Origin of the sequence: Caproiciproducens sp. NJN-50, from assembly GCF_004103755.1 — a bacterium.
Taxonomy (GTDB): domain Bacteria; phylum Bacillota; class Clostridia; order Oscillospirales; family Acutalibacteraceae; genus Caproicibacter.
Window position 1 is genome coordinate 2,800,833 of the sequence record NZ_CP035283.1, and the last position, 57,671, is coordinate 2,858,503.

Sequence of the window (57,671 nt, forward strand, 5' to 3'; positions counted from 1 at the left end):
CTTATGTCTGGGTATAAAACGGGGTTTTTACCGGCAAATCAATCTGGTCCTTCATTTCCTGATCGACCATTCTGCAAATGGAAACGGATGCGCCCGCCATCTCCATGGAAGTGGCATACTCTCCCACAAAGCTGCGGTATATACGGATTCCCCTCTGAACCAGAAGTTTCCGAATGGAGTCGTATAAAATATAAAGTTCTTCCGCTGAGGTCGCCCCAAGCCCATTGACCAGAACGCAGGCTTCTTCACCGGAATTGACGGGCATATCGTTCAGCAGAGTTTCAAGCGATTCTTTTGCCAGCTCATCGGCGGTTTTCAAAGGACCGTTCCATACACCCGGTTCTCCGTGGATTCCCATACCCATGGCCATCTCATTCTCGGCCAAGGTAAAATTCGGATGACCGACTTCTGGGATAATGCAGGGAGTCAAAGCAAACCCCACCGTGCGAGTATTGTCCTTTGCCTTCCGGGCCGCCTCAAGGACCTCATCTAGCGTACCGCCTCCGGCCGCCTTTGCGCCGGCACATTTGTACATAAAGAAGATCCCCGCCACGCCGCGCCGCGCACGCGAATCCGCGTTGGAGTTAACATCGTCCGCACCGACAATGGAGCGAGTCTGAATGTCATCCATTTCACACATTTCTGCGGCCATGTCGAAATTCATGATATCCCCGGTATAGTTCCCATAAAGATAAAGAATTCCTCCGCCCGATTCCACCTCTTTGGAAATGCTGTAGATCTGGTCAGCCGACGGAGATTGAAACACGCCCCCCACGCCGCAGCCATCCAGCAAATTCTCTCCTACATAACCAAGGAACAAAGGCAGATGTCCCGTGCCGCCGCCCGTAACAATGGCAACTTTTCCGGGCCTTTTTTCTGCCGTGCAGTAACAGCGGAGATCGTCCGCCGCGTATTTGACCTGATCCCCGTGAGCGGCATAGATTCCCCTGAGCATGTCCTCAACATATGTTTCGGGTTTGTTTATGATTTTTTTCATTTAAAATTCCTCCAGCAATTTTCCCATCCAAGTTACTGCCGGATGTTACGGGATCAGACGATCACCTTACGGTAATCCAGGCGCTTCATCGCCGCCAGGAGATCCGCTTCCTGCTCCGGTGTCAGATTCTCCATCGGGCGGCGCATCTTTGTGGTGGCAATCACGCCTTCGCTCTTTAAGATCACTTTATATGCCGCGATATTGTTGATCGAGCACATTACAGCATTCAGCACATTGGTCCGGCGCTGATATTTGGTTGCCAGCTCATAGTCCTTCGCCTCAACGGCTTCCCATATTTTGGCATAGTGCTCCGGAATGCACATCGCGTTGCCGGAAACGGTACCGTCGCCGCCCACGGCGCACAGCGCTTCAAATAGATGATCCGGTCCGACAAGAACGCTGAACGTCTGGTTTCGGATCAGCATGAGCTGCTGCAGTCTGGTAAAATCGGGATAGCTGTATTTGATACCGACCACATTCGGACATTTCTTTGCAATCGCCTCCGCCGTCGCCGGATTGATGTCGTTCACGGCATTCTGCGGAATGCTGTACAAATAGACCGGGAAATCCACCGGTACGCTCTTTGCCACAGCTTCATAAAAATTCACCAGTCCCTGGTCGCTCAGTTTATAGAAAACAGGAGTGACAACGCCGATCCCATCCGCGCCTACCGCTACCGCATGCTTTGCAAGTTCAATTGTATCGGCCAGATTCCATGCGCCGACCTGCGCAAAAACGGGAACACGTCTGTTGGCATATTTGACAACCGTCTCCGTGACCAGCTTGCGCTCTTCGACGGTCAGATACATCATCTCACCGGTTGTGCCGCAGGGATACAGGCACTGCAGCCCATTGTCGATGCAATGATCCACCAGATGTTTCAAACTTTCGACATCAATTTTGTCTTCTTCCGTAAGCGGGGTCACAATAGGGACAACCGTGCCAAATAATTTCTGCATACTCTTTTGCATGTTGAAGACTCCTTTTGTTTTATTTCATCCTCTCAAACTGAACTGAGAGGATTCATGCTAATTCCCGTAAAATATCCAAAACGTCTCACCTAACGCGTCGTGTTCCCTTCCGGAACCGGTCCCCGCGAAAAGCGTAGTTGGGGAGTTATCATAAAAAAAGAAATGCAAAGCGATTCTTTCTGTTAAACATAATGTTAGCATCGGAGCCGTAGAAAGTCAAGCATATTTTTCATATCTGAAACTATATTTTCATTCCTAAAAACAGTTGTTCAATATTTTCAGGAATTGATTTTTATTGCTTTTCGTGTTATTGTTTGGGTTAATAAAATTCCTTTTGGTGTTGAAACGAGTGGAGGAGGACAGAATATGGGAAAGCAGTTCAGAAGTCAAAAGATTTTATCCCGGCCCGTCTGGTCCAGCATCCGGGCTTTGTACAAAGGAATGGGTTACAGCGACTACGACCTTTCCAGGCCTTTGATCGGCATCGCCAATTCCTGGAGCAGGGCGAATCCGGGGCACGACAATCTGCGGCAGGTGGCGGACTGCGTCAAGGACGGAATTCTGCAGGCCGGCGGCACCCCTGTGGAGTTTGGAATCATCGGCCCGTGCGACGGGATGGCATGCGGAAATGACGGTATGCATTATATCCTGCCGGCCCGGGATCTCATTGCAAACGAAGTGGAGATCATGGCCCAGGTCAATCATCTGGACGGTCTGGTTTTGTTGGGCAGCTGCGACAAGGTGGTTCCGGGCCTCTTGATGGCCGCCGCCCGCCTGGACATTCCCGCCCTCCTCGTCAACGGCGGTCCCGCTCTGGGCGGATGTCTGTTTGACGGGCGCGAGTCGGACAACTCCAGCATGGTTGAAGCATTGGGAATGCTGAGCAAAGGCCTCATCACCGAGCAGGAGTACATTCGTTTGGAAGCGGAGTCCAATCCCTCCTGCGGTTCCTGCTCCTTTCTGGGCACAGCCAACACCATGTGCGCCATTACGGAAGCCCTTGGTATGTGTCTGCCCGGCAGCAGCATGATTCCGGCAGTTCTGGCGGAACGCCGGCGCGCCGCCCAGGAATCCGGGCGACGTATCGTAAAGATGGCGGAGGACGGTTTGACTTCCCGAAAACTGATCAATAAGAAGGGACTGCGCAACGCCCTGCGGCTCGGCATGGCGATCGGCGGTTCCACAAACATGGCGCTGCACTTTCCAGCCATCGCTTATGAAGCCGAATGCGAATTTACAATGAATGAAATCGACGAAATCGCCCGCCGCACACCCCATTTGGCCATGATCTATCCGAACGGTTCCGAAAACGTGCCGGCTTTTTATAGAGCGGGCGGCGTGCCGGCTGTTATGAAGCAGCTGGAAACGCTCTTAGAAACGGACGCCATGACCTGTACCGGAAAAAGTTGGGCTCAGGTCCTTGCGGATCTTCCCCCAGTGGAAAACAATATCATTCATTCCATTCCTCACGCCTGGCATCAGTGGGGAAGCCTCGCAGTGCTGCGCGGGAATCTGGCCCCGCATACGGCCGTCACAAAGCCCACCGCCATCGACCCTTCCATGCTGCGCTTTGAAGGAGTCGCGGCCTGTTTCGACTCAGAAGATGCAGCCGGTGAGGCGGTGATGGCTGGCCGCATCCGTTCCGGGACAGTTCTGGTGGTCCGCTACGAAGGGCCCAAAGGGGGACCGGGCATGCGGGAAATGGTCCGATTAATGAAGCTGCTTTACGGTCAGAATCTGGCGCTCTCCACCGCCGTCATCACGGACGGAAGATTTTCCGGCACAAACAACGGCTGTTTTGTAGGGCATATCTCTCCCGAGGCCAGCGAGGGCGGTCCCATCGCGGTAGTCCGCGACGGGGACAGAATCCGAATCGACGTGGAAAAGGGCACACTGGACCTGCTGATTCCTGATACGGAGCTTAAATCCCGTCTCGCGCAGTTTACACCGCGGCCTCCTAAAAAGCTGAAGGGGTATTTGAATTTGTACGCCCGTTTAGCTGAATCCGCCGATAAAGGTGCCATTCTCCGCAACCGGTAAATCATCCCCATAGTGAATATTCCAGCAGAGAAGCCAGGGCGGCAGCCGATTTTGCCGTCCCGGCGTTTTCATGTTTTTCAAAGCATTTCTTCCGAAAGCAATTTCATTTTCACTCGGAAAAGCCTAAACGTTTTTCTTTAGGCGCTGCTTAATCATAAAAAGCTTTCGATCACGAGCGTACAGTCTTCTCTAATCCGTTATTCAGCATATAAATATTCGCAGATAATGTGCATTATAACAATTGACGAAACCTTTTTGATGTGGTATATATAGAATATGTAAAACGTTTGGCATATAATTTAGGCGAAAAATTTGGCTGATTATTCGTATTTTAAGTCTATTACTTCTAATATCTTTTGATATTTTCGTATTGATCGGGAAAATTTATGTCTCGTCTGATCTTCATATATACAATCGTTTTACATTTAACATGTTTTCTTATCTAACAGCAAATACACTTTCATTCATTCAACCTGCCAAACCTAAAATATCGCAATCATCTAAACGAATCCATTGGAGGAGATTCTTTTGAATGTATCTTTAAAAACAATTGCTCAGATGACCGGCCTTTCGGTAACGACGGTGTCCCACGCAATCAACGGGACCCGGGCGGTTTCAAAACGAAGCAAGCGGCTGGTAGAGGAAGCCATCCGGCAAACTGGGTATACCCCCAATCTCGCGGCCCAGATGCTGAAGACTAACCGTTCGAAAATCGTAGCCCTTTTGATCCCGGCGACAGAGCCAAACAACTCCACTAACAGTTTCTTCTTTGACGTTCTGAACGGAGCCAGGGAACATCTAGCCGCAAATGATTATGACCTGATGATTGCTACTTTCCCCGAGCTGGAATTGGAAAAGCAGCTGGACAATTTCCAATTGTTAAAAAAGCGCCTGGTGGACGGAATCCTTTTGGTTCCGCCAACAAGGCACTTAAAAGTTCTGGAAAAGATCTGCGCGTTTAACCTGCCGCTGGTCCTCCTTGACCGCCGTGTCGAAGGAAGCAGGCTGCCGATGGTCTATTCCGATAATGTGGAAGGGGCCTGCCGGGCCGTTCATACTCTGGCGGAGGGGGGGCGTGAACGCATCGCATTTTTGGGTGGAAATATGGAATTTTCCACAACTTACGACCGTTATCTGGGATATTGCCGCGGGATGCAGGAGCTTTCTCTTCCCACCCAAGAAGAGCTGATTTTCAAAAATTTGAAATACAGCGTTAAGGATGGAGAAAAAGCCACGGAGCTTTTGATGCGGGAAAAAGCGGACGCCATTTTTGTGGCGAACAATGTCCTTCTCCTCGGGGTACTCAGCTATTTCAACGCCCATGGGATTCAATCACCAGAAGACGTATCCGTCGTGAGCTACGATGACAGCGACTGGATGCAGGTTACCAACCCGACCATTACAGCAACCTTTCAAAATCCTTACCGTATTGGTGAAGAAGGTGCAGAGCTGCTGATGCGCACTTTGAACGGAGAAGACACTACCGGAATCAAAATTGTTCTTCCCTGTGAAATAATCCTGCGCCGATCGCATTTGGGGAATCCGGATCGCGCCGGGGAAGCCCCGGTGTAAGATATGACTGCCTTTAAGCATAGAAAAGCAAAGTCTGAGAGAGCTCTTCGGCACTTTTTTGCAGTTGCTGCAGCAAAAAAGAGAAGTGTTCCGTATTCTTGTAGTTTGAGATACTGCCCGTGATTCCCAGTGCCGCGACGCATGTGTCTCTGCTGAAAACCGGAATCGCAAGACAGCCGATTCCTTTCGCATATTCCTCCATATCCACCGCATAGCCGTGCTGACGGCTCATAATCGTTTCCGTAACAAATGCTTCCGCATCGGTAATCGTCTTTTCTGTGGCGCGGGTAAACTGCATCTTATGAAGACATTCGGTTTGCTGTTCCCCGGAAAGATAACTGAACAGGATCTTTCCGGCGGCGCTGGTGTGTATATTCAAAGGAGTGTACAAGGGTGCCACCACGTTGACATTTGTAGTCGAAGCCGACAATGTCTGACTGATATACTGCAAAGTTCCATTTTTCATCACAGCCAACTGTACTGTCTGTTTCAGCTTCTCCGCCAAGTCGCGCATAAATGGCTCAGCCTTTGCCTGAAGAGAAATCCCCTGTTCATAAGAGACAGCCAAAAACGAGATCTGCCCTCCCAGCACATATGTGGTCTGCCCGCCGGCATGCTCCTTCACATAACCGCGGCTGACCAAGTTCTTCACCAAGCGGAACGCCGACGCGATGGGAATGTCCAAATCGCCCGCCAATGTTTTTAAGGTAACCGGACGGTTGGCCTTTGCCAAATACTCCAGAATATTCAACGCCCGCTCCAAGGCGGGAACAGTTATGTTTTGTGGCTTCATATTTCTTCTACATCCTTCTTTTGCAGCCGCTTTGGCTTTCCAAGGGGTTGGAACCTTGGATTCATTTTTTTCGCATTTGTTCTAATATTATATTACTTCAACACCCATATTATTTCCAGACAGAAAATTGCGAATTCTTTCACAAGAGATTCTAAAATCTTGCACAAAACAGAAATTGTATATTTTGACGTTCTATATTGTAATATAAGCAGAATGATACAGCGGTAAACAATACCGTCAGTAGATATTCGATATTTTTTAACTTTTCACCTGTCAAGTTAGATTCGTTTGCTTTTTATTATTAAAAAATGTCTTATATTGTGAGTTATTATAAAATTTTTATGGCTATTTTGTTGAATAAGCCAAATTGTGGAAATTAACTACTTTCTTCCTTGACTTTTAAATTGCATGGACATAAAATGAAATTGTAATTTCATATGTTGTCTTTCTATTTCATATGTAAAAATTATAATTGCATTTGTTAAGATGCGTAAACGCACTTAAAGGAGGCACTTATGTCAAGGAAGCCGGTTTTAGGAGTTTTAGGTTTTTCCGATGGTGATCCTGAGGTACATCTTCAACTGAAGGGAATCGTGCAAGCTCAGGTGGACGCCATCGTGGACGCTCTGAGAGCGGACGGAAGGATAGACGTACTCGTCACTGATACGCAGGTAAACAGTGTACAAAGTGCAAAACATCTCGCGGAAGAAATGAAGAAAAAGAACGTGGACGCCACTTTGTTTTCTTATGGTGTGTTCGCATTCCCCAATTTCAGCGCGATTGCCGCCCAAAACGGAAAGGGACCTTTCCTGTTAGCGGCAAATCTCAATCCGGACTGGCCGGGCATGGTGGCCATGCTGGCTGCCGGAGGAGCTCTTCACCATCTTGGCATCGATCATTTCCGAGTTGCAGGCGATGTTCAGCAACCTGATGTTCTGGAGCAAATCGTCACTTTTGCCCGTTGTGCCATGGTTGTTAATTCGTTGAACGGTATGAAATACGGTTTGTTCGGTGGCCGCAGCCTGGGAATGTACAGTTCCACGGTTTCCATGCAGGACTGGCAAAAACTTTTCGGAATCGATGTGGAGCATATCGACCAGTCCGAAATCGTCAGGGAAGCGGAGAACATCCCTGAGGAAGAAGTGGAGAAAGCGTTCCGCTGGCTGACCCAGAACGTGGGAAAAATCGCCTATAACGGCACAACCTTCACGCCGGAAAAGCTGAAGACCCAGATCCGTCATTACCAGGCCACTAAAAAATTGATTGATGAAAATCAGCTCGATTTTATAGGGGTTAAATGTCACTATGAAATGAGCCGCCATTACTGCACCGAATGTCTTTCCGCGGCATTTCTGAATGATCCCTATGACTGGGACGGCCCGAAACCTCCCTGTGTCTGCGCCTGCGAAGCGGACAGCGACGCGGCTCTGACCATGGAGATTCTGAAGCTTCTCACCGACGACCCGGTCATCTTTATGGATGTGCGGCATTACGACGCGGAAAACGATGTGATGGTATTCTGCAACTGCGGTTCCCAGTCCACATACTACGCGGCGGCCAGTGACGACTATAAGGAAAATCTGGCCAAAGTTACGCTCTATCCCGCGCTGGACATCTATGCGGGCGGCGGCTGCCATGTAAATATGCAGACAAAACCCGGCAAGGCGACGATCGCGCGCCTCTGCCGCAGCGAGGGAAAATACCGCATGGTGATCATTCCGTGCGAATTTGTCTCAATGCCGGTGGAAAAGGAAGCGGAGACAACAAAAGAATGGCCCCATGTTTTTGCCAAGCTGCCTTTTGATCATCAGATTTTTCTGAACAACTTTGACGCCAACCACTGCCATGCGGTATACGGCAATCACGTGGATGAACTCAAAATGATCTGCAAAATGCTGCACATTGAGATTGACATGTTAGAAGCATAAACGAGGGAGTTGTCTGAAATGAAAGTGCTGTCAGCTCTGCCGAACTATCGGAATCTGTGCCCGGATGGCATCAGGCTGCTGAAAGAAAACGGCTGCGAACTTGTCATAAACGAACTCGGCCGGCCCATGGGCTTTGGCGACCTCAAAGATATTGTCGCCGATGTTGACGGCGTGGTGGCCGGCGTCGACGTCTGGGACGAAAAGCTGCTGTCTTTAGCCCCAAAGCTGAAAGCGATTGCCCGCTTTGGCGTAGGGGTGGACAATTTGGACTTAAAGGCCTGTGAGCGGCGCGGGATTACAGTAACAAATTGCCCCGGAGTCAATACAAACTCCGTCGCGGAACATGCTTTGATGCTGATTTTGGGCCTGCTGCGCCATCTGGGAGAATGCGACCGGTCCATCCGGGAGGGCCGCTGGTCCCGGGTTATGCACCATGAACTGCGCGGACAAACCGTCGGCCTTCTGGGATTCGGTTCGGTCGGGCGCAGCCTCTGCGAAAAATTGGAGCCTTTTCACGTGCGGGTTCTCGCTTACGATAAATACCCGGATGAAAAAGCCGCCGCTCAGCTCGGCGTGAAGCTGACAAGCCAAAACGAGGTCTTGGCCCAGGCCGATATTTTAAGCCTGCACACACCGGCCACACCCGAGACCGCTCACATGATCAACCGGGACACAATCGGCCTGATGAAAAGCGGCGTGATGCTTATCAACACCGCGCGCGGTTCCGTGGTAGACGAAGCCGCGGTTTATGCCGCCATGAAGGAAGGAAAAGTAGCCGGTTACGGCACCGATGTATTCGACGGCGAACCGCCCGCCGTGGATAATCCGCTTTTCAGCATGCAGCAATACCTGTGTACGCCGCACGTTGCCGCAGAATCCTATGAGAACTGGACGCAGACGGGCGTCATCACCGCGCAGGCCTTGCTGGACGTCTTCTCCGGCAGGGTTCCGCAGCACAAACTGGTATAAAGGCAGGGGTGAAAAATCATGCAGAGAATTCTGAATCATCCGGATAACATCGTGGATGAAATGCTGAAAGGCTTTCTGAAAGCGCATTCCGATCTGGTGGAAAGCCCCGGACATTCCCGTGTGGTAAAAGCGAAAAACATTCCATCGGAAAAAGTAGCCGTTGTGACCGGCGGGGGAAGCGGCCACAAGCCGGCATTTATCGGCTATGTCGGCAGGGGAATGTGCGATGCGGCCGCCGTCGGCGAAATTTTCTCCTCCCCTACCGCGGCCGCGTTTCTGGAAGCTTTCAGGGCCACTGATACCGGAAAGGGCGTGGCCTGCCTGTACGGCAATTACTCCGGGGACAACATGAATGTAAAAATGGCCGTGAAGATGGCCGGGAAACAGGGAATTACCGTAAAAACCGTAGTGGCAAACGACGACGTGGCCAGCGCCCCGAAGGACCAGAGGGAAAAGCGCAGAGGCGTGGCGGGTGAAATCCTGATGTGGAAAGCCGCCGGCGCGAAGGCGGCTCAGGGCGCCGGTCTTGACGAAGTGATCGCCGTTGCGCAAAAGGCGATCGACAACTGCCGCAGCGTGGGCATCGGGCTGCAGCCATGCACGCTTCCCTCGGTGGGGCATCCTAATTTTGAGATCAAGCCAGGCACCATGGAAGTCGGCATCGGCCATCACGGGGAACCCGGCGTCGAGGTTTGTCCACTGGAATCCGCTTCGCAGATCGCCCGCCGCATGACGGACATCGTCCTCCCGGATTATCCGTTCTTGGCCGGCGATGAAGTTGTGGTGCTGGTGTCCGGCCTGGGCGCAACTCCGCTGATGGAGCAGTACGTTCTTTATAACGAGATTGAAACCATTCTGACAAAAAAGGGAATCCGGATTCACCGCTCCTACGTGGGCAACTATTTTACTTCTCTTGATATGATGGGGGCGACCCTGACCGTCATGAAAGTGGACAGCGAACTGAAAGAATTAGTGGACGCATCGGCCTGCACAGTGGGCCTGAAGCAGTTCTGAATCGGGAAGAAGGCAAAAAATGGACGATTTTGAAAACAGCGCGGGAAAATCCGTGCTGTTGGCGATGGTCAAGGCCATTCAGGAAAACAGGACGTTCCTCGGCGATGTGGACGGGCTGATCGGCGACGGAGATCACGGCGCAAATATGGCGAAGGGATTTACCGTTTTCGAAAATCGTTTTGCCGCGGAAGAAACCGGATTCTCCGAGGGCCTGGACGAATTGGGAAACATTCTGTTCAACGAAATCGGCGGCTCCATGGGACCGATTTACGGCACGATTTTCATGGATATGGCCGAAGCGGCCGAGGGAGCCGATGAAATTGATCTTCCCCTGCTGGCGAAAATGCTGGAAGCGGGTCTGAACGGGCTGTATGAGATTGTGGACGCGCGGGTTGGTGACAAGACTCTGGTCGATACCCTCTCCCCTTCGGTGGAAATCCTGAAAAAAACCGCGGCGGCGGGCACGCCGTTTGCGGAGGCCTTGAAAGAAATGAAAAAAGCCGCACTGGCGGGCCGTAACTCCACAAAAGATCTGATTGCCAAGTACGGCCGCGCAAGCCGTCTTGGAGAACGCTCCAAAGGGGTTCTGGATGCGGGGGCCGCCTCCTGCTGCATTATCCTGACCTCCATGGCGGACGGTATTTTAGCTTTGCTTCAGAACGGAGGGAATCTGCAGTGAAACTTGCCATTGGCTGCGATGAAGCAGCTTATCGTTTAAAGGTCATCTTGAAAGAGCATCTGGCGAAAAATCACCCGGGCTGGGACGTAAAGGACTTCGGAGCCGATGCCGGCGCGGCCGTTCTTTATCCCGACGTCGCTTTTCCGGTCGCCGACGCGGTCGCCCGGGGCAAATATGAGCGCGCCATTCTTTTGTGCGGCACGGGGATCGGCATGTGCATCTGCGCAAACAAGGTTCCCGGCGTCCGTGCGGCTGTCTGCCACGATCCTTTCTCGGCGGAGCGCAGCCGCAAAAGCAACAACGCTCAGATTCTTTGCATGGGCGAGCGGGTGATCGGCACGGAACTGGCCAAAACTCTCGTTGATATCTGGTTAAGCTGTGATTTTTCAGGAGGCGGAAGCGCGCCGAAGGTTGCCAGGATCAACGAACTGGAGCGGGCCCATATCGCAGAATCAAGCAGATAATTGCTGATTCAAATACAGGTTTAAAGTGTCAATTGCAGGAACAGGAGGCAGGAAATGAAAAAAATTTTTAAATCCCTTAACGCAAATTTCGAGCGCGTTTGCATGATCGTTCTCTTTATCGCGATGTTCTGCGTCGTACTGGCAGGGATCTCTTCCCGGCTGGCCGGCAGCCCGTTTGGCTGGACGGAGGAAGCTTCCCGCCTAACCTTCGTGTGGATGATCTTTTTTGGCCTATCCTATGGAACCATGTACGACAAGCATATCCGCGTGACAGTGCTGGTCGACAAATTCGGCCCCACCTTTTCCGCAGGAGTTACGATCTTCTGGGATATCGTCACCGCGCTGGTTTTCATCTGGATCGCGGTATACGGCTGCAAGTACGTCGGCTACAGCGCAAATGCCAGGACTTTCGCAATGGACCTGAACAAAGGCACAATCGCATTCATCATCCCGTTCAGCGCTTGCCTCAACGTATTCCGCACCTTCCAAAAGCTAATTCTGGAGCATATTCCCACCCTGAAAGCTGCGAAACAAACATCACATTAAGGAGGAGCGTAATCAGATATGAGCTTTGCTTTCATTATCTACCTGATTGTTTTTTTCGGCTTTTTGTTCTGCGGAGCGCCGATCTATATGTCTCTGCTCTCCAGCGGCATCGCCTACTGCTTCCTGCACGGCGGAATTAACAACATGGCGGTCATGGCCAAGATGTACGGCAGCCTGGACAACTTTGTTCTGCTGGCAATCCCTATGTTCATGATGGCCGGCATCGTCATGAACAACGGCGGGATTACGGACCGCATCTTCAATTTCTGCCGCGCGCTGGTCGGCCATCTGCCCGGTGGTCTCGCCTATGTGAACGTTCTGGCCTCCTTCATTTTCTCCGGCATGTCGGGTTCCGCTCTGGCAGACGTCGGAGGACTGGGCAACGTGGAAATCAAGGCCATGCGCGACGAAGGCTACGACGATAATACGATTTTCGGCGTTACCGCCGCGTCCGCCACCATGGGTCCCATCGTTCCGCCTTCCATCCCGATGGTCATTTACGGTTCGGCCGCTTCGGTTTCCGTCGGCACCCTGTTCATGGCCGGGATCGGACCCGGAGTAGTCATCGGACTTGTTCTCTGCGTTGCGGTCTTTTTCATCGCAAAAAAGCGCAATTACAGCGTACACGGCAAATCCACCCTGCGTGATGTCGGACACACGCTGAAAAAAAGCTTCTTCGCGCTGCTGATGCCCGTTATTATCATGGGCGGCATCTGGTCCGGTTACTTCACTCCGACCGAGGCGTCCTGCATCGCGATTGCCTACTGTATTTTTGTGGTCTGCCTGATCTACCACGACATGCCTGTGAAAAGCCTTATGGGCTGCGTGGATGAGACCGTTTCAGGCATTGTGCCGGCGCTGTCCATCGTTTCTTCCGCCTCTCTCTTCGGCTGGGTGCTCCAGTTTGAACATCTGGGACAGAATCTGCTCACCGGCATGCTGAGCGTCACAAACAACAAATGGGTTATTTTGCTGATGATCGACGTCATCCTGCTTTTCTTCGGCATGATCCTCGACTCCACCCCTTGCATTCTTCTGTTCGTCCCCGTGTTTCAGCCGCTGGTGAAGGCCGTTGGGATCAGCCAAATCCACCTCGGCGTCGTCGTCGTCCTGAACCTGATGATCGGTCTGATGACTCCGCCTTACGGCCAGTCCCTGTTCATGCTTTCGGGCGCGACCGGAGTCCCGTTCAACAAAGTGGTCCGCTACGTTGTTCCGTGGCTGATTCCAATGCTCGTCGCCCTGCTGATTGTCACGATGATTCCGGAGGTCACGCTGTTTATCCCGCAGTTACTGGGCCTCGCCGTATAAAACCTTTTGGGAGTAATTTTGATTTAACATCTTATGTTAAATATAATTTTGAGAGGAGTTATCATGATGAAAAAAGTTCTTTCACTTTTGCTTGCACTGGGAGTGACGGTTTCCATGTCGGCATGTGGTTCCTCCGGATCCGCTTCCTCCGGCGCAACGTCAAGCGCGGCAGCCTCTTCCGAAGCAGGCTCTTCCGAAACAGCCTCCACGTCTTCCGCCGCCGGCGGTTCCAGTGACATCTATCCCGGAATGTGCTTCTGGCACGACGACGATCCCAAACTGGACACGAACGTCAAAATCACTTCCACGGACAAAATCAAATGGACGATTGCAGCCTGTCTGGTAGAGGATAATCCCCAATCCGTCTGCCTGAAAGAAATTGCGGATGACCTTTCAAAAGCTACAAACGGGAACTTTACCTGGGACATTTATTACAACAGTAATCTGGGCAGCGAGTCCGAGGCGCTGGAACTGGTGCGCAACAACACCGCACAGTTCGTAACCTCCAACGTCACTACCGTTCCTCAGTACGTGGATACGATCGGGGTCTTTGCTTTGCCCTATTTGTTTCACAGCGAGCAGGACGAACTGACTTATCTGTCCACCAGCAAGGATTGCTTCGCTCTGTGGAAACAGCTCGAAGACAGCTCTAATTTGGTCACTTTAGGCTTCAACTGTTCCGGTTCCCGCTGCCTTTCCACCAAAGGGTACAAACAAATCAAGGCCCCGGCGGATCTGAAAGGCTGCAAGGTTCGCTGCATGGAAGCTCAGGTCTGGAAAGACGTTATTTCCGCACTGGGCGCAACCCCTGTTCCGACCGCTTACACCGAGCTGTACACCGCGTTGCAGACCGGCGTTGTTCAAGGCCAGGACAACCCCGCATCCAACACGGTCGACGGCAAGTTCTACGAAGTCCTCGACACCTTCTATAAAACCAACCACTGCTACCTGTGCTCCGGCTACTACACCAATACGGAAAGCTGGAAAGCCCTGCCGGATGATTACAAAGCCCTGCTCGAAGGCCTGATGAATAAATACCTGGCCAACGATTACCATACCCGGATCTCCGCTTTCACGGACCAGTGCTATCAGACCATGGAAAAGGCAAATGTCAAAATTGTCGAGCAGGATCAACTGGATATGCAGGCATTCTATGACAACGCTTCCAAGATGATCGACGAAAAATACATGAGCAACAAGAAATATGCCGACATTATCAACGATATCAAGACTACATTCAAATACTGATTTTTCCGCAGGCATATTTTAAAATCGGGATGCAGCAACATGGCGCTCAGTCGAGGGCCGGGCGCCATGTTCTTTGTTAGATCTGGCAAAGCCGATCGTTTTTATGGCCTCTGACGCTGCAGCATATATGACCGGAGTTGACTTGGAAATCAGCGGAGGCAAGTTTGCCGCTCAAGACTGTGCGATGACATGGCGCATGAAAGCCGCGGAATCGGACGGTTCTGATCGCACCTAAAACATAAAACCGTTTTAGAAAACTTTTACAACTGCGTGAAAGAAGGAATTTCCATATGGGAAAAGTGTTAGTGTCGGCTTCTCATTTTGATATCCTTTGCAAAGGAGCCTGGACCCTGCTGGAAAAAAACGGGCATAAAGTCATATTTGACTCTTTGCGCCCTTTTCCCGCATACAGCTATGAGGAACTTTTACAGATTCTGCCGGATATCGACGCGGCAATTATTGGAATGGATCTCTATGATGAAAAAGTGTTCAAAATTGCTCCCAAGCTAAAATGCGTCTGTAAATTCGGCGTCGGCGTAGACAACGTCAATCTGGCGGATGCTACGAAATACGATGTTAAGGTCTGTAATTGCCCGGGCCAAAATTCAAACGCTGTGGCGGAACTGACCATAGGTTTCATCATTGACGTGCTGCGCGGCATCACGCCTCTTCACAAGGCTATGGAGAAAAGTTCCTGGCCGCGCTACCTTGGCGAAGAATTAGCCGGCAAAACAGTCGGGCTTTTCGGTTTCGGAGCAATTGCCCGCCTGGTGGCAAAGAAACTTTCCGCTTTTGACATGAAAATCAAGGCTTACGATCTGTATCCCAATGAAAGCGCCGCAAAGGAGCTTGGCATAGAAATGGTAAGCCAGGATGAAATCATCGAAACCTGTGACATCATCAGTCTCCACGCTCCCGCTACAAAAGAAAATTATCACCTGTTCGGTGCAAAAACGTTTGCCCGGATGAAGAACGGCGCTTATCTAATCAATGCGGCCCGCGGCGCATTGGTGGATCTTGACGCTCTGGCCGAGGCACTGAAGTCCGGTAAAATCGCCGGCGCGGCACTGGATGCCTTTGAGGAAGAGCCGCTTCCCTCCAGTGCTTCCATCCTGCAGTGTGAAAACATCGTGCTTACGCCTCATACGGGAGCCGAAACCCGTCAGGCTTATGACAAAGTCAGTATGGTCGCCGCTCAAAATGTAGTCGATACGCTGGCAGGACGCGAACCAAAATATTGGGTTAATCGCTGACAGCTTATCTAATGGAGTGTTGAGGATGGAACAGCTTTTACAAGGTAAAATCGCCGTCATTACCGGAGCTTCCCGCGGAATCGGCAAAGGGATCGCCATGAAGTTCGCACAGGAAGGAGCTGTGACGGTCCTCGTGGGACGCCGGCTTTTCGCACTGCGGGAAGTTCAGTCCGAGATTCAAGCAGCGGGAGGCAAAGCGTCGTGCATAGCCGCCGATGTAACAATTGACAGCCAAGTAACAGATTTGGCCGGCGCCGTCATAAAGGAATACGGGCGCATCGATATTTTGATAAACAATGCAGGAATCAGCAAAGAAATGCCTTTGCTCGAAATGCCTGTAGAAATATTTGATGAAATTATGACGGCAAACCTGCGCAGCGTAATGCTGGTGACAAAAGCGTTTCTTCCCGCTATGGTCCGCCAGAAATATGGAAATATTATCAATATCGGAAGCGGAGCAGCTTTGCGCGGGTTGCCGGGCAGCACAGCCTACTCCGTCAGCAAGGCAGGCGTTGTCTGCCTGACGCAGGCTCTGGGAGATGAAGTACGTCCGCTGGGAATTCGGGTCAACGTGATCTGTCCCGGTCCCGTCGATACCGAGCTATTCCAGAAATCGGCCAAACGCGAATACATTCTGAAGGCCGGCGGCGACGTGTTCCGTACTGAAACAGTGGCAAACGGAGCGCTTTTCCTGGCAAGCGATCTCAGCAAGGGCATGAACAGTCAGATTTTGACGCTGCGCGGCTTTAATCGCTGGTAATTTCCAAGCCCACTTCTAATTTGCAGGAAAGCAAAGAGCTTTCAAAAAAACAACAATTTTATTCATTGATGAAACAAACAGTCCATCAGACAATTATCTTCACATTTGTCAGGAAAGGACTCGATCTATTATGCTCAGAAAACCCAATATTTTAGTGGTGGGAAGTTTTATGACGGACCTGATCGCATCGGCGCCAAGAGTTCCGGAGCTGGGAGAAACAGTCGTAGGGACATCGTTCCAGATCGCACCCGGCGGCAAGGGCGCCAACCAGGCCGTCCAATGTGCGCGGCTTTGCGCCAACGTAACCATTGCCGGCTGTGTCGGCGATGACGCCTTCGGGAAAAAAATGCTGAATACGGTCCGTGAATCCGGCGTTGACATTTCCCATGTAAAAGTAAGCCGTGGACATTCTTCCGGTGTCGGCAACATTCAGTTGGAGGTTTCCGAGAATAGAACTCAAAACCGCATTTTGGTGGTGCCTGGCGCCAATTACGATCTGACTCCGGATGACCTGAGCTGGCTTGAAAATTCTATCGGCAGTTATGACTTGGTCATGCTGCAGTTGGAACTCACCATGGAAGTAACCAAGTTCGTGGCCGCCTGCGCCCACACGGCCGGGGTTCCCGTCATGCTGAATCCCGCGCCGGCCACACCACTGGACAGTGGGCTGCTTTCCTGCATTACCTATCTTTCGCCCAACGAGTACGAGGCGGCGTCGCTGAGCGGTCTGCCCTTGCACACGGACGGGTCCGGCATCAACCGGGAAGATTTAAACAAGGTTATCAGCAAGCTGCGTTCCAGAGGCATCAGCAACGTCATTATCACATTGGGCAACAACGGCGCCGTCAGCGCCGATGCCACCGGCATCCAGTACACCCCCTGCGTCGACTTGCTGGATGTCAAGGATCCGACTGCCGCCGGGGATTCTTTCGTCGCCGCTTTTTGCACCGGCATAACCGCGGGTCTCTCTTCCCGCGAAGCACTTGACTTTGCCAGCCATACCGCTGCCATAACGGTTTCCCGCATGGGCGCCCTGCCTTCCTTGCCCACACTGAGTGACGTTCAGGATCTGATGATAAGAAACGGTTTCGCAAAATTTGATCCCTTATTGCTAAACGCATTGAAATAGAGAACCGTTGATTTTTATAGACAGGCGCAGTTACTCGCCGCGTCCGCTAAGTTTCCAATCGGAAAGGAAGCATCGTCATGCTGAAAGAAACAAGCAAACAAGCAATTGAGCAGTTCCTTGCCTCCGCGCAAAAGGAATTTACAACATTCTGCGTTGGCCTCAGCGCCTCCTCTTACGAAAAAGCTGCTGAAATCATACTTGACGCCCAAAAAAGAGGCGGACGGATTCACATCACCGGAATCGGAAAACCCGGCCATGTATCCTCTTATATGGCTTCCCTATTCTCTTCCACCGGAAATCCCTGCTATTTTCTGGATGGAACCGAGGCTGTTCACGGTTCCTGCGGGCAGCTGGTCGCAGGAGACGTGGTAATTTGTATCTCCAACAGCGGTGAAACACCGGAAATGAAAGCCACGGCCACAGCGATCCGAAACAATGGGTGCAAGCTGATTGCCGTCACCGGGAATCCCTCCAGTTGGTTGGGAACTTTTTGCGACACTTGCCTTTCCGCCGGTGTGAACACAGAAGGAGGCCCTCTGAACCGTGCGCCGCGAAATTCTATCCTGGCGGAAACTTTAACGCTTCAGGCGCTTTCAGTTGCTCTGCAAACGGAACGTGGCTGGACGCCCGTGGAATACGTCCGCTGCCACCCTGGAGGAAAACTGGGGCAATTGCGGAAAAATGAAACTTAAGGAGCTGCTGTTAATGCTGACCGGAGATTGTATTCATCCTGAACTGATGAGGGTCCTTTCCCTGCTGGGACACGGAGACAAAGTCCTGATCGCCGACGGGAACTATCCGCTTGCCTCGAAAACGGGAGAAGCAGAAAAAGTGTGGCTGGGATTAAAGCCCGGCCTTCCCTCTACCATTGATGTATTGGAAACCCTGCAAAGCATCATCAATATTGAAAAGGCCGAAGTGATGGATCCAGGGGATGGATCCAGTCCAAAAATTTTTGACGAATTTCAAAAGCGATTGGGCAATATGGAACTTTGCAAGCTGAAGCGCTTCCCGTTCTACGACGCTTGCTGTGAACCCTCCCTTCGCTTGGCCATTTCCACGGGTGAAAAGCGCACTTTCGCCAATATTCTAATTACCGTCGGCGTCGCATAGGAAATAAGCCACGCAGATCCGCGCATCTTTCCGGACCGATACTCAGGAAATGAATTCCCGAAGTATGAATCTTAACCTTTCCTAAAAGAACCCGTCCATCGCGTCAAGCGAAGGGCGGGTCCTCTTTTATCATTTTCCGCCTCAAGGCCGGTCAGGAAAACAACTCCTTCTGGTAGGAAATCAGTTCTTTTCCAAGCACCTTTTCCGCTTCCCGGAACAGATTTTCCCGATGCATCCCCATGCCGAGAATCAAACGGTTCCGGGGGATTTTCAGCAGAACGACGTTCCTGCCGTCCTGAATTTCCGCACTGGATAAGGGAAGTCCGGTCAACGCGTCAAGGGTGCACAGCAGATCCGGAAATGTGCCGATCCTCTCCCCGTTTTTTTCCATTGTCATATACTCGTTCCAGAAAGTCAGCTCATAATCGTCCTGCCCGGTCATCACGTGGAGGGAACCCACATCGTACCCGCCGCCCATGCGCAGCATATAGCTGCGGGTCACGCCGGCACACACGGCTTCCGCGTCATATCCGTCCGCCAGAAAACTCAGGACGCCGCTCACATCGCCCGAATGCTCCAGAAAACCCCTGCCGATCTCCAGTGCCTGCGCGATGGCGCCGACCGCGGCATGCGTTTCAGCATATTGCGCAGAGACGGGGTTGCGCAGCACGCAGCACATCCCGCCGGAGGCGACCGCCGTCTGGCGGATGAGATGGGACGCGGCAGGCAGGCTTCCCCTCGCGACGGTTTCCACGTATTTTTCACCCTTGCCGCCGCAGGCGGACTGTACCGTCACATAATCCGGGAACTGGTCCAGACCCATGCTTCCCATCATTCCGGTCGGGTGGGCCCGGCCGTTGCTCGGCGCATCCACCAGCGGAATTCCCGTGAGTGCGGAAAGAATCCAACCGTTGGAGGTGGAAACTCCTCCATTCTCACAACTGGTAAGGCCCGAAATTTTCGTTCCGCTGAAATTTTCAAAATTATGTAAGGCCGTTTTCCAGTGTTCCGCCGTCACGCAGATATCTTTTGCCGAGGGCGCCCCCACCATCGAAACATTGACGATCGTTTCGTCCGGAGACAGCTCCCCGGGCTTCAGCAGCTTTAAACGGTCCGTATGGTGAAAGGCTTCGTCCAGCGCATCCAGTCCCAGCCGGATGCTTCCTCCGCCTCCGCCGCCCAGCAGCAGCCCTCCGTAAAGCGCCTGAAGGCAAAGCTCTTTTGTCAGTTCCGTCATTTGAATTCCTCCGCTTGTTTCATCCCTGCCGAAAGCCGTCTCTCTTGACAAAAAGGAGTGGCTTTCAGCCGTTCATCTGTTTCCGGACGGATTCAAAACAGGCAAAGGTTCCCTCGGCCAGGACCGGGTCGATCACGGGGATGCCGGTCGCCCTCTCAATCTCCTTTGCGATGCCGATCGTGGTCAGTCCGGTGCAGGCAAGCGCGATCACTTCCGCGCCCAGATTCTTCATCTCCCTGGCTTTTCTGATGCAGTTCGCCTTTCCCTCCGGCGTCATCAGGTCCAGCGTGCTGTTCACGCCCTCCGGCCTCGCGACCGCGACGATCCGATCCGGAACCATGCGCAGATAAGCCTTGGGAGCGTAATCCGTTATTCCGAGAACGGCGATTTTCCGCCCGTATTTCATGGCGAGGGCGGCCGTGGTCTCCCCTCCGCCCGTCACCGGGATTCCCGGAAGCGCGCGGCGGATTTCCTCCACTCCGGGATCGTCCGCGCAGCTGACGACGATCATGTCCACGCCCGCAAACGACTTCGCCGTCTCCACGATTTTGGGAACCGCGATCTGTTCCAGCTCGTGGCTGTGAATTCCTTCCCACTGATCCGGAATGCATTTGGAAACGCATCGGATTCCGGGGAAATGCTCTTCGATGATTTTTCCGTGCAGCCCGACAAAGTCCGGGTCGTCGGATGTCAGGACCCGGATCACGCCGACTTGAAATTCTTTCATTGCCGATTCCTCCCGGCGTTTGCCATCATACGGCAAACGAGCCTTTGTCAATGATCAGGGTATCGTCGAAATACAGGGTGGGGTTCAGGATGATCCCATCCATATGGCAGTCCGCCTTGTTGGTCCCGCCGAAGGACGTATTGGTCCCGAACGCGATATGCACGGTCCCGTAAACCTTCTCATCCTCAAGAATCACGCCGTTGAGAACCGCCGCCCGATTCGTCCCGATTCCGAGTTCTCCCACCGTCGCGTTCCGTTCGTTTTCCAGCAAGATATTCAGCATTTCGCTCTTGTCGCCCGTAATCTCCCGCAGCTTTCCGTCCCGGATCACCACATGAAGGGGCGAATCCAGCTTTCCGATTCCGACCATGGAACCGTCGATCACCATTTCCCCGTTGACTCCGTTTTCCAGCGGCGCAATGTACGCCTCTCCCGACGGGAGATTGCCGCACTGGCCGGGGAGCCTATAAACGCCGGGGCTCGGAATCCCATTGCGCCCTTCCAGATTCAGGGTCAGAACGCAGCCGTCCTTTTCGATCCGCGCCGTCCTGCATTTTGTCAGCAGCTCCGTGATTTTCGCCGTCAGCTTTTCTACTTCTCCGTAATCCGCGGTCATGGCGCCCGCCCCGAACATTTCCTCCGTAATGCCCGGCATGGTGGCCACGCGGGTCCCGGCCTTCGCGGCGTTGATCCGCGCGTTCGTGTGGGTCAGCGACTTGGCGGTGGGGCAGACGACGATATCCGCGGCCTTCATGGCCTCTGCGACGACCCTGGGCGGCTCTTCCCCGTTCAGACTGCGTTCCTTCATCACCGTCATGACCGCCTCGCAGCCCAAAGCCCGGGCGCCCTCGTAAAGCGCCCGGGCGATTTTGACCCTTGTATCGTCCGTGACAATATAAACCTCTTCCCCCGGCTTCGCATCCAGACAGGAAGCCAGGATTCTTTTGGAAGTTTCCGTTAAATCCATGTTTTCCCTCCTATTCCACGTCCGTCAGTTCGGAAATCACTCTCGCCAGCAGGGTCCTCGGGAGCACAACCAGCTTCCCGGTCTCTCTGGCAAACATGTTTTTCATCTTCTGCGTAAAGCCGATGCAGTCCAGGACCACCAGGTCTGCATCCATTTTTCTGATTTCCTTCGCGGCTCTTTCAAGGTCTTCCCACGAACCGTAAGGGGATGCCGGCACCACCTTTACCGTATTCACAAAATCGGACCATTTCTTTTCGCACTGTTCCACCTGAAGCGGCGACGGGGTTACCGTGACAACATTGGAATTCTTGGTCAGAAGGGGCACGACCCGGTTCAGGATATTGCACGGATAAACAAGCGGGACATTGGAGGTGAGGCTGCCGGGAAAATCGCCGGTGCAGAAAAACATGATGAGCCTCACGCCCTCCGTTTCCAGTTCATGGATGCAGTTTTGGAGTCTCGGGAGAATGTACCGTTCGGCAAACGTCACGGAGGAACCGTCCGTAAGCCTGGAAACCAGCACGTAATCCCCCTGTTCCGGCTTGAACTCCGCGATCTGTCCCGTCGTGAGGCCGTCAAGCCCTCCCCTTTGAAGCAGTTCGATCTTTCCGTCGAAAATATCCATAATATCGGCCGTGACGTCCACCCGTGGCGCCTGACCGATCGTAATCGCGCCTATTTTCATGGCAGATTCTCCCTTCCCTGAGTTTATTCCGTTTTTCCCAAAGTCATCAGATGATTCATCGGCCCGTACAGCTTCTGGAGCAGCGCATATTCGTCTTCGTCATAAAACTTCAGGTCCCCCGCGCCATAGGATTTGGCGACTTCCAGCATAAAGCGGGAAGCCTCTTCCACGTCCGAAAAATGGCTTGCACCCGTAGCACAGCCCGGAACCATGGTCTCCGTCGTGACGGCTACGCCCACAACCGGGGCGTCGGTCGCCGTAGCAGGCTGAAGAATGCTGTTCAGATGAAACACATTATTTCCATAGGGGGTGATATCCTGAGTTGCCAGAGGGAACACATAAGGCAGACGCCCCGTTGTAATCTGCATTTTTTCCAGCAGATCCTCCGAAGTGCGCAGAATGTATCCTCCCTTTACGGTCGGGGAAATGGCGAATCCCCTCGTGTTGATCACGCGGTTCCCTTTTGTAGTGTCCACCGACAGGATCGCGTCCAGTTCGGGGGAAACCTCTTCCCTGTTGACCTGAGCCATTTCGACCGGAGACCCCATGAACGGAACCGGTTTGTGCGGCTGTGTCGGGGCGTGAGGACAGATCTGAGTGGAAACGAAGACGTCGCCTTCCAGAACATCCCCTTTCTTCCGCATATCCAAAAGCTTCGCGGCAACGGTGATCGCGGCCAGCGCGCCGTCCCCGTCGGATACAAATCCGATCACATCGGGCCGCGCGCCGATTCCGCCCAGACGGCCCAGGATCCCGATCGTGGGCGCGCTGCCGCCCGAGGCCTTCCCTCTGGAGCCGGGAATCCTGACCTTGACCATATCGGTGCTTCCGCTGGGGCCTTTCAGCTCGTAGACTTCAATATTCGCATCCGGCTGGATGCCTCTTAAGTAAGTTTCCACATCTTTTCCGGTAACGGTGCTGCTGTCCAGAACATCAAACGCTTCCATCAGTTGCTTTAATAACATTCATTTTACCTCCATCGCTTTCAATATGTTAATAAAAATCAGAATTATTGCACGCAGTCCACCAGTTTGGCGGCCGCGTCACGGAGCATCTGGTAAAAACCGGCTTCATCGGACATGGTTTTGCGTTTGCCGTTTTCAATGATTTCAACCAGTTCTTTCAGACTGCTGTTTTCAGGGTCGTCCGCCAGCATCAGTTTGCAGAGGCGCTCCGCCGCCTCGATCATCCTCAAGGGCCCGTAAATCCTGGGCTCTCCTTCCAAACCGGCCGCGCCGGCTACCAGATATGCCAGAAGTTCAAACGATTCGTTTCGGATCATTGTTTCTCCTCCCAGGCATTCCTGTGCAGGATCTCGTCCAGAGGCCTCAGGCGGCGGGGGCGGGGACTGTCTTCCGGAAAGCCGACGGAAATCAACAGCTCCATCCGGTAATACCCCGGAAGCTTTAACAGCTTTTTCACGGCGTCCGGGTTGTAGGACTTGATCGCGCACGTGCCGAGTCCCAGCTCCACCGCCTTCAGCATGATGTTTTCAGCGGCCATGGACGCGTCCATGATGCACCCGTATGCCTCCGAATTCGGAGAGCCGTGTTCCAGAGCGTAGTTCATGTCCGAGCAGACCGCGATCAGGACGGGAGGCTTCCCGCTGAGCCCCGGACTGAACAGTTCCACCTTCCGGACCAGCTCCGGATCCGTGAGCAGGAAAAACTGCCACGCCTGAAGATTACTTGCGCTGGGCGCCAGCGCTCCCGCCTTCACCAGCTGCAGCAAGAGTTCCTCCGGCACAGGTTTGGGACTGAAGCCGCGGATACTCCTTCTCTTCTGAATCGCTTCCGATAATTCCATTGTTCCTTCTCCTTTCCGCACGGATTCAGGGACCGCATCGTCTGAATCCTCCGATTCCCTGCTGCGCAAAAGAACTGCCGCGGCTGTTGTAGCGCTGCAGCAGTCCCTTATGTAGGAAAACTATTTCTTCTTTGCCAGTCCCAGCGTCGCGGTAAAGAAGCTGTACACAGCCGCGCCCGCCAAAGCGCCCGCGCCGAGGATGTTCAAAACCTGCTCGTTTTCCTTATTGCGCTTCACCGCGACCAGCCGGATCAGCAGGCCGATAAGAATGGTGATTCCATTCATAATGTTGCCGACCAGCAGCCCCGTTGCAAAGAGGATGCCGATCTGCCGCTTTCCGCCGACCAACTGGATGATAGCGCCCGGGATCGCCCAGATGAAAAGCCATTTGGCGACTTCGGCGTTGGTTCCGGCCGCGATGGTGGTGGCGAAAGTCTTACTCACCGGGGCAAACAGGCCCTGGCCGAAATACCGGTTGGCCAGAAACGCCACCATGCAAAACGCAATCACAAAGGAGATCATTTCACTGTAATACTGCTGTTTCCTGCCCTCTTTTTCCAGCTCCGGATCGGCGCCCGAACCCCTCAGGATATAACCGCACTTGAGGTCATACGCCATATCGGAAAACGCGGGTCCGGTTGCCGCGGTGTACCCGACCAGGATGGCAAGCGGCATCTGGGGAAACCCGAGGAGCATTCCCACCAGCAGGAAGATCAGCGCGGTGGCAAACCCCGGGAACCAGCCGGAGTACATGGCCGAGATGCCGACGATCAGCTCCGAGGCAATCGCGGCAAACGCCGAGAAAATCACCCAGAGAATCAGGGAGATAAAGCTCATATCGCTGACAATGCCGGTAATCAGCGCCAGCAGTACCGCCGTCCCCAGATAGGCGACATAACCCCATCCAAGCGTCTTTTTCAGGGTGCCCATGCTGGTGGTGAATTTTCCGGCCTCCGCGTCATTCCCGCCCTTGCTCTTTTTGAACAGCATGCGCGCGCACTGTAGCAGCGACACCGCGCCGGCGCCGATCATGATCCCGTGAGGCATATAATTGATCATCGCCAGATCGGTGGATACAAAGTTCGTGCCGAAGAGATTGGAAATCAGAGCTGCGTCGTGACCGAACAGCGACAGGGTGAAACCGTTGACCTTGATGACGCCGATGACCAGGGAGCCGACGCCAAGGGCCAGCATGGCAAAGAAATCGCCGAACCAGGAAACTCCAAGCAGATCGGTGGGAAGCCCTGCGACTTTTCCGACGCAGCCGATGACCACGCCCACAACCAGAAGCAATGCCTTGCGCCCTTTTTCAACGACCGCAAGAATGGATTCCGCAGCGGCGACGCCCGGAGGCCATGCCCCTTCCGCGGGGAACATCTCGGAGTCGAACGATTTATAGAGGATGGTCGCGTCGATGCAGGTGGCGAGGAAGACACCGATCAGCATCGGGAACATCAGGTCGGCGCGCCCCATGACGACCGGAACGCCGATCGGCAGAAGCAGACTGTTGGCCGCTGAGAAAGTCGCGCCGGAGATTGCCGTCTGAATCAGGTTCTGCCTGTGAATGCTCCTGTATTTTTGCAAAACCGCAACCGGGATGCGGGAAATCAGAATCGCAAATAAGGCGCCTATGATGGACGTGTTCGGGGTGACGCCGGTCCGCACGATCAGTTCCAGCCCGATAATCGCGCCCAAAATGCACATGATGATATTTAGGATCAGTACGGTGGGCTCCCACGCCTTCGGATGCTCCGATGCGGAGATCATCTGATCCTGTGGGATTTTTTCTTTTTCCATAATCCACTCTCCTTGTCGATTGGTCCTGACCGGCCGGCATACCGCGCATCCGGCGGCGGTGCGGTCTCTTTCAAGGCCGGCAGAAGATGCAGCCGCAAGCGCATCTTCTGTTTATAATCTCTCTGCTCCGGATTTCCCTGCTTCTCCTTTCTCCGAGTCGGTAAATCAGTCTGAAACGGCGCTGGAACGATTCCAAAGGGATATATAAAAATGGCGCTCTACTTAATAAAGAAGTACAGCACCATTACTGTCTGATTCTGAATCGGTCTATTTCAGAATTTCAAAAATTCTTTTTTACGCCGTAACCCGATCCGATGCTTTTTCTGTCCGTGTCTTTTATTGTAGCAATTTTACAATTCGAAGTCGATATTCATGCTGAAACAAAATGAAGGATTTTCATATGCATTATGCACATCTATAGATAACGCCTGATTTTCAGGGCAAACCCGAACCGGTACAGATTTTCATTTTGAGATAAATCCACTCCGGTGATCTTCTCAATTTTACCGATGCGATTCGCAAGCGTATTCCGATGGATAAACAGCTTCTCGGCGGTTTTCTGGCGGGCGCCCATATTCTCGGTCAAAACGGCCAGGGTTTTCGCCAGGTCGGTTCCGCGCTGCCGGTCATACTGTTCCAGCTTGCCGATCGTATTCTCCACATACCGGCGGAAGTATACCGTGGAGCAGCTCTTCAGGATTGCCTGTTCGAACCGCACATTCGAAATCATCTGAACCGGGCCGCCGGAGCCCGGGGCCCTGCCTATGGCAATCGCATCGCAGGCTTCCCCGTAATGAAACGGGAGTTCCGCATAAGAGGCACAGGGATCCGAAATCCCGACGGTGACGGAAAGGCCGTGCCGACATTCAATCAGGCTGCGGATTCTGTTGAAAGTCGCCGTGATTTTTTCCGCGGCGACTGATTTCGGCAGCAGAGTTACGAACTTGTCGCTGTGTATGATGACGGCGCAGGGAAAATTCTGCGACAACAGGTGATCCCGAATCAGCTGATGGAGGGATTCCTTTAGATTTTGAATCTTTTCCTCGCTGAGGTTCTGACTCACCGCTTCAAACCGGTCGATATCCGCAACGGCCACGCGCACCGGCGGCAGCGGCCATCGGAGAAGCCTCGCCCGGCTTTCGGCCTCTTCTTTTGTCTTGACATTCCCGGCGAGAAGATCCAGAAAAAGGCTGTTTTGCAGGAAACGCATGTGTTCGTCCAGCTTTTGCAGCTTGGAAATTTCAAGCGCGACGCTGATGGAGGCATGATTGAGCGCGATCAGCTGCATATCGTCCAGATCCGGACCCTGACAAAGAACGATGATGTATCCGCAGATTTGTTTTTTCACCGAAACGCTGCGCACAAACAAGGCGGGCACCTCCGGATTTTCCAGACGGAACAGAACATCGTTTCCGGCAATCTGAGAGGAAATTTGCTTGCTCAGCCTTCGGCCGCCGCTCTGATCGGCTTCGAAAATAGAATCCGGAATCGAAGATCCCTTTCCGGCGGCGGCCAGGACCGAATAGGTGCGGGACACAATGAACACCGGAAGCGCAATCAGATTGGCCAGGGTTTTCGCAATGTTGTCAAAACTGCCGTTATTCAGTTCCAGTTCCAGAAACTTCCGGTTCATGCGTTCGGAAAACTCAAGATTGTGGTAATGCTCGTCCACAATCGCTTTCATCAGCGGCATTGTGATTTCCACAGTCGGAATCTCCTTGGGGATCTCGATCAGAGGAACGCCCATCTCGTCGGCCAACCGGATGGTCTCGCCGGAGATATCTCCCAAAAACCTCGTTTTAATGGCAAGGCCCGCCGCGCCGGCCTTTTGCAGATCGACGATCAGGCGGGGAAGCGCTTCCGGGTCGTCTTTGATGGAATATCCGGTCGTGATCAGAAGCAGATTCTTTTTCAGCCATGGCTGTATATTGGGGACCTCCATGGTGTCGATATAACTGACCTTCCGATTAAGACCGTCTTTTCCCGCAATCAGCTTGCAGGACGACAGGGCCCCGATTTTCAACGCGTCCGAAACAACAATTGACAATTCTGTTTCACCCTTTTCCTCCAAAGGGCCAAGCCCTTTTTATAGTATTATATCACTTCACGGTTCGCCGCGCAGCGCTTCCGCTTTCCCGTTACGCGCCGGACGCAGGGCGGGCACTACGCCGCGCCCGTCTTGTCGGATGCGGCCGCCCGCTTTCCGGAGCGGTTGCTTTTTGTGCCGCCCGGCCGGTTCCGGCAGTCAGCGCATGATTGCGAGCGAACCGATCGGATCCCACGGAGCAAGCTCGGCAGGTTCCCTCTCCAATGCCGCTTTTTGATCCTCGCTGAGATATTTTTTATCCACGACCACCTGACAAACATATTCCCGAAACCAATCGCTGCTCATCACAAAAAAGCCCTTTTCCCCAACGTCTTTTCCCCAGCTGTTTTCCACCTTCCATTTCGTGGCGCCGCTCTCCGTAAGATTGACTCCAAGCAGCATCATGGCGTGCGTCAGGTAGCTCTGGCCGTAATCGAGCATGTCGGCCTTCGACATCCCAAGCTCCGTATTCAGAACATCCTCATAGCGATATAGGGAGGTATCCATAATGCCCAGGTCCCCGTCGGACATTTTTCCCACGTCCGAGCCGAACCAGACCGGGTCCCCGTCGCGGATCTGGCGGCAGGCCATCCGCTCCAGTTCCGACGCCTCCAGATTCAGATAGACAACGGGCCTGCCTTCGACCACATTTCCAAGATACTGAACCGAATAGGTGCGGCCGAACGGCTTATCCTCCGTCGGGGCATTGATCACGCTCACATAATCGTCCAGGAACGCTCCGAAATATTTTTTGTAGAACTGAAGCGGGGTCAGACCGCGGTCGCGATGGAATCTGTTCTCCTTATCGCGGTATTCGAAATCAAAGGTCCGCGGCGGTTCCCCGAGAAAGCAGCACAGAAGGCCATAGAATTCCCTCAGCATATCCATTTTTTCAGCCCTGAGCCGGTCCTCTCTTTTTCCTGCTTCCGCCATTCTGCGAAGCATGATTCCGTCGCGACGCAGCTTCTTGCACAAGATGCCGTTCATCCGGGAAGAATTGCTGCTTGGGGATGTCTCCGGCATGGCGTATTGGGGAAGGACCCCGTATTTTTTGATCACGGAAACCAGCATATCCCACTGGCCGCCGTCTCCCAGCAGATGATCAAAGAGCCACATGACGATACGGCTGCCCTTGCCTTCGTTCGCGGTTTCTATTACGCTCTCGAGAAAATAGTTGGCCTTTTCGAGTTTATCCCAGAACATGATATAGGTCTGGGACAGCTCAAAATCTGGAGTTTTAAAATGGAGCGTCTTGTTCAGCCGGTAACGAAGGACGTTCATTCCCGCAAAGATCCAGCATCTTCCGCTTTTTTTCTGATTCGTAATCTCCATAGGCTCGATTTCATCCGAGAACAGCCGGGACATGCGCACAGACGCCTCACGGCTGAAAGCCGTGCCGGCAATCCCGTTTTTCATGACGCTGTCCGAAATATTTTTCAACGGCCCGGTTCGATAGCACTGTGAAGACTCTTGGAGCACATCTTCCGTAATCGCAAAATCTTTCCGCATTATCTCCATCTTCCTTCTGAAATTTTCAATGGGCGGCTCATCTCTTTCGATATTCTTCCTTTCATCTCCCTCTTACCGGTCACGCCGTTCTTTCGTTAACCTATAGCAAAGCTTAACACCGCTGTAAAAAGCTGTCAACGGAATGGCACGCCCATTGCTTTCCCTTCAGCCCGGCACTAAATTATGACAAGAGCCGCCCAAGCACCCTCCTTCCTCTTTGCAGCTGAGGCTTTCAGGGTATTTGAGCGGCTCTTTATTTCTGTCTGTGCGGTTGAAAATGCCGGTCCGGCGCGGTTCTTCGGTATTTGCCCTCCGTTGTTGGCTGCGGTGCGCGCCGCGCTGCGGGCCGGGCCGCCGTTTCCAAAACCGCTGTAAATAATTTGCGGAACCATCACCCTCAATTAAAGGAGGCCGCGCCGAAGCACTTTGCGGCATGTCATTTGTTTAATGGGTAAAGGTCAGGCCGGCCGCCGATCAATCCCGGCGGTTTTTGCATTCTCCTCAGTTCTCAGCTTGAACACACCTACGCTGTCCCTCAGCAGATTCGCCTGGCCCGAGAGCTCCTCACTCGCCGAAGCACATTCCTCCGACGCAGCCGCGTTGCTCTGCACGACCTGGGAAACCTGCTGGATTCCCTGCCTGACCTGCCCCAGCGCCTCCGCCTGATCGTTAGACTCCGTGGCGATACTGCCGATCAGTTCCGTGATCTTCGTCACTCCCGCCATGATCTTGTGGAGCGCTTCGGCGGTTTCGCCCGCCATTTTCGTCCCTGCCGCAACCTTTTGGGCTGAGTCCTCAATGAGTTCGGTAGTCTCCTTCGCCGCTTCCGCCGATTTGGCGGCAAGATTTCTGACTTCTTCGGCGACAACCGCGAATCCTTTTCCGTACTGGCCCGCTCTGGCCGCTTCCACCGCCGCGTTCAGCGCCAGTATATTCGTCTGAAAAGCAATATCGTTGATCGACTTGACGATTTTGCCGATGTTATCCGAAGAAACGCCGATCTCGTTCATGGCGCGAATCATTTCCGACATCCGGGTGCCGCCGTCTTCCGCATCCTTTTCAATTTTCAGCGCCAGTCCATTGGTTTCCCTCGCGTTCTTTGCGTTCTGGGCAGTCTGAGAGGCAATCTCCTCAAGGGACGCCGTCAGCTCTTCCACGGAGCCGGCCTGTTCGGTGGCTCCCTGCGCGATCGACGTGCTGGAGTCGGACACAAGCTTCGAGCCGGAGTTCACCTGGCTCGAAGAGGACACGACGGAAATCACCAGATCGTTCAGGTCTTTTATAAGCCGGGAAAGCGCTTTGCCAAGAACGTCAAACTCAGACCGGACCGCGATGGATACCGTCAGATCTCCGCCTGCAATCGCCTGCACCTTGTTTGCCTGCTCCACGGTGCTTGCCACCACTCTGTTAAACGACAAGGCAAGGGTCCCGACCTCATCTTTCCTCTGCTTCAGGAGCATATCCTTTTCCTCGGCGACTTTGTTCACATCGATGTCTCCGACCGCGAGCATCTCCGCGAATCTCCCCAGTTTGGCAAGAGGCTTGCTGATCAGCCCGGATATGTAAGATCTTAAAAACAATCCCAAGGCGAAGGATGCGACGATCACCGCAATCATGATAAAGATCGTTCTCCACCCCGACGCCCTGTCGTCGGCCAGTTGCTGCGACGCAACGGACATATCGTATTTTACCATGGAATCGAACGCTTCTTCCGTGTTCTCAACTTGTTTGCCCGAGTTTTGAATCAGCGCCAGAATATCTGTATTCGGCTTCCCGGATTCTGCGTCCTGAACGATTGCTTTAACGGCGTTTTTATAGCTGCCATACGCAGTTTTTGCCTTATTGTAATTGTCCTGGTCCCGACTGTCCGAAACGGTTTTATTGTAATTGTCTAACTGCGCATCAACAGAGTCCAGCTCCGCCGAAATTTTATCGCAATACGTTTCTTTATCCGTATTATAATAGATATACAAATCCCTGACCGCTGCCCCGGTGCTCAAAAAATCGGCTTGCGCCTGCGCGGAATATACAATGCCTAAAGTACATTGGTTATAGGTTTCTTCCCGGTCATTGTTCATTTTGATCAAGCTGGTTATACCCAGAATCCCAATGATCAACGCCAGGCACAGAATAGAGAGAAACCCAACCGTCAATTTACTGGAAATTTTGAGATTTTCAAACCACTTCTTCATTTTTTTACCCCCGAATAATTTGTTCATTTCCTGCAAAAATAGATTCTGCAAAGTTTTTGGTGTGTCAGTCATCGTTAAAAGCCATGAATAGGCTACGGGCGAATTTGCTGCGTCAATGGAATATCACCGCAGTTTATTTGAAACTGTGACAACCCGGAACAAGCCGCGTGGTGACCGTGCCTTTCAGACGGAGGCGACCAGATCTTTGACGGCGAATAGTGACAGTTCCATATGTGTGATATACATTTGGTTGAACTTTTCAATCGCCACTTTTTTCTGTTCCATCAGGGAATGCGCGTAGATGTTCAGGGTGATGGAAACATTCGAATGCCCCAGCAATTCGCTGAGAGTCTTGATATCGACGCCCAGCTCCAGCGCCCGCGTGGCGAACGAATGCCTGATGGCGTGAAATTTGCGGTAAGGCACCCCGGAATCCGCCAGTATCCGCTGATAAAACCTTTGATAGGTGCGTGGATCCATGGGAGCCGCCGAATCCGAAAAAATATAATTATCCTCTTTCTCGCATTTCCACTGATCGAACAATCTGAGCAGAAAATCGGGCAGGGGAATTTTTCTGACGGATTTTTGGCTTTTGGGAGTGCCGACAAGCAGCACTGTTTTATTTGTTCCAGGCTCAAAATTTTTTGTGCGGGAAACCGTGCGCACAATGGACATGGTCCCCGCCTCAAAATCCAAATCGCTCCATCTTAAAGCGCACAATTCTCCCAGCCGTATTCCGGTATAAAAGCACAACAATATGCCCAAAGCCCGTTTATCGTCAGACTGAAAGATTGTATTCTCAACCAGCCGCTGTTCCCTGACGGAAAAAACTTGTACGGACCCATTTTCAATCTTTGGCAGTTTAATCATCCGAAGGACGGAAGAAAGATCCGTGGAGTCCCTAAGAATTTCTCTCAGAGCGGTTTTAAAAACAGACAGGATCTTCTTCCGGTATGAAGCGGAAATCTTCTGATTCCCATCGATTGAATTTACAAACAGAGAGACGGACGAAGCCGTGATTCCTCCACTTTCTACTTCTTTGAAAAAGGGAATGACATATTTATGCACGCAGCGATAATAGTTCTCATAGGTAGACGGTTTTACCTTGTTGAGGACATTGTTTTTCAGCCAAAGCTCAAATAATTCCGACGGCTCTTCTTGCTTGGAATGTTTACAGAGGCACCGGAGATCCTGGTCTTTCTTTTTCTTTTCCTTCACTTCTTTATAGCTTCTTGCGTAGACAGACCGGTATTTTCCGTCCGGCATTAGAATGCGTCCTTCCCAGCGTCCATCTTTTCGTTTATAAATATTTTCACCTCTGCGCGGCATTTTCATTTGCTCCTCTCAAAATGTGACGTCGATCTTGACGGCGAATCAATCATAACGGCCCGGGTTTGTGCCTGCCATGATAAAAGAAAAGAGTATTTCCGCCGCATTCGGCTGTTTACCAACGCCAGGCGTCAAATTAAATTATGACTACAACTAATATTCGGTCAAAAGGCGCCGATATATAGTATAAATCCGGGTCACAGTTTCAAATAAACTGCGGTGATTATTCCATTGGAAAATGCCGCTTTGGGGCTGCCGCCGAGATGAAAGGGCAGCAAATATTTTTCGTAAGACAGAGGACCCGAATCAATTGGAGCTTAAAGCAGGACGGCAGGAAGATTTTCTTCCTGCCGTCCTGCTTTTCCCGATTTTCACCGTGTTCCCCCTAAATAGATCCGTCCTCCAGCGGTTTTATAAAAAATTATTGAAAAAAGGCGAAATGGAGCGCGATTGGAAAATAGCGGCCTTTTTTGTTTGGAAAATGTTTGGAACCCCATAGTATAATGGCTGCAAGATTATTTTGGAGGAATGTACGGTTGGATGCTTTAAGCCAAAAACAGGAGAGCAGGTTCCTTCACCTTGTAAAAAGGATCTGGGACGGCCCCATGGGAGATTTTACAGAGGAGGAATGGATGGAATCGGAACTGGCGGACATTCCGCATAAGGAGTGGCTCGACACTGCCGGGAAAGTTGCGGCGGAATTGACGGAACCGGCAGTCATACGAAAGCCTGCCGAGAAAAAAGATCCTGTCCCCGACGGCAGGGAACCCGCTAAAAGTCAAAAAAATGTCACCGTGATTGCCTCGGATACCGTCGTTTTCGGCGATATCCGTTCGGAAGGCGATATTGACATCCTCGGAACAGTCCATGGAGCAGTCATTTCCTCCGGAACTGTAAAAATCGGAGGGAAACAATACGGCGATGTGCAGGGACTATCCATTTATGCGGGATCCTGTACCATTCGGGGAAACCTGACGGCTTCCGAAGAAGTCTCCGCCGACACAAAAACCGTGATTGTAGGATCTGTGAAATGCAAAAATCTAAGGCTGGGTGGAAAGCTGAGAGGAAATATCGACGTCTCGGAAAACGTAAACTGCGGATGCAACGCCGTCGTAATCGGAGACATCACTTCAAAAACCATCACATTAGAGACCGGTGCGAAGCTGTCCGGCAAGCTGAAGATCGCGGACGGAAGCATGGAGCAATTCGGTGTGAAGGACGAGGCGGAAACAGTCTCTCTTTCGTCCGGCACATGAACGCAAAAGAATAAGAAGGGCTCCGGGGCCTCGATTGACTGCACCCCGAAAAGCCGCCGTATGATACGGCGGCTTTTCTTTTTGGGGTCAGGTCCGGGCGGCGGCAACGGCAGTAAAAATTCAGAAACGCGGCAAAATCAGGGAGAAACCGTATTTGGGCGCGCAGATTATCGATAAATGTGTTAATATGTACTTAGTTATATTCCCGCCGCCGATGCGGCCGCTTCCCTGACTTCTTCAGAATTTTCCGTTTCGGAGAAAAGCCGTGTGCCAACATGAAAAATCCAGTCATGCAGTCCAAACTTCAGTTTCCACGCTCCGGCAAAAAAATGATCCCAAGAAGCCGCCTGCTGGATCAGACCTGCCATTTTTCCGACAAAAAAATCACCTGCGTCGTGGCGCCCGCGGGATATGGAAAAACCACATTTGCCATGCAATTCGCAAAGCGTGCGTCAATTCCCTGCATGTGGTATCATTTGGACCGTACGGATAATGATCCCGTACAGTTTTACCAATACCTGACCGCAGGGCTTGAAAAGGTGATTCCCGGTGCCGATCTTGAATCGCCGGTCATGGATGACGAGGAAATCAGCCCGGAGAACCGAAGAGAATTTTTGCTGAATTCCGCCGTTTGTGAATTAGAAAAAAAGTCTTCCGACGGTCTGCTGCTGGTCTTCGATGATTTTCATCTGATTTCAGAACCCGAAATCCTGCGGTTTCTGGAGCGCTTAATCACCTGTCTGCCGCCCTTTGTACATGCGGTGCTGGCCTGCCGGTATCTGCCGGACATCAATCTGCTTCGGCTCAGAGCCTCCGGTCTGGTACAGGAGGTAGGCCAACGGGACCTTGCTTTCAGCCGTCAGGAAATCAATGCGCTTTTCGATATGAACGATATTTCTCCGGCTTCCGGGGGCGCCATGGAAAGGCTCCGGAACACGATGGACGGTTGGCCGCTCGGTCTGGCCGTGCTCAAATTCTACCGGAACTTCGGAGACCTGAAGGAAGAGGCGGTTTCGGAAAAAAGTCAAAAAGAACTGTTTCATTATTTTCTGAACGATCTGATGAATGATCTCCCCGGAGAACTGCGGTCTTTTCTGATCCGGACATCCGTCCTTGAGGAACTGACACCGAAAGCCTGCGATTTTTTGCTGGATTCCGGCCACAGCGCCGGGTTCCTCTCCCGGCTGGAACAGATCAATCTGTTCATGACGGCAAGCGGAGGCGGCGGGGAACTGTCTTTCAGGCTGCATCCCCTCTTTCGCGAATTTTTGCTCACCCAGCTTTCCGACGGGAAATCTTCCGCCTACGAGCGGGCCGGCCGGTTTTACGAAAGCCGGGACTTTTTCGAGCAGGCCATTCCCTGCTACTTTTCGGCCGGTCTCGACGGTCTCGCAGCGAAATGCATTGAGAAAAGCGCGCTGTTCCTTTTATCACAGGGAAAAGTTTCAACGGTCGAGCATTGGATGCGGCATCTTGGGGAGAAAGGATTCCCCGACACTCCCGGATTGATATTGGCAAGAGGGGCTCTTTTTTCCTATAAAGGAAATTTTGTGGCGGCCGAACCTTGGATCGACAGGGCCATGAAACTTTACTGTGGTGGAAAAAATCCAGCCGCAATGTATTGGCTGACAATCCACAAGGCGCGCATCCTCCGCTACCGGTCGTCATTCCAGGAAAGCCTGAATCTGCTGGATTCCCTTTCGATGGATTCGAAAGAAATCCCCTTTGAATACCGCATGGAGGCGGCCGGAGAAATCATCTACAGCCTATGGCTGAGCGGGAATGTGGTGCGGGCCATCGAAACGGCGGAACGGGCGATCGCCGAAGCGAAGAGCCACGGCAAGGAATCGGGCGCAAGAACGGTAAACCGCCTTCTGGCCTATATGGCTGTGCTATACTACAACCAGGGGGAGTATACGAACGCGCTTCTGTATTACCAAAGCGCGCTGAAGGCGAACGGCTGGAATTACGACGCCCTGGAATTCCATTCCGTCAACCTGTTCGCCGCCTGGATCGAAAGGGAACGCGGCGACCCGGAAAAAGCGATTTCCATGATGAAGGAATCCGTCGGGCGAAAAAAGCGCCTCGGGTTCACGGAAGACCTTCACCTGCTGTATTACAACATGTCGCTTGCGAGCCACGACCTGCACGACGAGCTGGCCGCCCGGCTCTATATGGACCTCGCGCTGCAGAGCTTCCGCGATTCCGGCGGCAGTCTGGAGCATTACACGGAGATGATGGAGGCAATCCGGTATACCATCTTTTCCGACTCCTTTATGGATTTTGACACGGCGGAGAAAATGCTGGACTCCTGTGTGCAAAAGCTGACCCGGAAAAAGGACTCCCTTCTTCTTTATTCTTCCTTTCATTTCGCCGTGGCCTATCTGCGGATCGGCCGCAGGGAAAAGGCCAAAAGCTACCTGGAACTGCCGCTCAAGATGAGCCGGCAGACCGGCCTGAAACAATTTGTCGCCCTGCTTTCCGGCCTGATGGCCAATATTCTGATCAGCGAAGGAGAGGAAGCCGCCGCGCTCCCCTTCGCATCCGTCAGTATCCGGTATTCCGCGGCGGAGCAGTACGTTCAGACCTATCTGACCTTCCCTGAAATGCGCCCGTGCCTGAGGCTGGCGATCGAAAATGAAATCGAGCCGGATTTCTGTCACCGGCTGATTCTGCGCCTGGGCCCACAGGCGGAACCCCAGCTGATTGAACTTCTTAAGAGTCCAAAGGAACCTATCAGGCTGAAAGCAGCCGAATGGCTGATTCAGCAGGGCGGTCCCGTCAGCCTTCTGGAGATCCTTTTTTACGACTCCTCCGAAGCGGTGCGGGAGAAAGCGTTTGCCTTTCTCCGTTCCGGAGCTATCCCCGACCATCTGCGAAGACCGATGTACGTGCGCTGCATGGGACCTTTTGAGGCTTTTTCCGCCGAAGACTGGGAAAGGCCTCTGAAATGGCGCACCGCCAAGGCTAAAGAGCTGTTTTCATACCTGATCCATTGGAAGGGACGTCCCGTCCCTACGGAACGCATCCTGGGGGATCTTTGGCCGGACGCATCTCCTGAGAAAGGACGCGACCTGTTCCATACCAATCTGACGTATATCAAAAGCATCCTGAAACGCTGCGGACTGGAGGATTCACTGAACAAAACCCAGCCAGGGTATTGGCTGGATCCTTCGCGAATTGTCTGCGACAGCTGGCTTTTGGAAAGCGGGGAACTGCTTTACTGCAGGGGAAAATCCAACGGCCTGTATCTGGAAGACGTCTATTCCGACTGGCCAGCCGAAAAACGCTCCGGGCTGGAGGCCCGGTTCTCCGACCCTGTTTAGAAATCAGGACCTCCCCGACGGGGTACTTGTTATACCCGTCCGAATATTGTAAAATAGACTAGATTCCGTTATTAAATAATCAAACAGGTGATTTTTTGTATCGCGCTTGTATTTTTGATCTTGACGGCACTTTGGCGAACACCCTGTACTCCATCGCGCACTTTTCCAATCAGGCGCTGAAACAGTGCGGATATCCGATCATTCCGGAGGAAGATTACCGCAGAATCGTCGGCGACGGGGCGGACATGCAGATCCGCCGGATGCTGACCGCCGTTTCCGGCGGCCGTGCGTTTACGGAGCGGGAAGCCGAGGTGCTGAAAGGTGTTTACAGCTCGCTTTATGAAAGCGACCCGACGTATTTAATCCGCGAATATCCTGGCATGAGAGAAACGCTGGCAGAGCTGAAAACAGCCGGCATCGCGACGGCGATTCTTTCCAATAAGCCCGACGCGTGGACAAAGGCGATTATCTCTTCTCTGTTTCCCAGGGGGACTTTCGGCCTTTGTTTCGGCCAGCAGCCCGGCATTCCCCGCAAACCGTCGCCGGAGGGCGCGCTGAGGATCGCGGGAAAATTCGGGCTGCCGCCAAAGGAGATCCTTTATATCGGAGACACGAATACGGATATGAAAACCGGGAGCAACGCCGGCATGGACACGGCGGGAGCCCTCTGGGGATTCCGGGACCGCAGGGAGCTGGAAGAAAACGGCGCTGTCTATCTGCTGAAAACGCCGATAGAGATTCTGCCGGTGATGAACTGCAAGAGGTGAATTATGAAACGGATCTTCCGTTTTTTCCGGACAAATTTCCGGCTGGGGCTGCGCGTTGTCAAAACGGGCATTGCAGTGACATTCTGTATCGCGATTTCCAATCTTCTGCACCTGAACCAGCCGTTTATCGCCGTGATCGCTACGGTGATCTCCATGGGGAAATCCATCGACCTTTCCGTAAAAACCGGAAAGAACAAAATGGCCGGAGTTGTGATCGGCTCCGCCGTGGGGACCGCGTTCGCCGCCATCCTGCCGGGAAATGCCGGGCTATGCGGAATCGGCGTGATTCTCTCGCTGTATCTGTGCCATTTATTTCACCTTGAAAGCGCGGGAGTTCTGTCCAGCTTTTCCTTCGCCGCAGTGATGTTCGGCGCGGCCCAGAGCGCCCCCTGGAAATACGCCCTCCCCTGCATGGGAGCCGCGCTGCTCGGCATCGCCGTCGCGGTTGTGGTCAACCTGACCGTCATGCCGCCGAATTACGCCGTGGAAATCAAAAAAGCATACGCGGAATTGATCGGAAGAACCGCGGCGGCCATCGAAGACGCCTCCGCGAGGAGGACGGTCAGCACCAAACCGGTCGCCGAAGAAATCGAAACACTGTCGCGCACGCTGTGGCTGTATATCTCGGAGGCAAAAATCCTGCGCTGGAACGACGATGAGGTGTTCCGCATTTCCTCCAGCATCTCGCTGTACCGGATGGTCCTGGACGAGCTGAAGGCCGTCGAGGTCATGGAACTGACGGAGGACGGCGCGCCGAACGAGGAAATTCTGACGGTCTACCGCTATCACATGAAAAGGATGCGGGAGCTTTTCGAACGCGCGAAGAACTCATAACGCTCCGGCCTTGTTTTTCGTTCCGCCGGCATCCCGAATCGTCGGCCTTCTGAACCGCCGCCGGGCGCCTTTTAAAAAAGCAGCCTGGAAGCGTTGTACGCTTCCAGGCTGCTCGGTTTATTAAAGGTTTCTTGCATAGCCGTCAGGTTTAGAACGCGACGTCCTCGCCATAATACGCACAGGTGAGAACCTTCAGCATCTCTTCCACCCCCGTCGCCCTCGGATTGGAGCCCGTGCAGGGGTCCTTCACCGCATTTTCGGCGATGGTCTGCGCATGGGCTTTGAAATCCTCCTCGCTCACGCCGTTTTCGCGGTAGGTCGGCTGAATGCTGAGCTTTTTGTTGAGCGCGCGGACGGCCTCGACCAGAGAATCCGTGAGCTGCTTATCCGTCGCTCCCGGCAGACAGAGCATCTTTGCGATCTGGGCATAGCGCTCCATGCAGACTCTGGAGTTGTACTGGATGACGAACGGCAGCAGGATCGCGTTGCAGCAGCCGTGCGGGATGTGGAATACCGCGCCGGTTTTGTGCGCGATGCTGTGCGCGATGCCGAGCATCGCGTTGGAGAACGCCATGCCGGCCAGGCACTGCGCGACGTGCATCTTGCCGCGCGCCTCTTTGTCGCCGTTGTAGGAGTCGAGAAGGCTGTCAAAAACATCGGAAATTGCCTTGAGCGCCAGAGCGTCCGAGAAATCGGAGCGGGCGGAAGCGACGTACGCTTCAATGGCATGGGTCAGCGCGTCCATTCCTGTGTGCGCGGTCAGGGTCTTCGGCATGGCCTGCGGAATATCGGTATCCAGCACCGCGATATCCGGCGTGATCTCAAAATCGGCCAGAGGATACTTGATGTTGGTCGAGTAGTCCGTGATGACGGAAAACGCCGTGACCTCGGACGCCGTCCCGCTGGTGGAGGGGATTCCGACAAAGATGGCTTTCTTCCTCAGCTTCGGCATGGTGAACGGATCTTTGATATCATCGAACGTTTTATCCGGATATTCGTAGAACACCCACATGGCCTTTGCGGCGTCCATCGGGGAGCCTCCGCCGATCGCGACGATCACATCCGGCTCAAATTCGCGCATGGCTTTCGCGCCGTCGAACACGCGTTCAATGGAAGGATCCGGCTCGACGCCCTCGTAAATCCTGGTTTCCAGTCCCGCTCCCTTCAGCACGTCCTCCAGCTTCTGCAGGAACCCTGTTTTCCTCATGGAATGACCGCCGGTCACGATAAATGCCTTTTTGTAGCCCTTCAGATTTTTCAGCTCTTCAATCGCTCCGGATCCGAAATAAATATCACGCGGTAAAGTGAATCTCGCCATGGCAATTCCTCCTTGATGCTTTGTTTGTTATTTATTAAACAATCTATCCTTATCTTACCATACTGCTCCGGCAGTTTCAAGCACTCGAAAAATTATTTTTTCTTGTCGATCAGCCGCAGCAGCGCCTCCGGATCGCCGACCGGTGGAAAACAGGCATGCCCGGTGCAGACATAGGCGCGCGGTTTTCCTGTTTCACGTTCCGCGCCAAAATCTCCGCGGTTGACGCGGACGGTCAGGAACGGCCGGTATCCGTCGCGAAGCACGGCGAGCATCGGATCCAGTTCGCCCTCTTCCCTCGCTGTCAGCGCAACGTCCGTCCCTCCGCCGCTCAGGTACAGGACCGCACAGGCCGCGGTCGGGCAAGCGGCCGGAATCCGGGTAAATTCAATCGGAAACGCTTCCAGCGTGCGGACCGCGCGTTCTTCCAGCTCCGGTTTTTCCGCAAGGCGGGAAAGACGGACCATCTGCCACGCTTGGACGGCGTTGGCGGACGGCAGAGAGGAATCCGCGATTTCCTTGCTCCGCGCAGGCGACCGGGCGGCCCTGTTCTCCGAAAGGAAAAAGCCCCCGTTCTCCCTGTCCTCAAACCGGTCGGCAAACACCCGTTCCAGGCGCAGAGCGTGATGCAGCCATTCGCCCTCTTGGCCTGCCTCATACAGTTCGATCAATCCCCAGAGAAGGAAAGCGTAATCGTCGGCGAATCCCGGAACCTCCGACGGGCCGTTTCGGTAAACGGAAATCAGGGAACCGTCCTGTTCCATCATGTTTTTCAGAACAAAATCCGCCGCTTTGCGCGCCTGCCGCAGATACTTTTCCTCCCCGAACGCTCGGGCGGCGACGGAGAGCGCTGCAATGGCGAGCCCGGTGCGGGAGGCGAGAATCTTGTCGTCCAAAAAGGGTGGGACTCGGCGGTTCCGGTATGCCAATACCCTGCGGCGGCAGGAATCGGCAAATTCGCGGCGCCCTTCCGGGATTTCCCCCTGGAGCAGGTTCGGGACGTTTTTCCCTTCAAAGTTTCCCTGCTCGGTAATCCCGTACAGGCGGCAGAATTCCTCCGCGTCCGGTCCGAGCACCGAACGGAGCTCCGCCGGTGTAAAGGCATAGTACTTGCCCTCTTCCCCTTCGGAATCCGCGTCCTCCGCCGTGTAAAATCCGCCGTTTTCCGCCTGCATCCGACCCGTGAGGTAGGAGAGAATCTCTTCCGCCGCGCGCCGGTATTCTTCCTTCCCGGTGGCCTGCCAGCACTCGGTATATGCCATGCTGAGAAGAGCGTTATCCGACAGCATCTTTTCAAATTGGGGAATCAGCCATAGATCGTCCGTCGAATAGCGGCAGAAGCCGAAGCCGATCTGGTCGCAGATGCCTCCCAGCCGCATCCGGGTCAGGGTCGTTTCGCACATTTGCAGAGCCCCCCGATCCCCGGACGCGGCATACCAGCGCAGCAGGAACAGCAGGTTCTGCGGGCTCGGGAATTTCGGGGCACTGGAAAAGCCCCCGTTCTTTTCGTCAAAGCTCTGTTGCAGAGAGTGAAAGACACGCTCGGGCAGAAGGCTGTCCACCGGAGCCGGGGTCTGGGCGCGCGGCGCGGTTTCCAGCCGTACCCGCCCGACAAAATCCGCGATTCCAGCGCGGTCGGTTTTCCACAGGGCACTCACTTTTTTCAGCAGGGTCAGGAATCCGGCCATTCCCGGCCGGTCGTATTTTGGGAAATAGGTGCCGGCGAAGAACGGCCCGCCCTCGGGATCGAGAAAAACGCTGAGCGGCCATCCCTCCGACCCGGTCATCCGCTGGCAAACTTCCATATAATAGCCGTCGACGTCCGGCCGCTCCTCCCGGTCGACCTTGACGCTGAGAAAGCCGCGGTTCAGTGCCGCCGCCACCTCTTCATCCTCAAAGCACTCCCGTTCCATCACATGGCACCAGTGGCAGGTGGAGTAGCCGATCGAGAGGAACACCGGCTTATCCTCTGCTTTCGCGCGCTCGAACGCCTCCTCTCCCCACGGATACCAGTCGACCGGGTTATATGCATGCTGAAGCAGGTAGGGAGATTTTTCATAAATCAGCCTGTTGGCCGCCTTCTTTGTTTCCATTGTTCCACCCCTCTTTAATACGCTGATAGTATGATCATTCCGCATTCAAACCATACGAATCGGGATGGACCGGGAGATTTATCTTTTTTTACGTATAAGAAAATAAAAAACCACCGGTTCTCCCTGGGAGGAAAACCGATGGCCTGAAAAATCAGCATACTAAGGTGCAAAACAGGAATGGAAAATCAGATCAGATGGTTGTACGGAAGCGCCCAGCAGAACAGCAGGAACAGAGAAGTAGCGATGCCCACCACGACCAGCAGACGGCCGTAGGTCCTGTCCCGCTTGTAGTCCGCAGGATTCCGCTCCGCTTCCGGAACCACCATCAGCTTCTCACGATAACCGATTTCAGTATCCGTGGCAGGATGCCTCCACGAGCCGATCACCGCGAAAAGCAGGCTCAGATAAAGCCCAATGAAGAAAGGGTCCAGAAAATTGACAAAGAAAGAATTAAACGGGGGGATTCCAAGGCCAACCAGGCATTTGGGGAAGATAAATCCGAGAAAGCCGGCAATCATGGACCAGCGCGCGCCGGCGGCCGACAATTTTTTGCTTACGATGCCGCCGACGGCCGGCACGGCCCACGAAGCCGCGATGATCGTGGAAGCGAACCATGAAATGATGCGAATGGAACTCAAATCAAGGAAGGACAAAATAAGAGAAACAATGCCGAAGATCAGCATCACAAGACGGCTCACTTCCAGCTGCCGCTTCTCGTCTTTGAATCTGACGTGCACGATGTCAGACGTAATGGAAAACCCGATGACGGAAAGGAACGTGGAAGCCGAGGATAATCCTGCCGCCATGATCCCGGAGAGCATAAACGTTCCCGCCAGCTTTGGCATGACGTTGAACGAGGCCCAGATCAGCACCCGCTGCGCATCCTTCATCCCCGGATTCAGATTGATCACGGAGACGGAGACCAGGTTCAGATAAAGCAGAAACACAACTGTGCAAACGGCGGCGATCGCGCCGGAACGGAAAATAACATGCTCTGTTTTGGCCATCATGTTCCGGCCCGCCTGCCATGGCGATACGCCCACCGTGATGAACCAGATGATGCCCATTGTGACGGAATACAGGATGGAGCCGAGAACGGTGTCCGCGCCGGTTCCGGCGATATTGCCATGGTAATCCAGCAGACCCTTCGGCGTCGCCGGGTTATTCATCAGATTTGTCAAAAGGCTTCCGATGCCTCCCTGAGCGTTGAACACATAAACACCGCCGATGATCGTGGCAAACAGAAAAACCATGAACATCATGGTATCCGTCAGGATGACGCCCTTCGAGCCCGAATAAAACGTAAAACCGGTAAAACATCCCCACGCAAGAATCAGGCAGAGCCATTTCGGCAGACCGAGCAGCTCCTGCATCAGGATCCCGACACCGGAGATGCAGGCCAGCAGGTACGCCGTCAGCGAGATCACCGTCGTAATGCCTGCCACACGGCGGATTTTCGGGTCGTTGTAGCGGGTTCCAAAGTATTCAGGCATCGTCTCACACTCGGAACGGCGCAGATAGCGGCCGAAGAACAGAGGACCAAAGATGTATCCACAGGCGCAGATGCTGTTCAGGAGCACCAGCGAAGTGATGTTGCCGTTATAGCACCAGGCCTGATCTCCCATGAAGCCGTTGACAGACAGCATGGAAGCAAACAGAGTGCCCGCAATCAGAATTGTCGGCGCGTTGCGGCTGCTGACGTAATAGTCGTCAAGATTCTTAACGCTTCGGCCGGCCCAGATGCCTACAATCAGATAAGCAGCCAGACAGGCCATAACGCCTATTAAATAAATATTCATAAGTTACCCTCTTTACGTGAAGCAAGTCTCCTCCACAGACCGGAGAATGTCAGGAGCTGTGACCGCAGTTCCCGGTGTCATCCGGGCCATCCTGCTTTGATTCGTCATTTCCGAGTAGCTTATCGGCCTTTGGACGGCTTTTTTTCTGTTCCGACAGGATCTGCCTTTCTTCTTTCTTCAGGATAAGATTCATAAAAATTCCGGACACGGCCAATATGCCGCCAATAAAAATCGAAAAAACAACTTCTCCCATAGTAACCCCCTTCTCCGTCAAAATTGCACCCATATCGGTCCTGCCGCAACAATCGACAAGATGGCATGGAAGGAGCGGCTGTCAATCAGCCGTTCCTTCCTTTCGCCATTTTGAGCATAAAGTATACTATGAAGCATTTTTGCCCGGAAATCATTTCAGGCCCATATGCGACGCGATCACCATTCTCTGCACCTCGGACGTGCCCTCGTAGATCTCGGTGATCTTGGCATCGCGCATCATGCGCTCGATGGGGTATTCCCGGGTGTAGCCGTAGCCGCCGTAGAGCTGCAGGCAGCGGCGGGCCACGTCGCTGGCGGTTTCGGAAGCAAAAAGCTTGGCTTCCGCGGCAAGGTGCATGTAAGGCTCGTGGTCCTGTTTCGCCTGCGCGGCGCGGTAGACGAGCAAACGGGAGGCGTCGACTTTCGTCTGCATATCCGCAAGCTGGAACTGCGTATTCTGGAACTGGCTGATCCTTTTGCCGAACTGCTCGCGCTGCTTGACATACTCGACGGTCACGTCGATCGCGCCCTGCGCGATGCCCAGGGCCTGCGCGGCAATCCCGATGCGGCCGCCGTCCAAAGTGCTCATTGCAACCTTAAAGCCCTTATTCACTTCGCCCAGCAGATTCTCTTTCGGAACCTTCACATTGTCGAAAATGAGTTCATAAGTGGCGGAGCCGCGGATCCCCATTTTCTTTTCCTTTGCTCCGAAGGTGAACCCGGGCATGCCCTTTTCCAGAACGAACGCGCTGATGCCTTTGTTGCCCAGGCCCTTATCCGTCATGGCGAAAATAACATAGGTGTCGGCGTAGCTGCCGTTGGTGATAAAAATCTTGCTTCCGTTCAGCAGCCAATGGTCTCCCTGATCCACGGCCGTGGTCGTTTGCCTTGCGGCATCCGTGCCGGCGGATGGTTCCGTGAGGCCGAACGCGCCCAGCTTTTCACCGGAAGCCAGAGGCGGCAGATATTTCTGCTTCTGCTCCTCCGTGCCATACTCCAGAATGGGCCAACAGCAAAGGGACGTATGCGCGGAAATCGTCACGCCGGTGCTGGCACAGGCCTTGGAGATTTCCTCGACGGCCAGAACATATTCCAGCTGGCCCATCCCGCCGCCGCCGTACTCTTCGGGGACGGGAATTCCCAGCAGGCCGATCTCTCCCATCTGCGGGATCAGTTCCGCGGGAAAACGCTCCTCCTCGTCAAGGGAAGCGGCGATGGGTCTGATCGCTTTGTCCGTAAACTCACGGAACATGCTCTGCAACAGCTGCTGTTCATCGTTCAACAAAAAATCCATATTTCATACTCCTAACAAGAATGTTTGCACTTTGGGCGGCGGATGGTTTTATCAGTCCCTATACTGCTTGAGGATCGACCTGGCGGCGATTCTGGTCTGGATTTCGCCGGTACCGCCGGAGATCCGGGTGATGCGCAGGTCGCGGTAGATGCGGCTGACGCGGTGCCCGCAGTAGCCGAAGCCGCCCAGAATCTGCATGGCATGGTCCACAATTTCGTTGGCGCTTTCGGAACAGTACTGCTTGGCAATGGAGGCCTCCGCGCGGGTCAGGCAGCCGTTGTCTTTGTTCCAGGCAAAATGCAGCAGCATGTCGCGCATGGAATAAACGCGCATGGCCATTTCCATAATGTGGTTCTGAATCAGCTGGAACTTGCCGATCTCCTGTCCGAACGCGGTGCGCTGGTTCGCGTAGCGGCAGGCGTCCTCATAGGCGCACAGAGCCTGGCCGTAGGCATTGAACGCGTCGATCAGGCGTTCGTAATCGAACCCCTTGGAAGTGGCCATCAGGCCGTTGCCTTCGAAGCTGAACATATCCTTTTCTTCAATCTCGACATTGTCGAACCACACATCGTTGACATCTTCCATGTCGAGTCCCATGGTCTCCATGCGCTCTTTTTTGCACTGGGGAACATTGGTGGGAACAAACCACAGCGTCAGCTGCTCCGGATTGTCTGAATTCTTGCAGAGGGCAAGAATATAATCACTGCGCTGGGCGCCGCTGATGAAATGCTTGTGGCCGTTGATATAAACCTTCCCGTTTTTGCGGGTATAGGTTGTCATGATGGTGTTGCTGGACAAATCAGTGCCCGCCGTGGGTTCGGAAAAACCCTGCGCGAACGCCGAGTCCCCTTCAAAGAACATGGGCATGAATTTATCGATCTGCTCCTTGGTTCCGCATTCCAGCAGAGAGTCCGCCTTCACATGGTCCCAGTACAGATAGATGGGCGCGCCCGCGCGGCCCAGGGCCTCCATGACCAGAAACATGGTGACGGCGCCTTCCCCCTCGCCTCCGGCTTCCTTGGGCAGGAACATGCTGAAGCAGCCCAATTCCCGCAGGATATCCCAGAACTTTTGCGGATGCTCGTGCTTTTCGCAGCACTCTTTGAAGTATGTCTCCAGGTTCTCACGCTTCATGGCCTCGTCTATGGCCTGAACCATCAGTTCCTGTTCTTCCGTCAATCTAAAATCCATTTTATGAACCTCCAACTCAAGTTTTTATCACTTACACGTCGCCTCAATCGACATGGCAACGCGGAGTGCTTTGTTTTTACCTGATTTATAAACGGCGCGATGAATGGGCCCGCAGCTCAGCTGGCTTTCAGCGGCAGCGGTCTGCCCAGAGCGTCTCTTCTCTTTTCGATCATTTTGCTTTCGACAAGGGTCAGCACAAAGCAGAGTACGAGCATGCCGCAGATGAACCCGATCGAGATCTGGTTGCCTTTTACGTCGCCGTATTTATCGACCCAATTGCCGCAGAGAACATAGATGAATGCATCGGAAATGCAGCCGATTCCGTTGTACAGACCAATCGCCGTGCCGTGATAGGCAACCGGAACTCCGATCTCGGAAATGGGGGTCATCCAGCAGGGAGCCTGCATGCCGTAGCCAATGGTGCAGCACACCACAAGCAGGATGCCGACCCAGAAGTAATCGCCGCCGACAGGGAAAATAAAGAAGGCTGCCATGCCGACCAGGGTGATGACGAGCAGCAGGCGGATGACCTTCATGGAGGAACCCCATTTATCGATCATAAAACCGGAAACCGGGCTCAGGATCACGCGGCCGATGTACTGACGGAAAACGCCGATGAAGGTGACGATCCCCAGAGGCACCATATATACGCTGCCCATCATGGACACGGCGCGGATTCCCGCGCAGGTAATCATCAGCATCGTGAAATAAATCAGGGAGGCGACCCAGATTTCGGGCATCAGAAGGACCTTGCTCACGCTCTTCATCTCGAATTTGGGCTTTTCCTTATTGGTGTCAAGCTGGGTCCAGTCGTTGAACCGGTCTTCCTTCAGGGAGAAGTAGCAGACCACCGCGCAGACAACGGCCAGGCCGATGAACAGGTACATCAGGGGACGCCAGCCGGCCATTCCCATTTTGGTGACAAAGTAGGAGCCGAACGCCCCGATGACGGAACCGCCCAGGGAGTAAATCGCCCAGAAGTAGCCGGTGTTCTTTCCTTCGGTCTCCGGAGTGGAAACACCCTTGACGATCTTGCCGAACAATGTATAGTAAACACCCATCATAATGCAGGACGCAAACAGCATGACCATGTAAACGTTAAAGTTTTTGAGCCCGGCCAGAATTACGAAAAACACGACGGTGAACGCCATGCAGGCAAGAAAGGATTTCCGCATGGAAACCTTATCCGCGACCATGCCGCCCACAGGCCAGCAGACAATCATGACAAGGCCGGTGATCGTGCCCAGATAACCCATCTGCGTGTTGGTGGCCCCAAAATATTTCTGCATCAGATCATAGTAGCTGTAATACATCCAGATGGTCATGCAGCAAGTCGTATAACCTAAGCCAACGAGGCACAGCATCAGCCATTTGTAGCCTTTCGATACTTTGTTAACCATTATTATTTCCCTCACTCATATTTAAAGTGTCGTTTGTCCGCGGGGGGGACTTACCGGCCTTTCCACTGGGGTTTGCGTTTCTCCAGAAATGCCTCGGGGCCTTCTTTGGCATCTTCGGTTTTTTCAATGTAATCCCAGCAGCGGTCGCAGAAGCGCTGGGCATCCTCAAGGGAAACCTGAGGGGCAATATGGAAGATTTCTTTGGTCAGTTTCAGAGAAATGGGGGCGTTGTTTGCAATGGTATGCGCCAGCTCCAGCGCCTTCTCCATGACCTGCTCTTTGGGGACCACATAGTTGACCAGGCCGACCTCCCTGGCGCGCTCGGCACTGAGCAGCGTCCCTGTCAGGCACATCTCCATGGCAATTTTGCGGGGAATGTCGCGGGAAAGGCGGGCCAGCCCGCCGGTCGTAGCCAGCAAACCGACTTTCACCTCCGAAAGGCCGAACCGCGCATGTTCCGCCGCGACGATCAGGTCGCATGCCAGAGCAATCTCCAGGCCGCCGGCCACCGCGGTGCCGTTCGCCGCGCAGATGATGGGCTTTGACGAAACGCGGGCGGTCATGCCGCCGAAGCCGTGTTCCATCACAGTCTGGCATTCACCCGCTTCGTCGAACGCCGCCAGGTCCTCTCCGGCGCAAAAGCTGCGCTCCCCGGCGCCGGTCAGGATAATCACCCGGACCTCCGGATTCTTTTCCGCGCCGTTCAGGATCTCCTCCATCGCCGCGGAAGTCGCGGGGTCAAGAGCATTCCTGCGCTCGTTACGGTTGATTGTCACGATCAAAACGCCGTCGGTGAGTTCGGTCAGTACATTTTTTTCGCTCAAAATGATCACCTCAACATTATATTTTGTAAAAATTCAAGATCCGGCCCGAAAAGATTCTTCCCCTTTCCGCAGAGGTCCCCTCCCGCAGGCTTTTTCCTGAAAATTTAACAACAAAGGAACATCGTTTCCGCAGTCCAATCCGTACACGATCAGCGGATATCGAATTTGCGGATCAGTTTATGCAGGAACTGGCGCGAGATTTTGATGCTGTGAGCTGTCTGTGAGACATTGTAATTTGTCACTTCCAGCGCGTGTTTGATGAAAAACCGGTTGAACTGTCTGTTGAATTCATTGAGCGCGTAGTTATGGGCGGATTTGTAATCGATGCCGACGCCGCTCTCGATATGGCCGAAGACATTTTCAAAATCGAGGCCGCTGATCTCCCGCGTTTCCACGGCGATCGGCGTGTTCTGCATCAGCAGGGCGGGCAGATCCTCCATCTGAACACAGGTGTCGCATTCCCCCATCACCGCGGCCGCATGCTCGATGGTGTGCTGCAGTTCCCTGACGTTTCCCGGCCACCCGTACTGGAAGAAGTGCTGCATGACCTGATCGGAGCACTTTTCAATATTGCGGGAAAAATCGCTGTTGGCCTTTTGAATGAAATGGTTGACGAGAATGGGAATATCGCTGGTGCGTTCCCTCAGCGGCGGGATCCGGATGGTCACCACCGCGATCCGGTAGAACAGGTCCGGCTTCAGTTTTCCGGCCTTCATATAGTCAAGGGGATTCACGTTCATTGCGGTGATGATGCGGGGATTGACTTTGATCTCCCTGTTGCTGCCCACCCGCCGGACGACCTTATATTCCAGCACCCGCAGCAGCTTCGCCTGCATTTCCGGGGAAAGCGCCTGAATTTCGTCAAGGAAGATGGTCCCGTCGGAGCTCTGCTCAAAGAGGCCCGCCTTTTCAACCGCCCCCGTGTAGGCGCCCTTGGTCACACCGAACAGAATGCTTTCCAGCAGAGTGTCCGGAATCGCGGCGCAGTTGACCGAAATAAAAGGCTTGCTGTTCTTCGTACTCTCGCTGTGGATGCTTTCCGCAAACATCTGTTTCCCTGTTCCGGTCTCTCCGACGAGAAGAATGGAAGAATCGCTTTTCGCCACCTTCCGGCAGAGTTCAATGGTCTCCTCCATATTGGCCGAGGCATAGATGATGTCGTCAAAGGTGAACAAGTTTCCCGTCTGGACCGAAGCGGGACAGTCGGATTTCCTCTTTTCGGTGCCGTCATACTCATCCACCAGGCTTTTCACGTTCGAAAAGGGTTTGTAGACCGTGATCGCTCCGATCAGCGTCCCGTCCACGATCAGGGGATAGGCGCTGTAGAGCCAGAGGTACCTCTTCCCTGTCGCTACGGACAGAAAACTCATCAGGTAATCGCGGATCGGGATGCCCGTGTGCAGGACCCTCATCACTTTGGAGGTGTCGTCGGTCAGCCCATAAATATCCTTTACATTTTTCCCGATCATGTCCTTTGGCTCTATGTCGGCAAAATTGCTGTTTTCCGAGCAGTAGACATAGACGCCTTCCGTGTCGACAATCTCCACAACGTTCCCGATCGCCGCCAGCGCGTCCAGGACAAGCCGGGTTTCTTCTGACAATTGTATCTTCAATCCCCCCGTTTCTTCTGAATTGCTTCTTTCCAACTAATACAGCTTCATCGCCATTCTGAGACAGGGATTGTGGGTTCGCTCGGTATTCAGCGTTGTGGCGGGGCCGTGCCCCGGAAAGACCCGGAAATCTCCGCTCAGCGCCGCCAGACGGGCAAGGGATTTCATCATGGCCCGATTGTCCCCGCCCTCAAAGTCCGTTCTTCCTATGCCGCCCTGAAACAGCGTATCTCCCGTAAACAACGCGTTCCCGGAGATCAGAGTGACAGAGCCCGGGGTATGCCCCGGTGTGCAGATCACTCGCAAGGAAAGGCCGCCGGCGGAAATGCTGTCCCCTTCTTCGCAGCGGCGAAGATTCCGGAAAGCGGAAACAGTTGGGTAAATCTGTCCCTCGTACTCCTCCGTGGTCTTCTTTGGACAGTCCAGCGGATGACAGTAAACCGGCAGGCGCGGCCAGCGTTCCTGCAGATAGGGAACCGCCAGGATGTGATCAAAATGGCCGTGGGTCAGCAGGACCGCTTCGGGCACCGTTCCCAGCTTCTTCAGCGCCCTGCAGATTTCAGGCCCGTCGTCCGCCGGATCGATCACGGCGCAGCTGCCGGTACCCGGACCCTGAAGCACATAACAGTTCGTTTCATAATCTCCCAATATCAACTGTTTAATCTGCACCTTTGTCTCCGTTTCATGAGTGGTGTCTGGACCAAACTCTCCGCTCCCGGTCGAAGCCGGAAGTCAGATCAGATGGCTTCCAATCACTTCGGCATCGTACATCGCTTTGATTTCCTTGTCGGAATAGCCCAGTTCTTTCATAATATCGTCGGTGTCCTGTCCAAGCAGCGGCGAGCCGCGTTTGATTTCGCAGGATGCGTTATTGAAACGGATGGGATTCTTATAAAACCGTGTCGCGCCGATTTTGTCCTGCTGCACGATCTCCGTCACTTCCGTCGTATTGCAATGTTTGGACGTATACGCCTCGATAAACGGCAGAACCCCGGACGCCGGCACCCCCGCGTTCAGGAGCTTCTCCTCGATCTGAGAGCGGAACAAAGTTTTTGTGACGGCCTCGAGTTCCTTCACGAGGGCATCCCGGTTCCGAACGCGGGACGCGTTGTCGGCAAAAAGCGGGTTTTCCTTCAGCCGCGGAACATCCAGCGCAGCGCACAGGCTCCGCCACCGCTCCTCACTGTCGGCAATGATGACGGCGAAACCGTCGCGGGCCTCAAAGATGCCATAGGGGGCGGTGAAGCGGTCATGGTTGCCGAACCTCGGCTGAGCGGTCCCGTTCCTGGCGTAATCCATCAGGGTCTCCTCGCAGGAACGCATGGCCACGTCCGCCATGGCTACGTCCACCCTGCAGCCCTTGCCCGTTCTGCGCGCCTCGATCAGCGCCATCAGCGCCGCGTTCATCGTATAGATCCCCGTCAGCGTATCGCAGATGCTGTTGCCCGCTTTCATGGGAGCGCCCTCCGGTTCCCCGTTGCTGCCCGCGAAGCCTCCTCTCGCCGCCGCGATGGCATCGTAGCAGGGGTACTTCGCCATTGGGCCGGAAGCGCCGAAGCCGCTCAGGGAAATAAATGCGATGCGGGGATTAATCTCCTTCAGCTTCTCATAGCCCAATCCCAGCCGGTCGATGGAACCGCTCTTGAAATTTTCCAAAACGATATCACAGTGCTTTACCATCTCATAGATGATGGCCTTGCCCTCGGGCTTCGCCAGGTTCATCTCGATGCTCTGCTTGTTCTTGTTGTACGATACGAACAGGGTGCTCAGGTCATTGACGAAGGGTCCCCAGGTGCGCGCCTGATCGCCGTCGCCGTATTTTTCCACCTTCCAGACCTCCGCGCCCAGATCAGCAAACTGCCATGCAACAAAGGAGCCGGAAACCGCGATGGTAAAATCCAGTACCTTCAGGCCTTTTAAAACGCCCTCGGTTTCAAATGCAGCCATGATGATTCTCCTTTTCAATGATTTTAAATGATTTGATCCTTTTTCAGATCCGCGATTTCGCTGTCCGGTATCGACAGGAGTTCTTTCAGCACGGATTCGGTATGTTCCCCAAGGGCGGGAGCCGGAGCAATCTCGTTGTCGTTTTCGTTGTCACGCAGGAATTTGGCCGGCTTGCCGATCTGAAGGGTCTTCCCCATTCTCGGGTCGGAGACCGGCAGGATCATCTCCCGCGCCTTCACCTGGTCATCGTGCGCCAGTTCATTGACTGTGTAGCAGGGAGCGCCGGGAACCATCGCTTCCTTGCAGATGCGGTCCGCCTCCTCGATGGTGATGGACGCGAAGTAATCCTTCAGCTGCAGGTCAAGGTCGCCGAAGTAATGTTCCATGGACCTCACGGGGTCTCGGCTGTATCTCGGGTCCTCGATCCAGTCGTTCCGGCCGGCCGATTTGCTGAACGACCACCACTGCTGGTCGCTGCCGATGCTCAGGGCGAACCAGCCGTTCCTGCACTTGAAGGTGTCGGTGGGGTTGGCGGTGGGAAATCCGTTCCCGATCCGTTTTGGCAGCTCGTTCATTCCGACCAGGCACTGGGCGTACGTATCGTCGATGGACATCACAGCCTGCCAGGACGACACGGAGACCTTTTGGCCCTCGCCGGTCTCCATGGCTTTCAGCCAGGCGGCCATCATGCCTGCGGTCAGGTGCCAGCCGCCGTAATAATAGCTCAGGGGAAATCCGATGCGGGTCGGTTTTTCCGGGAAGCCCGTCTGCGCAAGGAGGCCGCTCCGCGCCATGACCACCAGATCGTAGTCCGGGTAATCTTTCCAGGGGCCTTCCTCGCCAAACGGGGTCAAAATCCCGTAAACCAGCTTCGGGTTAAGCTGTTTCACCGTCTCGTATCCCAGTCCCCAGCCCTTCAGCGCCTCTTCCGAAATATTGGCGGCCATCATATCAAAATGCGGGACCATTCTGCGGATAATCTCCTGACCCTGCGGCTTCGTGACGTCGACTGTCACGCTTTTTTTACCCCGGTTGTAATAGGCCTGGTAAATCCCCTCGGGGTGGTCGCCGTCCGATCCCCTTTTACGGATCGAATCGCCGGAACCCGGTTTTTCTATTTTGACGACCTCTGCTCCATAATCCGCGAACATGCTTCCTATATAAGGGTTCCCATCGGTCAGATCCAGTATCCTCAATCCTGTCAGCGGCTTCATGAACTCCTTCTCCTTTCAGTGTGTCAAAACGATGTGGCGGCCTTCCGCATCGGAAAGCCCGGATAAAATTTGCTCAAATATGTCTGTTGTTTTATTGGAGCAAACTGCGTGCCAACTAAGAAAAAAGAACTTACCATAAAATGAATCGTCTCAATTCCGCAAAGCGGCGAATTCAGAGCATCATGAAATCGACCCCCGTCCCGTTTTGTTTTTAACGATTTCGTCCTCACTTTTACACCGCCCGGAAAATGGACGATATTTTTTATTCCGCAGTGCTTCCGGGCCGCTGTAGGCGGAAACCGGACGTCCCAAAATCGTCAAATACTAGTTTACACTGTAATCGTTTCATTTACACTCATTTGTAAACAAATACTTTACAGATTCTTTTTTCTGTAAAATCCATCCTTCCTCCGGCCGGCGGATGGAAAGATGTTCCACTGGAAGGATCCGCAGCGTTCGTTTTCTGCGGGATCAGGCGTTTCAGCGCTTTCCCGGAGCGGTTCCGGCCCTGATTTCCCGGCGCAAGGGTGTGATTTATCCCGCGGGCTCAAATTTGGCACGTAAATTGCGAGATAATAGATATGACTCCGCTTTGAGTCAATTAATATATCATTAATGGGAAGGTGCACAATGAAAATTATCACATGCTGCAAAATAGTCCCGGATGAGCAGGAGATCCAGGTCCTGCCCGGCAAAGAGCTTGATTTGACCAAAGCGTCTTGGAAAATCAGCCAGTACGACCTGAACGCCATCGAGGCCGCCAAGAAGCTCTCCGCTGAGATTCCGAGCACTCTCACCGCTCTGAGCATCGGCAATTCAAATGCGCTGGAAGGCTCCAAAATCCGTAAGGACATCCTTTCCCGCGGTCCCGACGAGCTGTCACTGGTCATCGACGACACCCACCATTTCTCCGATTCTTTGGAAACCGCAGGGGCCATTGCCACCGCGCTGAAGAATTCCGATGGTTTTGATCTCGTGCTGTGCGGCACCGGGTCCGGTGATCTGTATTCTCAGGAAGTCGGGGTCCAGATCGGCGCCCTGCTGGGGATCCCCACAGTCAACAACGTCACCAATATCAAGGTCAAGGGGAACGCTTTGGAGGTCGAACGCACCCTTGAAGATGAGATTGAGATTTTAGAGGTTTCCATTCCTGCGGTTCTCTCCGTCTCCTCGGACATCAACGTTCCTTCCGTCCCCGCCATGAAGGAAATCATGCGCGCCGGTAAAAAGCCGGTCCACATTCTGGACATTGCGCTGACCGACGCCGCTTCTTCCGTCGAGCAGCTGAGCCAGCTTGTCCCGGAACAGCAGGAACGCCGGATGGAAATCATCGAGGGCGATAACGAAGAAGCCGTGGAATCCCTGTACCAGTTCCTCAGGAAGGAAATCCTGTAAGAACGGTAAAATAAAGGAGGTACTGAATATGGCAGTTCAATCAATTTTTGTAATAACGGATAAAGCCGATGCTTTGGCCGAGCTCTGCTACGGCGCAAGGAAACTGGCCGATCAGGTGACGGCCGTTGTGTTCGGGGACCGCCCGGCGGCTGAAAAGGCCGCCGCCTGCGGTGCCCAGACCATTTTTTACGGCCCGGTCGAATCCTGCCGGCCGGAGGATTACTGCAAGGCGATCGCCGAAGAAGTCCGGAAAGTTCCGTCCGCGCTGGTGCTACTGAACAACTCCATCCGCTGCCGCTGCATTGCGGGCACTCTCGGCGCTTATCTGAATACTGCGGTCATGACCTGCGTCAATGAAATTTCTCCGGAAGGCGGCCGCATCGTCTGTAAACGGACCGTGTACGGCGGCTCCGCCGTGCGCAGCCAGGTCTTTACGGGAGCCTACGGCGTGGTCACGGCAGGCAACGGCATTTTCGGCGACATCGATACCGTCTTTCCTGCCGCGGACAGCATTGCGGAGATTCCGGGGAAACCCGAATGCGCCGTCAGACTGGTTGCCCGCAACGAGAAGAAAGGCGGCGGCGCAAACCTGGCCGCCGCAAAACGCATCGTGGATGTGGGGCGCGGTCTGGCCGCTCAGGAGGACCTGGACATGTGCCGTCAGTTGGCGTCTCTGCTGGGCGCCGAGCTGGGCTGTTCCCGTCCCGTGGCGGAAAATAACAAATGGATGCCTATCGCCAATTACATCGGACTTACCGGGGTAACGGTAAAACCGGACCTTCTCTTTTCCATGGGTGTTTCCGGACAGGTACAGCACATCGCGGGCATTAACAAGTCCAAGGTCATTGTGGCCGTGAACAAAGACAAAAGCGCCCCCATCTTCAAGAACGCGGACTTCGGCCTGGTGGGTGACATCTACAAGGTGATTCCGGAGCTGATTAAAAAGCTGTCCTGATTTTTCTCCGGCTGTTTCGTGCGGCAAAGCCCGTGGGCTTTGCCGCCCCATGGCATCCGGACATTTTTCAGCTGCGTTGAAGAAGCTGTGCCGCGGCAGCGCAGCCTCCCTTTCTCCGACTACAAATAGAATTGAGATAATGCATATGACTAACATCGTTGGCAACCGTACTCTGCGCAGCCAATGGGATGAAACCGTCCGGTTTTACAAAGACAGGACGTTCCTGGAATTCGTATCCGTAGAAGATGAAGTCACCTCCTACTCCTATTCCGATTTTGACAGGATGGTGAAACAGACCGCGAACCTGTTCCTCGAACTGGGGATCAAACAGAACGAACTGGTCGCCACCCATCTGCACAACACGCCCCAGTATCTGATCTGCTGGCTGGCCCTGGCACAGATCGGCGCCGTTACCGTCCCGATGAATGAACACTATAAACTGGATGAGAGCGCCTACGTGTTACAAAAGTGTGGGATTCACCGCCTGATCGCCGAGCCGAGATCCATCGATCTATTCGCCGAAGAACAAAGCGCGCTGGGGCTCGATACCATTATCCTTACTGCGGGCGGCGGCGAACGGCCCGGTCTGGTCTGTCTGGAAAAGGAAATGCCCAGGCAGCCCGCCGCGCTGAAGGAAAACCGGACCGTTTCCCCCGACGACACGGCCGTGATTCTTTTTACATCCGGGACTACGCGCCACCCAAAGGGTGCCGTCTATACGCACAGCAACGTGGTTTACGGCGGCCTGTTGCATGTGGCTCAGATGGGAATGAGCGAGGGGGACCGGTTTCTCTCTTCCATGCCCTGCTATCATATGGACTTTCAGGAGATGGCCGCCATGCCGGTGATCTGCACGGGCAGCACGCTGATTATGGTGGAACACTACAGTGCGCGGCGTTTCTGGAGCCAGGTCTGCCGATATAAGGCCAATTTTACGGATACCATGTCGATCATGAACCGTACCATGATGATGCAGCCGGTGCAGCCCTGGGAGAAAGACCACTGTCTCAAGCAAATTTACTTTTCGATGGGACTGTGCGACATAGAAAAAGAGCGTTTTGAGTCCCGCTTCCATGT

Annotated in this window: 49 protein-coding genes (1 of these 49 only partly in view); 22 read left to right on the forward strand and 27 right to left on the reverse strand. The window is 53.7% G+C overall.

Translation table 11 applies throughout. The features are described from left to right. Nucleotide 1: 1 nt before the first annotated feature. Together EQM14_RS13630 and EQM14_RS13635 are read right to left on the reverse strand one after the other, a co-directional pair. Nucleotides 2–997, reverse strand: a complete 996-nt coding sequence (locus EQM14_RS13630; RefSeq protein ID WP_128743729.1) for a dihydroxyacetone kinase subunit DhaK — start codon at nt 995–997, stop codon at nt 2–4. Between the two features lie 53 nt (nt 998–1,050). Further along, the gene (locus tag EQM14_RS13635; protein WP_243112542.1) at nt 1,051–1,968 is read right to left on the reverse strand and encodes a dihydrodipicolinate synthase family protein; all 918 of its coding nucleotides are present in this window, start codon (nt 1,966–1,968) and stop codon (nt 1,051–1,053) included. A gap of 366 nt (nt 1,969–2,334) precedes the next feature. Between EQM14_RS13635 and ilvD the strand changes: the two genes are divergently transcribed. After that, on the forward strand, nt 2,335–4,008 hold the full coding sequence (gene ilvD / locus EQM14_RS13640; RefSeq protein ID WP_128743730.1) for a dihydroxy-acid dehydratase: 1,674 nt from the start codon (nt 2,335–2,337) through the stop codon (nt 4,006–4,008). Nucleotides 4,009–4,536: 528 nt separating this feature from the next. Next, nucleotides 4,537–5,580: a LacI family DNA-binding transcriptional regulator gene (locus EQM14_RS13645; protein ID WP_128743731.1), complete on the forward strand. Its 1,044-nt coding sequence runs from the start codon at nt 4,537–4,539 to the stop codon at nt 5,578–5,580. A gap of 13 nt (nt 5,581–5,593) precedes the next feature. Here the strand turns inward: EQM14_RS13645 and EQM14_RS13650 are convergent, their stop codons facing one another. Further along, the gene (locus tag EQM14_RS13650) at nt 5,594–6,373 is read right to left on the reverse strand and encodes an IclR family transcriptional regulator (RefSeq protein ID WP_128743732.1); all 780 of its coding nucleotides are present in this window, start codon (nt 6,371–6,373) and stop codon (nt 5,594–5,596) included. 515 nt (nt 6,374–6,888) lie between these two features. On the opposite strand from EQM14_RS13650, the gene EQM14_RS13655 reads away from it, so the two are divergent. From EQM14_RS13655 to EQM14_RS13715, 13 genes are all read left to right on the forward strand, one after another. After that, a complete protein-coding gene (locus EQM14_RS13655; protein ID WP_128743733.1) occupies nt 6,889–8,301 on the forward strand; it encodes an L-fucose/L-arabinose isomerase family protein in 1,413 nt (470 codons plus the stop codon). Between the two features lie 18 nt (nt 8,302–8,319). Then, nucleotides 8,320–9,270: a phosphoglycerate dehydrogenase gene (locus tag EQM14_RS13660; RefSeq protein WP_128743734.1), complete on the forward strand. Its 951-nt coding sequence runs from the start codon at nt 8,320–8,322 to the stop codon at nt 9,268–9,270. 18 nt (nt 9,271–9,288) lie between these two features. Then, a complete protein-coding gene (locus tag EQM14_RS13665; RefSeq protein WP_128743735.1) occupies nt 9,289–10,284 on the forward strand; it encodes a dihydroxyacetone kinase subunit DhaK in 996 nt (331 codons plus the stop codon). Between the two features lie 19 nt (nt 10,285–10,303). Further along, entirely contained in the window at nt 10,304–10,963 is a 660-nt protein-coding gene (gene dhaL, locus EQM14_RS13670) for a dihydroxyacetone kinase subunit DhaL (RefSeq protein ID WP_128743736.1), read from the forward strand. After that, a complete protein-coding gene (gene rpiB, locus EQM14_RS13675; protein WP_128743737.1) occupies nt 10,960–11,427 on the forward strand; it encodes a ribose 5-phosphate isomerase B in 468 nt (155 codons plus the stop codon). Before dhaL ends, rpiB begins: the two co-directional genes overlap by 4 nt. A gap of 54 nt (nt 11,428–11,481) precedes the next feature. Continuing rightward, nucleotides 11,482–11,973: a TRAP transporter small permease gene (locus EQM14_RS13680; RefSeq protein WP_128743738.1), complete on the forward strand. Its 492-nt coding sequence runs from the start codon at nt 11,482–11,484 to the stop codon at nt 11,971–11,973. 18 nt (nt 11,974–11,991) lie between these two features. Then, a complete protein-coding gene (locus tag EQM14_RS13685; RefSeq protein ID WP_128743739.1) occupies nt 11,992–13,284 on the forward strand; it encodes a TRAP transporter large permease in 1,293 nt (430 codons plus the stop codon). A 63-nt stretch (nt 13,285–13,347) separates the two neighbouring features. Further along, a complete protein-coding gene (locus tag EQM14_RS13690) occupies nt 13,348–14,532 on the forward strand; it encodes a TRAP transporter substrate-binding protein (protein WP_128743740.1) in 1,185 nt (394 codons plus the stop codon). Between the two features lie 290 nt (nt 14,533–14,822). Further along, nucleotides 14,823–15,785, forward strand: a complete 963-nt coding sequence (locus EQM14_RS13695) for a phosphoglycerate dehydrogenase (RefSeq protein WP_128743741.1) — start codon at nt 14,823–14,825, stop codon at nt 15,783–15,785. Nucleotides 15,786–15,810: 25 nt separating this feature from the next. Continuing rightward, nucleotides 15,811–16,545, forward strand: coding sequence for an SDR family NAD(P)-dependent oxidoreductase (locus EQM14_RS13700; protein ID WP_128743742.1), 735 nt, complete (start codon nt 15,811–15,813; stop codon nt 16,543–16,545). Nucleotides 16,546–16,675: 130 nt separating this feature from the next. Next, nucleotides 16,676–17,674, forward strand: a complete 999-nt coding sequence (locus EQM14_RS13705) for a ribokinase (RefSeq protein ID WP_128743743.1) — start codon at nt 16,676–16,678, stop codon at nt 17,672–17,674. 77 nt (nt 17,675–17,751) lie between these two features. After that, nucleotides 17,752–18,366, forward strand: a complete 615-nt coding sequence (locus tag EQM14_RS13710) for a KpsF/GutQ family sugar-phosphate isomerase (protein ID WP_128743744.1) — start codon at nt 17,752–17,754, stop codon at nt 18,364–18,366. Continuing rightward, a complete protein-coding gene (locus EQM14_RS13715) occupies nt 18,356–18,787 on the forward strand; it encodes an RbsD/FucU family protein (protein WP_326974817.1) in 432 nt (143 codons plus the stop codon). The genes EQM14_RS13710 and EQM14_RS13715 overlap by 11 nt, the downstream gene beginning before the upstream one ends. 151 nt (nt 18,788–18,938) lie before the next feature. On the opposite strand, the gene EQM14_RS13720 is transcribed toward EQM14_RS13715, so the two are convergent. From EQM14_RS13720 to EQM14_RS13775, 12 genes are all read right to left on the reverse strand, one after another. Further along, on the reverse strand, nt 18,939–20,024 hold the full coding sequence (locus EQM14_RS13720) for an S-methyl thiohydantoin desulfurase domain-containing protein (protein ID WP_128743745.1): 1,086 nt from the start codon (nt 20,022–20,024) through the stop codon (nt 18,939–18,941). Nucleotides 20,025–20,088: 64 nt separating this feature from the next. Next, nucleotides 20,089–20,751, reverse strand: a complete 663-nt coding sequence (locus EQM14_RS13725; protein ID WP_128743746.1) for an aspartate/glutamate racemase family protein — start codon at nt 20,749–20,751, stop codon at nt 20,089–20,091. A gap of 25 nt (nt 20,752–20,776) precedes the next feature. Beyond that, nucleotides 20,777–21,718 (reverse strand): aminopeptidase, encoded by a 942-nt coding sequence (locus EQM14_RS13730; RefSeq protein ID WP_128743747.1) that lies wholly within the window; start codon nt 21,716–21,718, stop codon nt 20,777–20,779. 10 nt (nt 21,719–21,728) lie between these two features. Beyond that, nucleotides 21,729–22,403, reverse strand: a complete 675-nt coding sequence (locus EQM14_RS13735; RefSeq protein ID WP_128743748.1) for an AroM family protein — start codon at nt 22,401–22,403, stop codon at nt 21,729–21,731. Between the two features lie 23 nt (nt 22,404–22,426). After that, nucleotides 22,427–23,368: a DUF1177 domain-containing protein gene (locus EQM14_RS13740; protein ID WP_128743749.1), complete on the reverse strand. Its 942-nt coding sequence runs from the start codon at nt 23,366–23,368 to the stop codon at nt 22,427–22,429. Between the two features lie 44 nt (nt 23,369–23,412). Next, entirely contained in the window at nt 23,413–23,685 is a 273-nt protein-coding gene (locus tag EQM14_RS13745) for a DUF6092 family protein (protein ID WP_128743750.1), read from the reverse strand. Further along, the gene (locus tag EQM14_RS13750; protein WP_128743751.1) at nt 23,682–24,209 is read right to left on the reverse strand and encodes a nitroreductase family protein; all 528 of its coding nucleotides are present in this window, start codon (nt 24,207–24,209) and stop codon (nt 23,682–23,684) included. The genes EQM14_RS13745 and EQM14_RS13750 overlap by 4 nt, the downstream gene beginning before the upstream one ends. Before the next feature lie 120 nt (nt 24,210–24,329). Beyond that, nucleotides 24,330–26,006, reverse strand: a complete 1,677-nt coding sequence (locus tag EQM14_RS13755) for an OPT/YSL family transporter (RefSeq protein WP_128743752.1) — start codon at nt 26,004–26,006, stop codon at nt 24,330–24,332. 415 nt (nt 26,007–26,421) lie between these two features. Continuing rightward, nucleotides 26,422–28,053, reverse strand: a complete 1,632-nt coding sequence (locus EQM14_RS13760) for a PucR family transcriptional regulator (protein WP_164919089.1) — start codon at nt 28,051–28,053, stop codon at nt 26,422–26,424. A gap of 198 nt (nt 28,054–28,251) precedes the next feature. Next, complete coding sequence (locus tag EQM14_RS13765) at nt 28,252–29,601, reverse strand: aminopeptidase C (RefSeq protein ID WP_128743754.1); 1,350 nt, start codon at nt 29,599–29,601, stop codon at nt 28,252–28,254. A 458-nt stretch (nt 29,602–30,059) separates the two neighbouring features. Beyond that, nucleotides 30,060–31,793, reverse strand: coding sequence for a methyl-accepting chemotaxis protein (locus EQM14_RS13770; protein ID WP_128743755.1), 1,734 nt, complete (start codon nt 31,791–31,793; stop codon nt 30,060–30,062). A 183-nt stretch (nt 31,794–31,976) separates the two neighbouring features. Further along, a complete protein-coding gene (locus EQM14_RS13775; protein ID WP_326974826.1) occupies nt 31,977–33,059 on the reverse strand; it encodes a tyrosine-type recombinase/integrase in 1,083 nt (360 codons plus the stop codon). A 599-nt stretch (nt 33,060–33,658) separates the two neighbouring features. Between EQM14_RS13775 and EQM14_RS13780 the strand changes: the two genes are divergently transcribed. From EQM14_RS13780 to EQM14_RS13795, 4 genes are all read left to right on the forward strand, one after another. Next, nucleotides 33,659–34,378: a bactofilin family protein gene (locus EQM14_RS13780; RefSeq protein WP_164919090.1), complete on the forward strand. Its 720-nt coding sequence runs from the start codon at nt 33,659–33,661 to the stop codon at nt 34,376–34,378. A 275-nt stretch (nt 34,379–34,653) separates the two neighbouring features. Continuing rightward, nucleotides 34,654–37,704 carry a hypothetical protein gene (locus EQM14_RS13785; protein WP_128743758.1) on the forward strand — a complete coding sequence of 1,017 codons (3,051 nt, stop codon included), beginning with the start codon at nt 34,654–34,656 and terminating at the stop codon, nt 37,702–37,704. 95 nt (nt 37,705–37,799) lie between these two features. Then, nucleotides 37,800–38,471, forward strand: a complete 672-nt coding sequence (locus tag EQM14_RS13790; protein WP_128743759.1) for an HAD family hydrolase — start codon at nt 37,800–37,802, stop codon at nt 38,469–38,471. A 3-nt stretch (nt 38,472–38,474) separates the two neighbouring features. Continuing rightward, entirely contained in the window at nt 38,475–39,305 is an 831-nt protein-coding gene (locus tag EQM14_RS13795) for an FUSC family protein (protein ID WP_128743760.1), read from the forward strand. A 148-nt stretch (nt 39,306–39,453) separates the two neighbouring features. On the opposite strand, the gene EQM14_RS13800 is transcribed toward EQM14_RS13795, so the two are convergent. From EQM14_RS13800 to EQM14_RS13855, 12 genes are all read right to left on the reverse strand, one after another. Beyond that, the gene (locus EQM14_RS13800; RefSeq protein ID WP_128743761.1) at nt 39,454–40,623 is read right to left on the reverse strand and encodes an iron-containing alcohol dehydrogenase; all 1,170 of its coding nucleotides are present in this window, start codon (nt 40,621–40,623) and stop codon (nt 39,454–39,456) included. Between the two features lie 92 nt (nt 40,624–40,715). Next, nucleotides 40,716–42,713: a thioredoxin domain-containing protein gene (locus EQM14_RS13805; RefSeq protein WP_164919091.1), complete on the reverse strand. Its 1,998-nt coding sequence runs from the start codon at nt 42,711–42,713 to the stop codon at nt 40,716–40,718. Nucleotides 42,714–42,898: 185 nt separating this feature from the next. Continuing rightward, a complete protein-coding gene (locus EQM14_RS13810; RefSeq protein WP_128743763.1) occupies nt 42,899–44,512 on the reverse strand; it encodes a sodium:solute symporter family protein in 1,614 nt (537 codons plus the stop codon). A gap of 49 nt (nt 44,513–44,561) precedes the next feature. Further along, complete coding sequence (locus tag EQM14_RS13815; RefSeq protein WP_128743764.1) at nt 44,562–44,798, reverse strand: hypothetical protein; 237 nt, start codon at nt 44,796–44,798, stop codon at nt 44,562–44,564. Between the two features lie 117 nt (nt 44,799–44,915). Beyond that, a complete protein-coding gene (locus EQM14_RS13820) occupies nt 44,916–46,058 on the reverse strand; it encodes an acyl-CoA dehydrogenase (protein WP_128743765.1) in 1,143 nt (380 codons plus the stop codon). Nucleotides 46,059–46,109: 51 nt separating this feature from the next. Then, the gene (locus EQM14_RS13825) at nt 46,110–47,249 is read right to left on the reverse strand and encodes an acyl-CoA dehydrogenase family protein (RefSeq protein WP_128743766.1); all 1,140 of its coding nucleotides are present in this window, start codon (nt 47,247–47,249) and stop codon (nt 46,110–46,112) included. 116 nt (nt 47,250–47,365) lie between these two features. Beyond that, nucleotides 47,366–48,649: an MFS transporter gene (locus EQM14_RS13830; protein ID WP_128743767.1), complete on the reverse strand. Its 1,284-nt coding sequence runs from the start codon at nt 48,647–48,649 to the stop codon at nt 47,366–47,368. A 50-nt stretch (nt 48,650–48,699) separates the two neighbouring features. Next, complete coding sequence (locus EQM14_RS13835) at nt 48,700–49,473, reverse strand: enoyl-CoA hydratase-related protein (protein WP_128743768.1); 774 nt, start codon at nt 49,471–49,473, stop codon at nt 48,700–48,702. A gap of 149 nt (nt 49,474–49,622) precedes the next feature. Then, the gene (locus EQM14_RS13840) at nt 49,623–51,074 is read right to left on the reverse strand and encodes a sigma-54 interaction domain-containing protein (RefSeq protein WP_128743769.1); all 1,452 of its coding nucleotides are present in this window, start codon (nt 51,072–51,074) and stop codon (nt 49,623–49,625) included. Nucleotides 51,075–51,119: 45 nt separating this feature from the next. After that, entirely contained in the window at nt 51,120–51,752 is a 633-nt protein-coding gene (locus tag EQM14_RS13845; protein ID WP_128743770.1) for an MBL fold metallo-hydrolase, read from the reverse strand. A gap of 63 nt (nt 51,753–51,815) precedes the next feature. Beyond that, nucleotides 51,816–53,030 (reverse strand): CaiB/BaiF CoA transferase family protein, encoded by a 1,215-nt coding sequence (locus EQM14_RS13850; RefSeq protein ID WP_128743771.1) that lies wholly within the window; start codon nt 53,028–53,030, stop codon nt 51,816–51,818. Nucleotides 53,031–53,053: 23 nt separating this feature from the next. After that, on the reverse strand, nt 53,054–54,244 hold the full coding sequence (locus tag EQM14_RS13855; protein ID WP_128743772.1) for a CaiB/BaiF CoA transferase family protein: 1,191 nt from the start codon (nt 54,242–54,244) through the stop codon (nt 53,054–53,056). Nucleotides 54,245–54,874: 630 nt separating this feature from the next. On the opposite strand from EQM14_RS13855, the gene fixA reads away from it, so the two are divergent. The 3 genes from fixA to EQM14_RS13870 all read left to right on the forward strand — a co-directional run. Continuing rightward, the gene (fixA, locus tag EQM14_RS13860) at nt 54,875–55,639 is read left to right on the forward strand and encodes a putative electron transfer flavoprotein FixA (RefSeq protein WP_128743773.1); all 765 of its coding nucleotides are present in this window, start codon (nt 54,875–54,877) and stop codon (nt 55,637–55,639) included. Between the two features lie 28 nt (nt 55,640–55,667). Further along, nucleotides 55,668–56,594, forward strand: a complete 927-nt coding sequence (locus EQM14_RS13865) for an electron transfer flavoprotein subunit alpha/FixB family protein (RefSeq protein ID WP_128743774.1) — start codon at nt 55,668–55,670, stop codon at nt 56,592–56,594. 145 nt (nt 56,595–56,739) lie between these two features. Beyond that, nucleotides 56,740–57,671 carry the 5' portion of an AMP-binding protein gene (locus EQM14_RS13870; protein WP_128743775.1) on the forward strand. 658 nt of this gene lie beyond the right edge of the window, so 932 of the gene's 1,590 nt are visible here — the first part of the coding sequence; the start codon lies at nt 56,740–56,742; its stop codon lies off the right edge, out of view.

Coding starts and splice junctions, on each gene's coding strand:
- EQM14_RS13630 (WP_128743729.1), bottom strand. CDS start 997: ATGAAAAAAATCATAAACAAACCCGAAACATATGTTGAGGACATGCTC.
- EQM14_RS13635 (WP_243112542.1), bottom strand. CDS start 1,968: ATGCAAAAGAGTATGCAGAAATTATTTGGCACGGTTGTCCCTATTGTG.
- ilvD (WP_128743730.1), top strand. CDS start 2,335: ATGGGAAAGCAGTTCAGAAGTCAAAAGATTTTATCCCGGCCCGTCTGG.
- EQM14_RS13650 (WP_128743732.1), bottom strand. CDS start 6,373: ATGAAGCCACAAAACATAACTGTTCCCGCCTTGGAGCGGGCGTTGAAT.
- EQM14_RS13655 (WP_128743733.1), top strand. CDS start 6,889: ATGTCAAGGAAGCCGGTTTTAGGAGTTTTAGGTTTTTCCGATGGTGAT.
- EQM14_RS13660 (WP_128743734.1), top strand. CDS start 8,320: ATGAAAGTGCTGTCAGCTCTGCCGAACTATCGGAATCTGTGCCCGGAT.
- EQM14_RS13665 (WP_128743735.1), top strand. CDS start 9,289: ATGCAGAGAATTCTGAATCATCCGGATAACATCGTGGATGAAATGCTG.
- dhaL (WP_128743736.1), top strand. CDS start 10,304: ATGGACGATTTTGAAAACAGCGCGGGAAAATCCGTGCTGTTGGCGATG.
- EQM14_RS13680 (WP_128743738.1), top strand. CDS start 11,482: ATGAAAAAAATTTTTAAATCCCTTAACGCAAATTTCGAGCGCGTTTGC.
- EQM14_RS13685 (WP_128743739.1), top strand. CDS start 11,992: ATGAGCTTTGCTTTCATTATCTACCTGATTGTTTTTTTCGGCTTTTTG.
- EQM14_RS13690 (WP_128743740.1), top strand. CDS start 13,348: ATGATGAAAAAAGTTCTTTCACTTTTGCTTGCACTGGGAGTGACGGTT.
- EQM14_RS13695 (WP_128743741.1), top strand. CDS start 14,823: ATGGGAAAAGTGTTAGTGTCGGCTTCTCATTTTGATATCCTTTGCAAA.
- EQM14_RS13700 (WP_128743742.1), top strand. CDS start 15,811: ATGGAACAGCTTTTACAAGGTAAAATCGCCGTCATTACCGGAGCTTCC.
- EQM14_RS13705 (WP_128743743.1), top strand. CDS start 16,676: ATGCTCAGAAAACCCAATATTTTAGTGGTGGGAAGTTTTATGACGGAC.
- EQM14_RS13710 (WP_128743744.1), top strand. CDS start 17,752: ATGCTGAAAGAAACAAGCAAACAAGCAATTGAGCAGTTCCTTGCCTCC.
- EQM14_RS13715 (WP_326974817.1), top strand. CDS start 18,356: ATGAAACTTAAGGAGCTGCTGTTAATGCTGACCGGAGATTGTATTCAT.
- EQM14_RS13720 (WP_128743745.1), bottom strand. CDS start 20,024: ATGACGGAACTGACAAAAGAGCTTTGCCTTCAGGCGCTTTACGGAGGG.
- EQM14_RS13725 (WP_128743746.1), bottom strand. CDS start 20,751: ATGAAAGAATTTCAAGTCGGCGTGATCCGGGTCCTGACATCCGACGAC.
- EQM14_RS13730 (WP_128743747.1), bottom strand. CDS start 21,718: ATGGATTTAACGGAAACTTCCAAAAGAATCCTGGCTTCCTGTCTGGAT.
- EQM14_RS13735 (WP_128743748.1), bottom strand. CDS start 22,403: ATGAAAATAGGCGCGATTACGATCGGTCAGGCGCCACGGGTGGACGTC.
- EQM14_RS13740 (WP_128743749.1), bottom strand. CDS start 23,368: ATGTTATTAAAGCAACTGATGGAAGCGTTTGATGTTCTGGACAGCAGC.
- EQM14_RS13745 (WP_128743750.1), bottom strand. CDS start 23,685: ATGATCCGAAACGAATCGTTTGAACTTCTGGCATATCTGGTAGCCGGC.
- EQM14_RS13750 (WP_128743751.1), bottom strand. CDS start 24,209: ATGGAATTATCGGAAGCGATTCAGAAGAGAAGGAGTATCCGCGGCTTC.
- EQM14_RS13755 (WP_128743752.1), bottom strand. CDS start 26,006: ATGGAAAAAGAAAAAATCCCACAGGATCAGATGATCTCCGCATCGGAG.
- EQM14_RS13765 (WP_128743754.1), bottom strand. CDS start 29,601: ATGCGGAAAGATTTTGCGATTACGGAAGATGTGCTCCAAGAGTCTTCA.
- EQM14_RS13770 (WP_128743755.1), bottom strand. CDS start 31,793: ATGAAGAAGTGGTTTGAAAATCTCAAAATTTCCAGTAAATTGACGGTT.
- EQM14_RS13775 (WP_326974826.1), bottom strand. CDS start 33,059: ATGCCGGACGGAAAATACCGGTCTGTCTACGCAAGAAGCTATAAAGAA.
- EQM14_RS13785 (WP_128743758.1), top strand. CDS start 34,654: ATGAAAAATCCAGTCATGCAGTCCAAACTTCAGTTTCCACGCTCCGGC.
- EQM14_RS13795 (WP_128743760.1), top strand. CDS start 38,475: ATGAAACGGATCTTCCGTTTTTTCCGGACAAATTTCCGGCTGGGGCTG.
- EQM14_RS13800 (WP_128743761.1), bottom strand. CDS start 40,623: ATGGCGAGATTCACTTTACCGCGTGATATTTATTTCGGATCCGGAGCG.
- EQM14_RS13805 (WP_164919091.1), bottom strand. CDS start 42,713: ATGGAAACAAAGAAGGCGGCCAACAGGCTGATTTATGAAAAATCTCCC.
- EQM14_RS13810 (WP_128743763.1), bottom strand. CDS start 44,512: ATGAATATTTATTTAATAGGCGTTATGGCCTGTCTGGCTGCTTATCTG.
- EQM14_RS13815 (WP_128743764.1), bottom strand. CDS start 44,798: ATGGGTGCAATTTTGACGGAGAAGGGGGTTACTATGGGAGAAGTTGTT.
- EQM14_RS13820 (WP_128743765.1), bottom strand. CDS start 46,058: ATGGATTTTTTGTTGAACGATGAACAGCAGCTGTTGCAGAGCATGTTC.
- EQM14_RS13825 (WP_128743766.1), bottom strand. CDS start 47,249: ATGGATTTTAGATTGACGGAAGAACAGGAACTGATGGTTCAGGCCATA.
- EQM14_RS13830 (WP_128743767.1), bottom strand. CDS start 48,649: ATGGTTAACAAAGTATCGAAAGGCTACAAATGGCTGATGCTGTGCCTC.
- EQM14_RS13850 (WP_128743771.1), bottom strand. CDS start 53,030: ATGGCTGCATTTGAAACCGAGGGCGTTTTAAAAGGCCTGAAGGTACTG.
- EQM14_RS13855 (WP_128743772.1), bottom strand. CDS start 54,244: ATGAAGCCGCTGACAGGATTGAGGATACTGGATCTGACCGATGGGAAC.
- fixA (WP_128743773.1), top strand. CDS start 54,875: ATGAAAATTATCACATGCTGCAAAATAGTCCCGGATGAGCAGGAGATC.
- EQM14_RS13865 (WP_128743774.1), top strand. CDS start 55,668: ATGGCAGTTCAATCAATTTTTGTAATAACGGATAAAGCCGATGCTTTG.